This window comes from Streptomyces sp. P9-A4 (genome assembly GCF_036634195.1).
Lineage (GTDB): Bacteria > Actinomycetota > Actinomycetes > Streptomycetales > Streptomycetaceae > Streptomyces.
Genome location: NZ_JAZIFY010000001.1, coordinates 5,432,165 through 5,488,708, shown reverse-complemented (window position 1 = coordinate 5,488,708; position 56,544 = coordinate 5,432,165). Strand labels below are relative to the sequence as shown.

Below are 56,544 nucleotides of genomic sequence, written 5' to 3'. Positions count from 1 at the left end.
GTTTCCCACCTGGCCCCTGGGGGGCTGGGGTTGTCAGGTGAGCGCAGGCTCCGCCTGGGGTACGTCGAGATCGATGCTGTTCAGCAGCGACTCTCCCTGGTGCTGAGCGGCGGCAGCGGCGAGCGAGTCGTTCTCGGACTGAATCCGTACCAGCTCGGATTCGAGATCCTGGACGCGCTGCTGAAGCCGTCGCATCTCGGCGAGGAGTCGCGGGTCGGAGCCGCCGACGTAACCGAGAAGCGCCTTTGCCATGATGGATGGTCCTCCACAATGAGTGACCGACCGAAGCGGTGTGGGTCGTGAGGGATTCGCACCCGCGGTGCTCGGCAGTACTGCTTGTCGTGCCGGTTCCACTGCCAAACAGCTAAGGTGCGCGGGGCTTCCAGAGTCTCACCAAAAAGTTTGACGGTCAACACGATCACGCCCCGTCCGAAGGGGCCACCGAGGAGTCCACGGCCGCTCGAAGGGCGGCGGGGCCTCGCGAACTCGGTGCCTCAGGGCGTCGCGATCATCCTTACCGGGCAGCCTTCCACGACGGCCGCTCCTTGGCAACCACCAGGGGCTTTCCCCCTCACGCGACTGTTACCGCGCGTCCGTCCGACGCCCCTCTCGGTCACCGGACGGGGTGCCGGCGGGGGGCGGGTCAGCGGATGGCGAAGCCGTCGTATCCGCCGCGCGGGGTGGCCCAGATCTCAGTGACGCCGTCCACGCGCCCGGGTGTGTCGGCGGAGTGGAGCCAGGCGAGCAGGCGGTGGCAATTCTCACGCGGCCCCTCGGCCACCACCTGCACCCGGCCGTCGTCGAGGTTCAGGGCGAAGCCCACGAGGCTCCCGATCTCCAGTGCGTTTGCCCTGGTGAACCAGCGGAAGCCCACTCCCTGTACCCGGCCGCGCACCCAGGCGGTCATCCGTACGTCGTCACTCATGACTGCACGCTAACGGGCGGATTGCCAGATGAGCACATCGCCCCCGCCGCGCATGGACTACAGTCCCGACCGAACACGCCTCACCCGTACGGGCGCGCGCTGTTCGACTGACGGGCCGCGAACGGTCCCGGCAGCAAAGATCAGCAAAGCCCCACGGGGCCAGCAGGAAGGCAGAGCAGATGGGACGCCACCGTCGCGCCGGAGCCGCACCCGCCGCAGAAGATTACGCGGCCGGTACGGACCGCCCGCACCGGGGTGCCCGCCGCAAGCGGCGCGCCCCCGTGCGCACCGGCCTGCTCGGCGCCTCCGCGGCGGTCGCGGTGGGCGCCGTCGCCGTCGCCTCCGGTCTGCTGCCCGGCGGGGACACCTTCACCCTCGGCAGCGTGGGCGCCGGCGAGCGCCCGAGCCAGTCGCGGCAGGCCCCCGAGCTGACGACGCAGGGCGGGTCCACCGAGACCCCGGCGGGCGGCACGGGTTCCACGGGCGCCGGCACGGGCACGCGTACGGGATCGAGCACGGGCACGGGCACGAGCGGCGCGAAGACGGCCTCGCCGTCGGCGACCCCGTCCGTCAAGCCCACCCCGAAGGCGACCATCCCTTCGAAGAAGCCGGCCACGAAGCCCGCGGTGCCGAGGACCACGGTCGCGCCTTCCACGAAGGCCCCCGCGCCGAAGCCGGACCCGACCACCGAGGCGCCGGTCGAGAAGGCCCCGGCCCCCTCGACCGCGGACCGGAGTGTGGCCGCCGAGGCGGAGGTCCTCCGGCTCGTCAACGTCGAGCGCTCCAAGGTGGGCTGCTCCCCGGTGAACGCGAACGCCCAGCTGGCGTCGCTGGCCGGGGCGTTCAGCACGGACATGGCGGCGCGCGGCTTCTTCGACCACACGGACCCGGACGGGGCCACGCCGTGGGCGCGCGCGGAGAAGGCGGGCGTCTCGGGCATGGGCGGCGAGAACATCGCCCGCGGCCAGGCGGACGCGGCTGCCGTGATGGAGTCCTGGATGAACAGCGACGGCCACCGCGCCAACATCCTGAACTGCGACTTCACGACCCTCGGCGTCGGCGTCCACTTCGGTGACGGCGGCCCCTGGTGGACCCAGGACTTCGGCTACTGAGCCGGTACGCCGGAGCCGCGTGGCGCCCCCGCTCAGCTCCGGACCGCACGCGCGAAAGGGCCCCGTCACCTTCCCGGTGACGGGGCCCTTTCGCGTACCCGGAGGTCAGGCGGCGGCCTTGCCCGCCGCGAAGGTGCCGGCGGTCAGGGCGACGCGGCGGCCGAGGTGTTCGGCGGTGGCGATGTCCGCCTTGTGGACGCCGTCCGGGCCGAGGTCGTTGGCGGTCTGGGCGGCTGCGCCGGTGAAGAAGCCGAGACGGTTGAGGTCGTTCTCGGAGGCGTCGGTGGTGTTCCAGCCCGGCTTCAGGCCGAGGTTGACCCAGGTCATGCCGTGCTGGCCGGCGAGGATCTGGAAGAACTGGAGGGTGTGCAGCTTGTCGCCGCTCTTGGAGCCGGAGTTGGTGAATCCGGCGGCGAGCTTGTCCTGCCAGGCGCCGGTGAACCAGCGCTTCGAGGAGTCCTCGGCGAAGCGGTGGAAGGCGCCGGAGGCGGTGCCCATGTAGGTCGGGGAACCGAAGACGATCGCGTCGGAGGAGTCGAGCAGCTCCCACTCGGCGTCGGTGATCCCGTCGACCTTGATCAGGTGGACGGTGGCGCCCGTGTCGGCGGCACCGGCACGGACGGCCTCGGCCAGGACTGCGGTGTGGCCGTAGCCGGAGTGGTAGGCGACGGAGACGACGGGGCTGGTCACAGGGGGCTCCTCGGAAGAGTCGGTGAGGCGATGACCAGAAGTAGAGCACTAACTTTTCGACAGCGCAAGCCACTGGTTAGCGCACCCATGGCGGTAAGCGCTGCGCGAGAGTACGGTGGAGCCCATGACTGACGACCTCGCCTACGACGTGTTCGCACGGGCCTGCCCCTCACGCGGCGCCCTTGAGCACGTGACGGGCCGCTGGGGCAGCCTCACCCTGGGCGCGCTGCACGACGGGACGTTCCGTTTCAACGAGTTGCGCCGCCGGGTCGACGGCGTGAGCGAGAAGATGCTGTCGCAGACCCTGCACGCCCTGGAGCGCGACGGCCTCGTCCACCGCGAGGCGCAGCCCACGAACCCGCCGCGCGTCGACTACCGGCTCACCCCGCTCGGCCGCGAGATCGCGGAGCGGCTGATCGGCCTGATCGAGTTGGTGGAGGGCCGTATGCCGCAGGTCGAGGCGGCGCGGGAGAGCTACGACGCGGAGCGCGTCACCGCCCCCGTCACCGCCTGAGCCCTCGCGGAGTCACGCGCTCGCGCGCGGCGGGCGCTGGCAGCGCGGGCAGAAGTAGCTGGAGCGGTTCATCCAGGCGCGCCGGCGCATCGGCGTACCGCAGCGGTGGCAGGGCTCGTCCTCGCGGCCGTACGCGTCGAGCGAGCGGTCGAAGTAGCCGGACTCGCCGTTGACGTTCACATACAGGCTGTCGAAGCTGGTGCCGCCCGCGTCCAGGGCCGCGTTCATCACGTCCCGGACGTGCCCGAGCAGCTCCGCCGAGCGCGGTCGTGTCAGTGTGGCCGTCGGCCGGTCGTAGTGCAGCCGGGACCGCCAGAGCGCCTCGTCGGCGTAGATGTTGCCGACGCCGCTGATCAGCGACTGGTCGAGCAGCGCCCGCTTCACGGTCGTACGGCGCAGCCGCAGCGCGCTCTGGAAGGCGGCGTCGTCGAACTCGGGGTCCAGCGGATCGCGGGCGATGTGCCCGATGACGTCCGGGAGCCCGTCGGGGGTCTGGTCGTGCAGCGAGAGCCCGCCGAAGGTGCGCTGGTCGACGAAGCGCAGCTCGGTGCCGGTCGCGTCGTCGAAGCGGACGCGGATGCGCAGATGCTTCTCGTCGGCGGCGTCCTCCGGCTGGACGAGCAGCTGCCCGCTCATCCCGAGGTGGCCGAGGACGGACGTACCGGTCTCGGCGAGCGGCACCCAGAGGTACTTGCCGCGCCGGCGCGCGACCTCGAAGCGCTGCCCTTCGAGCCGGGCCGCGAAGTCGGCGCCGCCCGCCGGATGGCGCCGTACGGCCCTGGGGTGCAGCACCTCGACCTCGGACACGGTCCGCCCGGCGACCCAGCGTTCCAGTCCGCGCCGTACGACCTCGACCTCGGGCAGCTCGGGCACGGGACTCCTCCGGACGTCTTCGGCAGCCAGCGGATCAAGCCTACCGGCCGTACACCTGCGGAAAGACGAGAACCCCGCCCTGGGGCGGGGTTCTCCGGAAGCGAGGGGTCCGGCCGTCAGGCCGACGCCCGGTGGGCGGAAGGAGAGGGGTCGGCGACCTCTCCCGTTCCCGCCTCGGCCGCGGTCCTGGCCGCCGCCGCGCGTTCGTCCGCCGCCGCGCGAATCTCGCGCCACGCGGACTCCGCCGCCTGCTGTTCCGCTTCCTTCTTGCTGCGGCCGGTGCCGGTGCCGTACGAGACACCACCGACGCGGGCGGCAGCAGTAAAGGTCTTCTCGTGGTCCGGACCCTCTTCGGAGACGAGGTACTCCGGCACACCCAGACCCTCGGCCGCGGTGAGTTCCTGGAGACTGGTCTTCCAGTCCAGGCCCGCACCGAGGTTCGAGGACTTCTCGATCAGCGGGTCGAAGAGCCGGTGCACCAGCTCGGACGCCGCGTCGAGGCCCTGGTCGAGATAGACCGCGCCGATCACCGCTTCAAGGGTGTCGGCGAGGATGGACGCCTTGTCCCGGCCGCCCGTACCCTCTTCGCCCCGGCCGAGCCGGACGAAGGAGCCGAGTTCGAGGCCGCGCCCCACGTCCGCCAGCGCTCGCGAGTTGACCACCGCGGCCCGCAGTTTGGCCAGCTGGCCTTCCGGCAGGTCGGGGTGGGTGCGGTACAGCGTGTCCGTGACCACCAGGCCCAGCACGGAGTCCCCGAGGAACTCCAGCCGCTCGTTGGTGGGCAGACCGCCGTTCTCGTAAGCGAACGAACGGTGGGTCAGCGCACGCACCAGAAGGGCGGACTCGAGCTTGTAGCCGAGCCGCCCTTCCAGAAGCGTGTGGGACGAGGCATGGTCCGTCTTGTCGTCCGTCTTGCGGGACTCAGACATTACGCCTCTCACCAGCCCAATCAGACCGAGAGGACCTGGCGCTTGTTGTAGGTGCCGCAGCTCGGGCACGCGATGTGCTGCAGCTTCGGCTCCTGGCAACGCTCACACGAAACCAGGGTGGGGACCGCAGCCTTCCACTGCGACCGGCGGTGGCGCGTGTTGCTGCGCGACATCTTCCGCTTCGGAACAGCCACGGCTACTTCTCCTGCTTCTCGGCGGCGCTTCGGACGTCCCCGTCAGAGGCATTGCCGCTCATGTTGTCCTTCTCATCGGTTCCCAGCGAACCGGCGAGTCCCTGCAATGCCGCCCAACGAATGTCGACGGCGTCGTGGTGGTGGTCCGGGTTCTCGTTCAGGTTGGTTCCACAGGTGGAACACAGTCCCGCACAGTCCTCCCGGCACACCGGCTGCATCGGCAGTGCGAGCACCACCGCATCACGCAGCATGGGTTCGAGGTCGAACATGCCGTCCTCGAGGGGGATCATGTCCTCGTCTGCCTCGGCTTCGTCGTCCGCGGCCGCCCTGGAGCGGCCCCGGTCGTCGGAGTCGGGGTACGAGAACATCTCCTGGAAGTCCACGTCGAGCTCCAGCTCGACGGGCTCCAGACACCTTACGCACTCCCCCTCGGCCGATGCACGGGCGGTGCCTGTGACAAGCACCCCTTCCATGACCGACTCAAGACGGAGATCAATGTCCACCGGTGCGCCCTCGGGCACTCCGATGACTCCTTCGACGCCCAGGTCCCGGGGGGCCTCGATCGAACGCGAGAGCCGCTGGAGGGCACCAGGACGCCGCCCCAGCTCGTGTGTGTCGAACACGAGGGGATTGCGGTGGTCGAGGCGCGTGCTCAGGGGACTTCCTGCTTTCGGATCGTGCTGCGTCGTGGGGAGGCTGCCGAACGTGGGCAGCAAGGATCGCGGAATACGCGCGACCGAAGAGCCAGGATACTGGACGCTTCGCCCAGGACCCAATCGGGGTCCTACGCTCCCTGATGTCCTTGTTCGTACCGGCGGAGCTGCTCCAGGTCGATCATGCTGGTGTCGAAGAAGCTGGTCTCGTCGAGTGCGGCGGACTGCTGCTGCGGCTGGTGACCCTGGTGCTGGACGGGCTGCTGGTACGCGTACGGGTCCTGCTGCTGGTAGCCGTAGGGGTCGGCCTGCTGCGGCTGCTGGTAGGCGTACGGGTCCGGCTGCTGCTGGACCTGCTGCGGGTAGGCCGCGTAGGGGTCGGGCTGCTGGTACCCGTAGGGGTCGGGCTGGGCCTGGGGCTGCTGCGGGGCGGGGATCCGGGCCGGCTCGGGGTCCGAGAGCTCCGCCAGGCCGGCCAGGTAGTCGGCGTCACTGGTGTGCACGGCGCCGCCGAGGCCGTCCTGCGCGGCCATGTGCTCGCCCAGGTCGTCGCTGGCGATCCGGCCGTGCAGCTTCCGCCGGCCGTGGCCGACGGCCTCCAGGGTCTTGCTGAGCACCGCCTCGAAGGCGCCGAGCTTGGCGTCGACGTACTCGTCCGCCCGGTGGATCAGGGTCTGCGGGTCCGCGCTGTACTCGGGGGCGTCCTCGTCCGGGTAACCGTTCGCGTCGAGGCCGGGACCCCGGCCGAGGAGCTTCTCGCGGCCCCGGTCGACCGAGCCGATCGTCTTGTTGAGGACGACCTCGAAGTTGGCGAGCTTGGAGTCGACGTAGTCGTCGGCCTCGGCCCGGACCTCCTCGGCCTCGCGGCGGGCCTCGGAGAGGATCCGGTCGGCCTCCTCCTGCGACTGCCGGGCGACCTGGGTGTCGGAGACGATCGAACCCCGCTCGGCGTGGGCGGCCTCGATGATCCGCTCGGCCTCCCGGTGGGCCTGCTCGACCATCTGCTCCCGGCCGCCGATCAGCTCCTGCGCCTGCGCGAGGGAGCCCGGCAGGGCCTCCCGTACCTCTTCGAGCAGGGCGAGCAGCTCGGCGCGATTGACCACGCAGGATGCCGACATGGGCATGGAGCGGGCGCCCTGCACGGTCGCGACGATCTCGTCGAGCTTCTTCTGTACGTCCACCGGGTGCTCGCCACTCTCTACAGCTGGATGGAGACGGACGGGACGACTGTAAGGGCAGTCGGCGCCCGTCCGACACCAGGTGACGGAGCGTCAGTGGCGGTGGCCGCGCGTCACTTCCGCGCGAGGCGCTCGGTGAGCTTCGGGAGGACCGTCGGCGGGACCAGGTGGGAGACGTCGCCGCCCCAGGCGGCGACCTCCTTCACCAGGGAGGAGGAGAGGAAGCTGTAGGTGGGGTTGGTGGGGACGAAGAGGGTCTCCACGCCCGTGAGGCCGTTGTTCATCTGGGCCATCTGCAGCTCGTAGTCGAAGTCGCTGACCGCGCGCAGCCCCTTGACGATGGCGGGGATGTCGCGCTGCTTGCAGAAGTCGACGAGCAGTCCGTGGAAGGACTCCACCTCGACGTTGCCGAGGTCGGCGGTCACCTCGCGGATCAGCTCGATCCGCTCCTCGACCGTGAACAGGCCCTTCTTCGACTGGTTGATCATCACCGCGACGTGTACGACGTCGTACAGCTTGGAGGCACGGGCGATGATGTCGAGATGTCCGTTGGTGATGGGGTCGAATGACCCCGGACAGACGGCGCGGCGCAACGTGGGTCCCTCGCTCTCCGGTCCGGTCATCGTGCGTCTTCGCACGTAGAGGCGGCGCGACCGTACCAAAACGTTCCCTCGCCGTAACGACGGGACCGCAGGCCCTCGAATCCGGCCGGCCAGCCGAACTCCCCGCCTCGGGTGCTTCGCTCCACGGTGACGAGGGCATCCTCGCTCAGCCAGCCCCCTGAGCGCAGTGTGAGGAGAATCTCGCGGAGTTCCTCGTCGGAGACGGCGTACGGCGGGTCGAGGAAGACCAGGCCGTACGGCTCGGCCGGGGCCGGTCCCGTGACGATCTGCTCGGCCCGGCCGCTGCGGAGTTCGGCGCCGGGGAGGCCGAGGGCGTGGATGTTCTCCCGGATCGTCTTCGCGGCGCGGGGTTCCGCCTCCACCAGGAGGGCGTGGGCGGCACCCCGGGAAAGAGCCTCCAGACCGACGGCTCCGGAGCCCGCGTACAGGTCGGCGACCCGGGCCCCGGTGAGGCCGTGGAAGGCCTCCCAGGTGGAGAAGAGGCCTTCGCGCGCCCGGTCGGAGGTGGGGCGGGTGCCGTTGCCGGGCGGCACGGCCAGGCGGCGTCCGCCGGCCGTACCGGCGATCACGCGGGTCATCGGTGTCCTCGTCCTGCGTCGTCGTATCCGTTGCGCACGCAACAGGTACCAGGATAGGTCGCCCGTACGTATCAGCCCTTCTCCAGGTACTCCTCCCGGTCCTTGTCCAGCAGGGCGTCGAGCGCGGTCGCGAGGCCGGGGTGGCCGGTGAGGTCCGGGTCGGCGAGGACGAGGGCGGTGGCCTCCTCGCGGGCGGCGGCGATGACCTCCTCGTCGTCGATGACGGTGAGCACCCGCAGGGAGGAGCGGACGCCGGACTGGGCCTGGCCGAGGACGTCGCCCTCGCGCCGCTGCTCCAGGTCGATGCGGGAGAGCTCGAAGCCGTCGAGGGTGGAGGCGACGGCGTTGAGCCGCTGGCGGGCGGGGGTGGCCTCGGGCATCTCGCTGACGAGGAGGCAGAGGCCGGGGGCGGAGCCGCGGCCGACCCGGCCGCGGAGCTGGTGGAGCTGGGAGACGCCGAAGCGGTCCGCGTCCATGATCACCATGGCGGTGGCGTTGGGGACGTTGACGCCGACCTCGATGACGGTGGTGGCGACGAGGACGTCGAGCTCGCCGGCGGCGAAGCGGCGCATCACGTCGTCCTTGTCGTCCGGGTGCATACGGCCGTGCAGGACGGCGATCCGCAGTCCCGTCAGAGGGCCGGTGCGGAGCTGTTCCGCGATGTCGAGGACGGCGAGCGGCGGGCGCTTCTCGGCCTCGTCGGCGGCGGAGGGCCCGGACTTCTTCTTCTTGTCCTCCTCGTCGCCGATGCGGGGGCAGACCACGTACGCCTGGTGGCCCTTGGCGACCTCCTCGCGGACCCGCTCCCACGCGCGCGTGAGGAAGTGCGGTTTGTCGGCGGCGGGCACGACATGGCTGGCGATCGGGGAGCGGCCGGCGGGCAGCTGGTCGAGGACGGAGGTCTCCAGGTCGCCGAAGACGGTCATGGCGACGGTGCGCGGGATGGGAGTGGCGGTCATCACCAGGAGGTGCGGGGGCTGCTTGCCCTTGCCGCGCAGGGCGTCGCGCTGCTCGACGCCGAAGCGGTGCTGCTCGTCGACGACGACCAGGCCGAGGTCGTGGAACTGGACCTTGTCCTCGATCAGCGCGTGGGTGCCGATGACGAGGCCGGCCTCGCCGGTGACCAGGTCGAGCAGGGCCTGCCGGCGGGCGGGGACCCCCATGGAGCCGGTGAGCAGGACGACCTTGGTGGCCCGCTCGGCGCCGCCGAGCATGCCTCCCTCGGCCAGCTCGCCCATCATCTCGGTGACGGAGCGGTGGTGCTGCTGGGCGAGGACCTCGGTGGGGGCGAGCATCGCGGCCTGTCCCCCGGAGTCGACGACGGCGAGCATGGCGCGCAGGGCCACCATCGTCTTCCCGGAGCCGACCTCGCCCTGGAGGAGCCGGTGCATGGGGTGCTCGGTGGCGAGGTCGTCGAAGATCTCCTTGGAGACCTTGTTCTGGCCGTCGGTGAGGGTGAAGGGCAGCTTGGCGTCGAAGGCGTCGAGGATGCCGTCGGGGGCGGGGCGGCGGGCGACGGCGGGGAGTTGGGTGTCGGCGTGCCGGCGGCGGGCCAGGGCGACCTGGAGGACGAAGGCCTCGTCCCACTTGAGGCGCTCGCGGGCGTCGGCGATGTCGGCCTTGGTGCGGGGCCGGTGGATCAGCCGGAGGGCCTCGGGCAGTTCGGCGAGGCCGCGGCCCTCGCGGAGGGAGTCGGGCAGCGGGTCGACGGCGTCGACGGCGCTGGGCAGGACGGCGTCGACGGACTTGGCGATCTTCCAGGACTCCATTTTGGTGCTGGCCGGGTAGATCGGGATGAGGGCCCCGGCCCAGACGTCGACGGCCTCCTCGCCGTCGCCGCGGAGGAGTTCGTACGAGGGGTGGGCGAGCTGGAGGCGCCGGTTGAAGAGCGACACCTTGCCGGCGAACATCGCGCGGGTGCCGGGCAGCAGGTCCTTGTGCGGTTTGTGCACGCCCTTGCCGAAGAAGACCAGCTGGAGGCGGCCGCTGCCGTCGGTGATGGTCACTTCGAGGCGCTGGCCGCGTCCCTTGGAGCCGTTGAAGGTGAGCACGCGGGCGTCGGCGACCTGGGCGACCACGGTGACGTGCTCGTCGAGCGGCAGGTCGGACAGCGTGGTCAGCTCCCCGCGCTCGGCGTACCGGCGGGGGTAGTGGTGGAGGAGGTCACCGACCGTGTGCAGGTCGAGTGCCTCGGCCATGACCTTGGCGGTGGCGGGGCCGAGGGACTTCTTGAGTGGTTCGTCGAGCGCGGGCACGCGTTCCATTGCACACCACGGGACCGACAGTCGGGTACGGCACGGCGTCCGCGGGTGTCGGGGGTGTCCGGGAGGGGCGTCGTCACTCCACGCCGATGAGCAGCGGCGGGGCCCCCGTGCCCGCGTGGTAGGTGGTGGTGTCGACGGCGAGGTAGCCGCGCCGGACGTGGCGTTCGAGGTCGGGGGCGAGTCCGGGCGGGGTGTCGTCGGCGACGACGAGGGTGACGAGTTCGCCGCCGGCGGAGAGCATCCGGTCCAGGACGGTGCGGGCGGTCTCGGTGAGGTCCTTGCCGATGACGGCGACATCGCCCTCGATGAGGCCGAGGACGTCGCCGGCCTGGCAGACGCCGGCCGAGGTGAAGGACCGGTGTTCGGCGACGGCGAGTTCGGCGTAGCGGGTGGCTCCGGCGGCGGCCGTCATGGCGACGACGTCCTCGTCGAAGCGGCGGTCGGGTTCGTGGACGGCGAGGGCGGCGATGCCCTGGACGGCGGCCCGGGTGGGGATCAGGGCGACGCGGATGCCTTCGGCCCTGGCGCGTTCGGCGGCGGCCGCGGCGGTCTGGCGCAGGTCGGTGTCGTTGGGCAGGAGGACGACCTCGCGGGCGTGGGCCCGGCGGATGGCGTCGAGGAGTTCGTCGCCCGCGGGGGGTTCGCCGGGCCGGGTCCGCACGGTGGTGGCGCCGGCCTCGGCGCAGAGTCCGGCGAGGCCTTCGCCGGGGACGACGGCGACGACGGCGCGCTGGGCGCGCTCGGCGGGGCCGGTGGCGGCTTCGGCGGCGAAGTGGGTGATCCGGATGCGGTGGGGGCGTCCGGCCTCGATGCCGGCCTCGACGGCGGCGCCGGGGTCGTCGGCGTGCACATGGACGTTCCACAGGCCGTCGCCGCCGACGACGACGAGGGAGTCGCCCAGGGCGTCGAGCCGGCCGCGCAGCAGTTCCACGGCGGCGTCCCCGGCCTCCAGGAGGTAGATCACCTCGTAGGCGGGGCCGTCCTCGGTGGGGCACACCTCGGCGGGGGCGGGGGTGACGGGGGCGGTGCGCGCGGGGGGCGGGGCCTGCCCGGTGACGGTCCCGAGGAGGGCGCCGAGGACGGTGACCAGGCCCCGGCCGCCCGCGTCGACGACTCCGGCGCGGGCGAGGACGTCGAGCTGCCCCGAGGTGGCGGCGAGGGCGGTCGTGGCGCCCTCGTGGGCGTTCCTGGCGACGTCGACGAGTCCGCCGCCGCCCGCGCAGGCTCCGGCCGCGGCTGCGGCGACGGTGAGGATGGTGCCCTCCACGGGGTGGGCGACGGCCTCGCGGGCGGCGCGGGCGGCCTCGGCGAGGGCTCGGGCGAGGTGATCCCCGTCACCTCCGCCGGCGAGGACGCCGGCCATGCCGCGCAGGAGCTGGGAGAGGATGGTCCCGGAGTTGCCGCGGGCGCCGAGGAGGGCGCCGTGGGCCATGGCGCGTACGGTCTCGGCGGTGTCGGGCGCGGAGGCCGCGAAGACGGCTTCCACGGCCCGGTGGGCGGCTTCGGCGGTCAGGTACAGATTGGTGCCGGTGTCCCCGTCGGCGACGGGGTAGACGTTGATCGCGTCGATCGCTTCGCGCTCCCGGCCGAGGGCGTCCAGAGCCCGTGCGCACCAGGTCCTGACCGCTTCCGCGTCGAGCTCGACGAGCTCCTCGGAGGGCTGAAGGGCTCGCGACAACGGGGGTCCTCCTTCGGCGGTGAGCTCACCGCAGGGTAGACCCGGGGTGTCCCGCCGGTGACCGGGGCCCGGGGCGAGGTCCGCGCAGACCATGGTAGTTTCGTTCCACCGAGGCAGGCGTTGTATGCTGCTTCGGTTGCCCGGTTCAAACCGGGCCATCCCCCGGCAAGCCACTTCAGACTCCTGATTCCGGTGCGCCGGATTTCACTGTAATTCTGAAGTCTTTGGAGTGACCCGTGGCTGCCAACTGCGACGTCTGCGGCAAGGGGCCGGGCTTCGGCAACAACATTTCGCACTCGCACCGCCGTACGTCCCGTCGCTGGAACCCGAACATCCAGCGCGTGCGTGCCGTGGTCGGTCGGACGCCGAAGCGGCTCAACGTCTGCACCTCGTGCATCAAGGCCGGCAAGGTCTCGCGCTAATCGCGACGTTCTGTCGTAGCGCAGCCCCTGCGGTTGCCTTGAAAGGCCGGTTCACCTCGGTGAACCGGCCTTTTGCCATGCCCGGAAACGTACCCGGAAACCGGTAGGCGCCCTCAGCGCGTCCGCCAGCCGTGGTCGACCGGGCCGATGCCCGTGCCCAGGGCGAATCCGGCGGCGATGGCCCCGGTCACGTACTCCTTGGCCTCCCGTACCGCCGCGGGCACCGTCAGGCCCTTGGCGAGCCCGGACGCGACCGCCGACGCGAGCGTGCAGCCCGTCCCGTGGGTGTGCCGGTTGTCGTGGCGGGGGGCGCGCAGCCAGTGCTCCTCGGCGCCGTCCGTGAGCAGGTCGACGGCCTCCCGGCCGGTGGGCAGGTGTCCGCCCTTGATCAGGACCCACTCCGGTCCGTACGACAGGACCGCCTCGGCGGCGGTCCTCATGTCGGCCTCCGTCACGACCCGCACGCCCGTGAGCTGTGTCACCTCGTCCAGGTTGGGCGTGGCGACGGTCGCCCGGGGCAGCAGGCCCGTGCGTACGGAGTCGAGCGCGCTCCCGGCGAGCAGCGGGTCGCCGTGTTTGGAGACGCCCACCGGGTCGACGACGACGGGTGCGGTGGTGTCCGCGAGGAGTGCGGCGACGGTCTCGACGAGGGCGGCGGAGGCCAGCATGCCGGTCTTGACGGCCTGGACGCCGATGTCGTCGACGACGGCCCGGTACTGGGCGCGGACGGCCTCCACGGGCAGTTCCCAGACGCCCTGGACGCCCCGCGAGTTCTGGGCGGTGACGGCGGTGAGCACGCTCATGCCGTGGACGCCGAGCGCGAGCATCGTCTTCAGGTCGGCCTGGACGCCGGCGCCGCCGCCGGAGTCCGATCCGGCGACGGTCAGCACCAGCGGGGGCCGAGCGGTCACTCGGTCTCCCCGAAGTGGTCCCAGCCGCCCACGCTGTGCCAGGGCGCGCCGTCCACGGTGACCTGCGGGAGCGCGGAGGGGTTGAGGACCTCCCCGATGACCTTCCAGCGGGCGGGGAGCTTCACGTCGGGCGGGAAGGTGGCCACGATGGCGTGGTCCTCTCCCCCGGTGAGCACCCACTGCATGGGGTCGACGCCGACGGCCTGGCCGATGTCGTTCATCTGGGTGGGGATGTCTATGAGGCCGGAGCGCAGGTCGATGCGGACCTTGCTGGCCTCGGCGATGTGGCCGAGGTCGGCGATGAGGCCGTCGCTCACGTCGCACATGGCGGTGGCGCCGAGACCGGCGGCGGCAGGACCCGCGTGGTACGGCGGTTCGGGCCTGCGGTGGGCCTCGACGAAGGCGCGCGGCGAGCGGAAGCCCCGGGAGAGGACGGCGTATCCGGCGGCGGACCAGCCGAGCCAGCCCGTGTAGGCGACGACGTCGCCGGGCTGGGCGCCGCCCCGGGTGACCGGGTCGTGGTTGCGGAGGTCGCCGAGGGCGGTGATGGAGACCATGATCGTGTCGCCGCGTACGACGTCGCCGCCGACCACCGCCGCGCCCGCGACCTGACATTCGTCGCGCAGGCCGTCCATGAGTTCGGTGGGCCAGGTCACGGGGAGTTCGGCGGGGACGACGAGGCCGAGGAGGAGTGCGGTGGGGACCGCGCCCATGGCGGCGATGTCGGCGAGGTTCTGCGCGGCGGCCTTGCGGCCGACGTCGTACGCCGTCGACCAGTCGCGGCGGAAGTGACGTCCTTCGAGGAGGATGTCCGTGCTGGCCACCACGCGCCGGTCGGGGGCGGAGACGACCGCGGCGTCGTCGCCGGGCCCGATCCGTACCGCCGGGGTGGAGGTGAGCCGGGACGTGAGCTCCCTGATGAGCCCGAACTCGCCCAGCTCTCCGACTGTGCCCTTCACCGCGCCTCACCTCGTGTCTTCGTGCCGTCCTGCGGGCGGCGGCACGCTGTCGCGCGCCGCGGGTCGCGGGCCGTCACCGTGCTGGGTACCGTCAAGTAGACCGTCAACTTCTGTCCTGCGAACGCCACCGGGCGGGCGCCCCGGGACACGCGGGTCTCCCCGTGGCCCGCGGTGACGCGGTACCGTGGCGTCCCTTTCTCCCACAAGATCCTCGTGGTCGCCCTGGAGGTTCCGTGGTTCAGGCGTACATCCTCATCCAGACCGAGGTGGGCAAGGCGTCGACCGTCGCCGACACCATCTCCAAGATCCCGGGGGTGATCCAGGCCGAAGACGTGACCGGTCCGTACGACGTCATCGTGCGCGCACAGGCGGACACGGTCGACGAGCTGGGCCGCATGGTGGTCGCCAAGGTCCAGCAAGTGGACGGCATCACGCGCACCCTCACCTGCCCGGTCGTTCATCTGTAGCCCCCGTCTACGCTTGGCCGGTGACGTCTTCCCACCGGCCCTTCGGCCTGCCCGCCGCGGTCTCGGCAGTGTTCCTGCTGCTGGCCGCCGCCGGCTGCTCCTCGCCGGGCGCCTCGGCGTCCGTCGCGGTTCCCAGCCCCCCGGCGGCGGAGGCCGCCTTCTGCCAGGCACTGGCGAAGGAGCTTCCGGACACCGTGGTGGGGCTGGAGCGGAGTGACCCGGAGCCCGGCTCCGAGCTGACCGCCGGCTGGGGTGACGGTGCGATCGTACTGCGCTGCGGGGTCCCCCGGCCCGAAAAGATGAGCGATCCCAAGGCGCAGGGCATCGAGGCCAATGGCGTGAACTGGATGCTGGAGCGTCCGGAGGGCACCGGGCCCCGTTTCACCACGACGTACCGGAAGACGTACGTCGAGGTGACGCTCGGCGAGCGGTACGCGCACGACATGACGCCGCTCGCCGATCTCGCCGCGCCCGTGCTGAAGACCGTGCCGCCGAGCCTCTGAGAGGCGGCGGGCACGGTCCTCGGTCGCGGGTGGGGGTCAGCGCAGGCCGGTGGAGCGGGTCAGCGCGGCCTGGATGAGCCGGTCGACCAGCTCGGGGTAGCTCACGCCGCTCTCCTGCCACATGCGCGGGTACATGGAGATGGGCGTGAAGCCCGGCATGGTATTGATCTCGTTGATGACGAAGTCGCCTTCCTCGGTGAGGAAGAAGTCGGCGCGGACCAGGCCCTCGCAGGACACCGCCTCGTAGGCGGCGACGGCCAGGCGCTGGATCTCGGCGGTGGCCTCGTCCCCGATGGGGGCGGGCACGATGCCGGAGGCCGAGTCGATGTACTTGGCCTCGAAGTCGTAGAAGTCGTGGTCGGTGACCGGCGGGATCTCGGCGGGCACGCTGGCGCGCGGGCCGTCCTCGAACTCCAGGACGCCGCACTCGATCTCGCGGCCGCGCAGCAGCGACTCGACGAGGATCTTGGGGTCGTGGCGGCGGGCCTCCTCGATGGCCTCGTCGAGGCCGGAGAGGTCGTCGACCTTGGTGATGCCCATGGAGGAGCCGCCGCGGGCCGGCTTCACGAAGAGCGGCCAGCCGTGCTCGGCGGCGAACTCGACGATCTTCTTGCGGGCGGCTGCCGGGTTCTGCTCCCACTCGCGGGGCCGGACGACCTCGTACGGGCCGACCGGGAGTCCGAAGGAGACGAAGACCCGCTTCATGTACTCCTTGTCCTGGCCGACGGCGGAGGCGAGGACGCCCGCGCCGACGTAGGGGACGCCGGAGAGCTCCAGGAGGCCCTGGAGGGTGCCGTCCTCGCCGTACGGGCCGTGGAGCATCGGGAAGACCACGTCGACCTCGCCGAGGGCCCTGGGCACGGCGCCGGGCTCGGTGAGGACGACCTCGCGGTTGGCGGGGTCGACGGAGAGGACGACGCCGCCCTCCGTGGACTCGGCGAGCGCGGCGACGTTCGGCAGGGCGCGGTCGGCGATGGCCATGCGCTCGGGGGCGTCGGCGGTGAGCGCCCAGCGCCCGTCCGTCGTGATGCCGATGGGCAGCACGTCGTACTTGTCCCGGTCGATGGCGCTCAGGACGGCGCCGGCCGTGACGACGGAGATGGCGTGCTCGGAGCTGCGTCCGCCGAAGACGACGGCCACGCGCGGCTTGCGGGGGCTCTGGGTGTTCTCGCTCATATCGCGATGAGCGTACCTTGCGGCTCCCGAACTCCTGAGCGCCCCGCTGCCGTACCGCGCGTCCGGCGCAGTGGCCGCCGGACCTGCGGGGGAGGACTCAGCGGCGCTCGGGCTTGGCGCTGCGGGACATCAGTTCCCTGAGCGCGACGACCGGCGGCTTGCCGTCGTGGACGATGGAGACGACGGTCTCGGTGATGGGCATGTCGACGCCGTGGCGGCGGCCCAGATCGAGCACCGATTCGCAGGACTTGACGCCCTCGGCGGTCTGCTTGGTGGCCGCGATGGTCTCCTGGAGGGTCATCCCGCGGCCGAGGTTGGTGCCGAAGGTGTTGTTCCGGGAGAGCGGCGAGGAGCAGGTGGCGACGAGGTCGCCGAGGCCCGCGAGGCCGGAGAAGGTGAGCGGGTCGGCGCCCATGGCGAGGCCGAGGCGGGTGGTCTCGGCGAGGCCGCGGGTGATGAGCGTGGCCTTCGAGTTGTCGCCGAGGCCCATGCCGTTGGCGATGCCGACGGCGAGGCCGATGACGTTCTTCACGGCGCCGCCGAGCTCGCAGCCCACCACGTCGGTGTTGGTGTACGGGCGGAAGTACGGGGTCATGCAGGCGGTCTGGAGCCGTTGGGCGACCGACTCGTCGGAGCAGGCGACCACGGCGGCGGCGGGCTGCCGGGCGGCGACCTCCTTGGCCAGGTTGGGGCCGGTGAGGACGGCGACGCGCTCGGCGGGCACGTCGGCGACCTCGGTGATGACCTCGCTCATCCGCTTGGCGGTGCCGAGTTCGACGCCCTTCATGAGGGAGACGAGGACGGTGTCGGTGGCGAGGTGCGGCGCCCAGGCGGCGAGGTTGCCGCGGAGGGTCTGGGAGGGGATGACGAGGACGGTGAAGTCGGCGCCGGCGGCGGCCTCGGCCGCGTCGGCGGTGGCCGTGATCCGCTCCGGGAGTTCGACGCCCGGCAGGTAGTCGGGGTTGACCCGGGTGGTGTTGATCTCCTTGGCGAGTTCGGCGCGGCGGCCCCAGAGGCTCACCTCGCAGCCCGCGTCGGCGAGCACCATGGCGAAGGCGGTGCCCCAGGATCCGCTGCCGAAGACGGCTGCCTTGGTCACTTGGTGCCTCCCTCGGCGGCCTTGCGGCGCTGTTCCATGCGGGCCCTGCGGTGGTCGTACGGCTCCGCGGGGGCCTGCTCGCCGCGGATCTGCTCCAGGAGGGCGGTGATGGCCGCCATGATGACCTCGGTGGCCTCGCGGAGGACCTCGGGCGTCGGCTCCAGGCCGTGGAAACGGGAGAGGTCGACGGGCGGACCGGCCTGCACGGTCAGCGTCTTGCGGGGGAACAGCCGGAACTTGTTCTCCTTGGCGTACGGCGGCATCGCCAGGTTCGCGCCCCACTGGGCCACCGGGATCACGGGGGCTCGGGTGAGCAGGGCGACGCGCGCGGCCCCGGTCTTGCCGGCCATGGGCCACATGTCGGGGTCCCGGGTCAGGGTGCCCTCGGGGTAGAAGGCGACGCACTCGCCGCGCTCGATGGCGCCGACGGCGGCCCGGAAGGCGTCCAGCGCGTCGGTGGTCTCGCGGTAGACGGGGATCTGGCCGGTGCCGCGCAGCATCATGCCGACGAAGGGGGTCTTGAAGAGGCCCGCCTTGGCCAGGAGGCGCGGGACGCGGCCGGTGTTGTACTGGAAGTGCGAGTAGGACAGCGGGTCCAGGTAGGAGTTGTGGTTGACCGCGGTGATGAAACCGCCGTCGGCCGGAATGTGCTCCATGCCGCGCCAGTCCCGCTTGAACAGAACCACCAGGGGGGGTTTGGCGATGACCGCCGCGAGGCGGTACCAGAAGCCGATTCTGCGGCGGGGCACGCGGACACCTTTCTCCGGGGCTGGCTGGCAGGGGGTCAAGTGTCGCCCCATGCTCCTGCCGTGTCGAGTGACACCGTACGCCCCGGGCCCTGGGGTGGACCGCGTGGGCGGGACAGAATGGGCCCCGATGAACGCGACGCACCCGACGCACACGGACCCCGGCGACGGCTGGTCCCTGGTCGTCCCGCTGAAGCCCCTCGCGCTGGCGAAGAGCAGGCTGGCGGCCTCGGCCGGGGCCCTGCTGCGGCCCCGGCTGGCCCTCGCGTTCGCCGAGGACACCGTGGGTGCGGTGCTGGACTGTCCGAGGGTGCGGGATGTGGCGGTCGTCACGGACGATCCGGCGGCGGCGGAGGCGCTCGGGGCCCTGGGCGCGCGGATCGTGCCGGACGCCCCGGCGGCCGGTCTCAACGCGGCGCTGGCGCACGGGGTCCGTGCCGTACGGTCCCGGCGGCCGTGCGCGCGGGTGGCGGCGCTCAACGCGGATCTGCCCGCGCTGCGGCCGGCGGAGCTGACCAGGGTCCTGGACGCGGCGGGGAAATTTCCGCGGGCATTTCTCGCGGATGCCGCCGAAATCGGCACCACATTCCTCTCGGCGGGTCCGGGAGTGGAATTGGAACCCGCATTCGGGGGTGCGTCACGGCTCCGGCATTTGTCTTCGGGGGCGGTGGAAATCACGCTGGCCGGGGTGGATTCCGTACGCCGGGACGTGGACACCGGGGAGGATCTGGCGGCGGCGGGGGCGCTGGGGCTCGGCCCCCGGACGGCCGCCCGGTGGCTGCCGGCGGCCGGATAGGCTGCGGTCCATGCAGGCGACCGCGTTCACGTACGACCCCGAGACCCGCAGCGGCAGTGTGCTGCTCGACGACGGCACCCCCGTGGAGTTCGGGGCGGAGGCCTTCGACACGGGCGGGCTGCGGCTGCTGCGGCCGGGGCAGCGGGTCCGGATCGAGACCGAGCCCGGCACGTCGGGCGCCGGGCTCCGGATCACACTGGTGACGCTGCAGACGTTCTAGACGGTGTGCGCGCCGCGGGCCGGGCTCCCCGAGGGGAGCCCGGCCCGGCGGGTGTCTACCGCTCGTCCTACTTCTTGGCGGCGGTCTTCTTGGCGGTCGTCTTGCGCGCCGTCGTCTTCTTGGCGGGCGCCTTCGTCGCCGTGGCCTTCTTCGCGGCCGGCGCGGTCTTCTTGGCCGTGGCCTTGGTCGCCTTCTTCGCGGCGGCCGTGGTGGTCTTCTTGGCGGCGGCGGAGGTCTTCTTGGCCGCGGCCGTGGTGGCCTTCTTCGCGGGGGTCGCCTTCTTGGCGGCCGCCGTGGTGGCCTTCTTCGCCGGGGCCGCCTTCTTCGCGGCCGCCGTGACCTTCTTCGCCGGGGCCGCCTTCTTCGCGGCGGCCTTCTTGGCGGTGGTGGCCTTCTTCGCCGCGGCCTTCTTCACGGTCGCCGAGGCGGCGCCACCGGTGAGGCTGCCCTTGGGGGCCTTCTTGACGGAGACCTCGCCGCCCTTGGGGAGCTTCTTCGAGCCGCTGACCAGGTCCTTGAAGCCCTGACCGGCACGGAAGCGCGGGACGGAGGTCTTCTTGACCCGGACCCGCTCACCCGTCTGCGGGTTGCGGGCGTAGCGGGCCGGACGGTCGACCTTCTCGAACGAGCCGAAACCCGTGACCGAGACCCGGTCGCCCGCGACCACGGCACGCACGATGGCGTCGAGCACGTGGTCGACGGCTTCGGCGGCCTGCTGGCGACCGCCCATCTTGTCGGCAATCGCTTCTACGAGCTGCGCCTTGTTCACGTCTTCCCCTTCGGAGACATTGCCAGAACGAAAGTGTTCAAGCTTTTTCGCACGTTAGGCATGTATATACCGCAAATCAAACACGAAACGGGCTAATCACCCTAGTGCCGCAACGCGGAAGACCCGCTGCGGAGTTCCTGGTGTCAGTCGTCCTCTGGGAATCGGCCCTCGTCGAGGTCCTTCATCAACCGCTCCAGACGCGTTGCCGCGTCCTTGAGATCGTGCTTCGCCGCGGCCGTCACGACCAGCAGCTTCCGGGACAGCGCCATCCTTACGCCCTCCGGGACTTGCAGTGAGCGCACTCTTGTGTGCGCTTCCTTCAATCGGGCGGCGACCGACTCGTATAGCTCGAGTTGGCTGTCGCGTTCCATGCACCGATTGTGCCATCTAGGGCGAGTTGTCGCCCGACAGGGTCTCAACAAGCGACTGCGCCCCCCACCGGGCGGTGGGGGGCGCAGTCTTGGAAAAGCGCTGCTCAGGCCGTAATTGTACGGGGCTTGAAGGCCGGTCGTGACCCCTCATATGCCGCGATGTCGGCTTCGTTCTGAAGGGTGAGGCTGATGTCGTCGAGTCCGTTCAGGAGCCGCCAGCGGGCGTTCTCGTCGAGCTCGAAGTCTGCGTCGATCCCGGCGGCCAGGACCTTGCGCCGCTCCAGGTCGACGGTGATCTCGGCGGTCGGGTCGGCCTCGGTCAGCTCCTGGAGCGCCTCCACGGTCTCCTGCGGGAGGACCACGGTCAGCAGGCCGTTCTTCAGCGAGTTGCCGCGGAAGATGTCGGCGAAGCGGGAGGAGATCACCGTCTGGAAGCCGTAGTTCTGGAGCGCCCAGACGGCGTGCTCACGGGAGGAGCCGGTGCCGAAGTCGGGGCCGGCCACCAGGACCGAGGCGCCCTGCCGCTCGGGGCGGTTGAGAACGAACTCCGGGTCCTTGCGCCAGGCCTCGAAGAGGCCGTCCTCGAAGCCGTCGCGGGTGACCTTCTTCAGCCAGTGCGCGGGGATGATCTGGTCGGTGTCGACGTTGCTGCGGCGCAGCGGGACGGCCCGGCCGGTGTGCGTGGTGAAAGCTTCCATGGTTCCTCAGACCCCCGCGGTGGTGGCGACGTCGGACAGATCGGCCGGGGAGGCCAGATGGCCCAGGACGGCGGTGGCGGCGGCGACCTGGGGCGAGACCAGGTGGGTCCGGCCGCCCTTGCCCTGCCGGCCCTCGAAGTTGCGGTTGGAGGTGGACGCGGAGCGCTCACCGGGAGCCAGTTGGTCGGGGTTCATGCCCAGGCACATGGAGCAGCCCGCGTGCCGCCATTCGGCCCCGGCCTCCTTGAAGACCTTGTCCAGACCCTCCTCGACGGCCTGCAGCGCCACCCGGACCGAGCCGGGGACGACGAGCATGCGGACGCCGTCGGCGACCTTGCGGCCTTCGAGCAGACCGGCGGCGTTGCGCAGGTCCTCGATGCGGCCGTTGGTGCAGGAGCCTACGAAGACGGTGTCGACCCTGATGTCGCGCAGCGGCTGTCCGGCGGCCAACCCCATGTACTCCAGGGCCTTTTCGGCGGCGAGGCGCTCCGAAGCGTCTTCGTACGAAGCCGGGTCGGGGACGTGTCCCGAAAGCGGCGCGCCCTGGCCCGGGTTGGTGCCCCAGGTGACGAACGGCGCCAGGGAGGCGGCGTCGATGACGACCTCGGCGTCGAAGACGGCGTCCTCGTCGGACTCCAGGGTCTTCCAGTACGCGACGGCGGCGTCCCAGTCCTCGCCCTCGGGGGCGTGGGCGCGGCCCTTCAGATAGGCGAAGGTGGTCTCGTCGGGGGCGATCATGCCCGCGCGGGCACCGGCCTCGATCGACATGTTGCAGATGGTCATCCGGGCCTCCATCGAGAGTTTCTCGATGGCGGAGCCCCGGTACTCCAGGATGTAGCCCTGGCCGCCGCCGGTGCCGATCTTCGCGATGATCGCCAGGATCAGGTCCTTGGCGGTGACGTCCTCGGGCAGCTCGCCGTCGACCGTGATCGCCATGGTCATGGGGCGGGCCAGCGGCAGCGTCTGGGTGGCGAGCACGTGCTCGACCTGGCTGGTGCCGATGCCGAACGCCAGCGCGCCGAAGGCGCCGTGCGTGGAGGTGTGCGAGTCGCCGCAGACCACGGTGGTGCCGGGCTGGGTGAGGCCCAGCTGCGGTCCCACCACGTGGACGACGCCCTGCTCGACGTCGCCCAGCGGGTGCAGCCGGACACCGAACTCGGCACAGTTCTTCCGGAGGGTCTCCAGCTGTGCGCGGGAGACCGGGTCGGCGATCGGCTTGTCGATGTCGAGGGTCGGGGTGTTGTGGTCCTCGGTGGCGATGGTGAGATCGAGGCGCCGCACCTGCCGGCCGTTCTGGCGCAGGCCGTCGAAGGCCTGGGGGCTGGTCACCTCGTGCAGCAGGTGCAGATCGATGAAGAGGAGGTCGGGCTCGCCCTCTGCGCGCCGGACGACATGGTCGTCCCAGACCTTCTCCGCGAGTGTCCTACCCATCGCTTTCCCTCCGGCCGACGTCTACGCCGGCACAACTAGAGACCCGTTTCGCGGGCCGTTGTGCGGCCGCCTCACCAGAGTGACAAGTTCCTCGGGAAATTGAACTTGCGTTTCACAGAGTGAGACGCGAATATCGTTGCATGGACAACTCTAGCGGCGTAGGCGTTCTCGACAAGGCAGCCCTTGTCCTGGGCGCCCTGGAGTCCGGTCCGGCCACCCTCGCAGGACTGGTCGCGGCGACGGGACTCGCACGGCCCACGGCACATCGTCTCGCCGTGGCACTGGAACACCACCGGATGGTGGCGCGTGACATGCAGGGCCGGTTCATTCTCGGACCGCGCCTGTCGGAGCTGGCGGCGGCGGCCGGTGAGGACCGTCTGCTCGCGACCGCGGGCCCGGTGCTGACGCATCTGCGCGACGTCACCGGCGAGAGCGCCCAGCTCTACCGCCGGCAGGGCGACATGCGCATCTGTGTGGCGGCGGCCGAGCGTCTCTCGGGTCTCCGGGACACCGTCCCGGTCGGCTCGACGCTGACGATGAAGGCCGGCTCCTCGGCGCAGATCCTGATGGCCTGGGAGGAGCCCGAGCGGCTGCACCGCGGCCTGCAGGGCGCCCGCTTCACGGCGACGGCCCTCTCGGGCGTACGGCGCCGCGGCTGGGCCCAGTCGATCGGTGAGCGGGAGCCGGGCGTCGCGTCCGTCTCCGCGCCCGTGCGCGGCCCGTCGAACCGCGTGGTGGCCGCCGTGTCGGTCTCCGGGCCGATCGAGCGTCTGACGCGCCACCCGGGCCGGATGCACGCCCAGGCGGTCATCGACGCCGCCGCCCGCCTCTCCGAGGCTCTGCGCCGCACCGGCTGACGTCCCTTCCTTCCGTACGGCCCCGGCCCACCGCTTCAACGCCGCAGCGGTGGGCCGGAGTTGTGTACGGATCCGTCCAACGGTCCCCGGACAGCGAAGAAGCCCTCCCCCGAAGGGAAGGGCTTCTTCTCTCTGTACCCCCGACCGGATTCGAACCGGCGCTACCGCCTTGAGAGGGCGGCGTGCTAGGCCGCTACACAACGGGGGCCCTGCGGATCAGATCCGCGGTGCAGATGAGCTCTGCGAGCTGGCCTACCTGGACTCGAACCAAGAATGACGGTACCAGAAACCGTAGTGTTGCCAATTACACCATAGGCCATGGTGGTTACACCGTACCCCCGACCGGATTCGAACCGGCGCTACCGCCTTGAGAGGGCGGCGTGCTAGGCCGCTACACAACGGGGGCCCTAGCGATCCCACCCGGCACGAGCCGGGTGATGTCACCGCGGATCCACCGGGAGCTACCCAAGTGATCCGCAGGATGGATCTGTACCCCCGACCGGATTCGAACCGGCGCTACCGCCTTGAGAGGGCGGCGTGCTAGGCCGCTACACAACGGGGGCTTTGTGGATGCCATCCACGGGTTGCAGATAAAGCTCTGCGAGCTGGCCTACCTGGACTCGAACCAAGACTAACGGAACCAGAAACCGTCGTGCTGCCAATTACACCATAGGCCACCGGAACAACTTCCCCACCAGGGAGGATCTTGCTCGGCTTGCGCTTTCCGGGTTCTTGCCTTTCGGCTTGTTCCCCTCGGCGCAGGAAGAACATTACCCGAAGGTGGACGGTGCTCCAAAACGGGTATCCCCGCTGAGCAGGTCCGGAAGCTGCCGGAGGTCCGTGATCCGGTTCAGTTCGGGGCGCCCGCCGATGTCCGCGCGGTCCAGCCAGATGCCCCTGAGGCCCGCCTCCACCGCTCCCCTGGCGTCGATGTCGGGCTGGTCCCCGACGTACGCCACCTCGTTCGGGTGCAGCTCAAGGGCGGTGCAGGCGGCGTGGAAGGCCTCCGGGGCCGGTTTGGCCACCCCGAGTTCGGCGGCGCAGAGGACGGCCTCGAAGCGGTCCCGTACGCCGAGGACCCGCAGCTTGCGGTCCTGGTTGTGGATGCTGGAGTTGGACAGGATCCCGTGACGATAGTCATCGGCCAGCAGGTCCAGGACGGGGACGGCGTCGGGGAAGAGCTCCCAGGCCGCCTCGTAGTGGGAGACGTACCGGTCGAACCAGTCGTCGGCCTCGGCAGCGCTCAGCGGCCGTGCCAGGAAGTCCCGGACGCGGTCCCTGCGCTGCTCCCGGAAGTCGACGCCGCCGGCCTCGAAGCGGCGCCAGTGCAGCGCGGTCAGCTCCCGCCAACGACGAAGGGCCCGGTCGACGGAGTCGAATCCGTCCACCAGGCCCTCGGCCGTCAGGTGCGCGCTCATGCCGGCGTGGTCGGCGCGTGCGTAGTCGAAGATCGTGTCGTCGACGTCCCACAGCACCGCGCGGATGGTCATGGCTCGACCGTACCGCGCGGCCGGGGTCAGGCGGAGAGCTTCGCCAGGGCCGCGTCGATGCGGGCCAGGGTCTTCTCCTTGCCCAGGATCTCCAGGGACTCGAAGAGCGGCAGGCCGACCGTGCGTCCGGTGACCGCGACGCGGACCGGGGCCTGGGCCTTGCCGAGCTTGAGGCCGTGGGCCTCGCCGGCGACCAGGACGGCGTTCTTGAGGGACTCGGGGTCGCTCCAGTCGGCGTCCACGAGCTTCTCGCGGGCGGTGGTGAGCAGGGCCGCCGGCTCGCCCTTCATCGCCTTGTCCCACGAGGGCTGGTCGAAGACCGGCTCGGACAGGAAGAGGAAGTCGACGTTGGCCGTGATCTCGGAGAGGACGGTCATCCGGGTCTGGGCGTGCGGCGCGATGGCCTCCCAGGCGGCGCGGTCGAAGTCCTCGGGCGCCCAGTTGGCGTGCGGGGCCTTCAGCCAGGGCTCGCAGGCCTCGGCGAAGGCCTTCACGTCCAGCATGCGGATGTGGTCGGCGTTGATCGACTCGGCCTTCTTGAGGTCGAAGCGCGCCGGGTTGGCGTTGACGTCGGCGATGTCGAACTTCGCCACCATCTCGGGGATGGTGAAGAGGTCCTGGTCGGCCGAGAACGACCAGCCGAGCAGCGAGAGGTAGTTCAGCAGGCCCTCGGGGAGGAAGCCGCGCTCCCGGTAGAGGTTGAGGGAGGCCTCGGGGTCGCGCTTGGAGAGCTTCTTGTTGCCCTCGCCCATCACGTACGGCAGGTGGCCGAAGGAGGGGATCTCCTTGGCGATGCCCAGCTCGATCAGCGCCTTGTAGAGCGCGACCTGGCGGGGGGTGGAGGAGAGCAGGTCCTCGCCGCGCAGGACGTGGGTGATCTCCATCAGGGCGTCGTCGACCGGGTTGACCAGCGTGTAGAGCGGGGCGCCGTTGGCCCGGAGGATGCCGTAGTCCGGCACGTTCTCCGGGGTGAAGGTCAGCTCGCCGCGGACCAGGTCGGTGAAGGTGATCGGCTCGTCGGGCATCCGGAAGCGGACGATCGACGCGCGGCCCTCGGCCTCGTACGCCGCCTTCTGCTCGGCGGTGAGGTCGCGGCAGTGGCCGTCGTAGCCGGACGGGCGGCCGGCGGCGCGGGCGGCGGCGCGGCGCTCGTCGAGCTCCTCGGTGGTGCAGTAGCAGGGGTACGCGTACCCGCCGGCGAGCAGCTTGTCGGCGACGTCCTTGTAGATGTCCATCCGCTGCGACTGGCGGTAGGGGGCGTGCGGGCCGCCCACCTCCGGGCCCTCGTCCCAGTCGAGGCCGAGCCACTTCAGCGAGTCGAGGAGCTGGTCGTACGACTCCTCGGAGTCGCGTGCGGCGTCGGTGTCCTCGATGCGGAAGACCATGGTGCCCTCGTTGTGCCGGGCGAAGGCCCAGTTGAAGAGAGCGGTGCGGACCAGACCCACGTGGGGGTTGCCGGTCGGCGAGGGACAGAAACGGACGCGGATCGCGTTAGCCACGCTTGATCACCTTATTGGTGAGAGTGCCGATGCCTTCGATGGTGACGGCGACCTCGTCGCCGACGTTGAGGGGGCCGACCCCGGCGGGGGTGCCGGTGAGGATGACGTCGCCGGGGAGCAGCGTCATGGCCTCGGTGATGTGGACGACCAGGTCCTCGATGGAGCGGATCATGTCGCTCGTACGACCCAGTTGGCGTTGTTCGCCGTTGACCGTGGCCTGGATCGTCAGGTCACGGGGGTCGAGGTCGGTCTCCACCCAGGGCCCCAGGGGGCAGGAGGTGTCGAAGCCCTTGGCGCGGGCCCACTGCTTCTCGCGCTGCTGGGCGTCGCGGGCGGTGACGTCGTTGGCGCAGGTGTAGCCGAAGATGACGTCCTTGACGCGCTCGCGGGGCACCTCGCGGCACATGCGGCCGATGACCACGGCCAGTTCGGCCTCGTGGTGCAGCTCGTTGGAGAAGGAGGGGTACTCGATCGCGTCGCCGGAGCCGATCACCGAGGTGGTGGGCTTGAAGAAGGCGACGGGGACGTCGGGGACCTCGTTGCCGAGTTCGGCGGCGTGTTCCGCGTAGTTGCGGCCGATGGCCACGACCTTGTTGGGGAGCACGGGCGGCAGGAGCCGTACCTTGCTCAGCGGGACCTTGGTGCCGCTGAGCTCGAAGTCGGTGTACGGGATGCCCTTGATGATGTCGAGGACGAGGCCGCCGGACTCGACGGTTCCCTCGCCTTCGACGGCGCCGAAGGCCACATTGCCGTCGATGGAGAATCTGGCGATGCGCACGAGTGCTTTCGCCCCTCACTTGGTGCTGGCTGGAGTCTGACGCTCCAGGCTAACGCGGCGCGAGGGTGGCCGAACGGCGATATCACCGGGGTGGATGACACGGGTGACGCGGGATGTGACGCCGGATGACCCGTGGAGTCCCCCGCCGGGGTCAGCGGGACGCGGTGGCGTACGGCTGGGGCTCGTACGGCGCGGGGGCCTGCATGAGGATCGTGCGGCGGGGGTTGGCCGTGTTCGTGGGCAGCTCGACCGCGTACTCCGGCCGGGCGCCCCGGCCGAGCTCTGCGGCGTCCGTGAGGTGGACGAGGGTGGAACGGCGGGGGTTGGCCGTGGTGCCGGGCGTCGTCGTCTTCATCGCGGTGATCTGACCTTGTTCCGGTACGGGCGCCCCGTGCGGGCGCGAAGGGGTGTAAAGCGTCAGGCTAAACATGCGATTCCCTTCGAATGCATGGCTAAGACATCGATCAGCGTGTGAGTTTGCTCACCACTGGCGATACATTCCGGGCATTACGGACCGCCACTCCTGGTCACGGAAAGGGACATTACGCCACTGAACGATCTATTCCGCTCCTGATCATGTCGACTGGGACACACGGGTACGCGCGGCCATTGGAGGGGAAAAGTCCGAATCCTCCGTGATCATCTTCTACATGGGGTGACCCCTCGGGCACGGGTTGTCATTCCCCTCGCGGCGCGCCACGAGGCCCTTGTTGGAGATCCGGCACTGTGCTGGAATTCCACGCACCGCCGCGGGTTTCAAGCCGGCGCGCAGGGGGCGCAACGCAGCGCCGGCCATGTGGCGGGAAAGGGGGAACTGCGCCGGTCACCGACGACCACCTGGGGCGCTCCGCGCCCCGATTGACGCCGACACCGTCCTCTCCGTTCATCCGGAAGGGCGCCTGGTCCAGAGGTTGCGACGCTAGTGCAGGGACGTTTCAAGAGGGATGGCTCGGGGTCTCCCCAGGCCCGCCAGGGCCGAGCGGATGCTCCGGCGGAGCAGGAACCGCGTACCGACCGCGGTCCCTCGGCCTCGCGCACCCCGAACCAGGGTCAGGGCCCGTCCGACGGCGGTGACGGCGGCAGGCGTGCGAACGCGGCGGCCGCCCCCTCCGAGCCGGCCGAGGCCTCCGTCAAGCCCCGCGCCGAGAACGAGGTCGGCCCGCGAATAGCCCTGCGCAACTGGCGCATCTCCACGCGCCTGGTCGCACTGCTGACCCTCCCCGTGGTCGCCGCGACCGCCCTGGGCGGCATCCGCATCAGTGAGTCGCTCCAGGACATGGAGCAGCTCGACCACATGCAGCTGCTGACCAAGCTGACCCGTGAGGCGACCGACCTCGCGCAGGCCCTGCAGGCCGAGCGCGACCTGTCCGCCGGTCCGCTGGCCAACGGCCGCCCGGTCAGCGACTACCAGGTCGCCAACAACCGCCGGAAGACGGACCGCGAGTACAAGGCCTTCCTCGAGGCCACGGAGGACATCCCGTCCACCGACGGCGACGAGGCGCTGCGCAGCATCCGGCAGAACGTCAGCCAGATCGCCTCGCAGGTCATCCAGCTCAACACGATCCGCGGCAACGCCTACGAGAAGGGCGTCTCCCACTCGGTGACGGTCGAGGCCTACAGCCGCCTCGTCCGCTCGCTGCTGAGCCTGTCCCAGGACATGGCGCAGGCGACCAGCAACCCCGACATGATCAAGCGGACCCGCGCGCTCGCCGCGTTCTCGTCCGCCAAGGAGTACGCCTCCATCCAGCAGGCGATCATCGCCGGCGCCCTCCCCCAGGGCGACAAGACCGCCGGACGGCTCCAGCAGGGCGACCGCCTCTACGGCGAGGCCGCGCTGAACTCCGAGAGCGTCGAGCTCAAGTCGTTCCAGGCGATCTACGAGTCGACCGGTGGCGACGCCAACGAGCTGACCGCCTCGCTGAACAGCGGCAACCCCTCGATCCTGGCCGCCGAGAAGTACGCCGAGCGCGTGCTGAAGTCCGACGACGCCATGCCCGGCGGCGCCAAGCGCGGCCATCTGAACTTCACCGACGAGTACGGCACCAAGATCGCCGCCATGAACCGCATCGAGCGCGGTCTGCTCGGCGACATGGAGAGCATGGCCCGTGAGCTGCGGCAGGACTCGCAGCGCGAGGCCATCATCAACGGTGCGCTGATCCTCCTCGTCCTCGGCGTCTCGCTCATCGGCGCCTTCGTCGTGGCCCGGTCGATGATCCGCTCGCTGCGCCGGCTCCAGGACACCGCGACCAAGGTCGCCCAGGACCGACTGCCCGAGCTCGTCAAGCAGCTCTCCGAGTCCGACCCCCAGGACGTCGACACCTCCGTCGAGTCCGTCGGTGTGCACTCCAGGGACGAGATCGGCCAGGTGGCCGCGGCCTTCGACGACGTGCACCGCGAGGCCGTCCGCCTCGCCGCCGAGCAGGCCCTCCTCCGGGGCAACGTCAACGCGATGTTCACCAACCTCTCGCGCCGTTCCCAGGGCCTCATCCAGCGTCAGCTGTCGCTCATCTCCGAGCTGGAGTCCCGCGAGGCCGACCCGGACCAGCTCTCCTCGCTCTTCAAGCTCGACCACCTCGCGACGCGTATGCGCCGTAACGGTGAGAACCTCCTCGTCCTCGCCGGTGAGGAGCCGGGCCGCCGCTGGACCCGCCCGGTCCCGCTGGTCGACGTGCTCCGCGCCGCCGCCTCCGAGGTGGAGCAGTACGAGCGCATCGAACTGTCCTCGGTCCCCGCGACCGAGGTCGCCGGCCGGGTCGTCAACGACCTCGTGCACCTCCTCGCCGAGCTGCTCGAGAACGCGACCTCGTTCTCCTCCCCGCAGACCAAGGTCCGGGTCACCGGCCACGCGCTGCCGGACGGACGGGTGCTCGTCGAGATCCACGACACCGGCATCGGCCTCTCCCCCGAGGACCTCGCCGCGATCAACGAGCGGCTCGCCTCGCCGCCCACCGTGGACGTCTCGGTCTCCCGCCGCATGGGTCTGTTCGTGGTCGGCCGCCTGTCCCTGCGACACGGCATCCGCATCCAGCTGCGCCCGTCCGACTCGGGCGGCACCACCGCGCTCGTCATGCTTCCGGTCGACGTCGCCCAGGGCAACAAGAAGCCGATGCCCAAGCAGGGTGCCGGTGGCCAGGGCGCGATGCCGCCCGGCGCCTCCGCCCCGGGCGGACGGCTCCCCGCGGGTCCCGGCGCGGCCGGCGGCCCCGGCGGGACGCGTCCGGGCCAGGGCGGCGCTCCGACGGCCGGACTGCTCGGCGCCGGTGCCGGCCCGGCACGCGGTCAGGTCGGTACGAGCGGTCCGCGGGCCGCGCTGCCCGCCCGGGAGGGCGCTCCGCTCACCGGCGGACCGCAGTCCCGCAATCCGCAGCAGCAGCCGCAGCCGCAGAACGCCCAGTTCGACCAGACCGGTCAGCTGCCGCAGATCCCCCCGGCCCCGCAGGCGCCGGGCCAGGACGCGATGCGGCCGGGCCCCGGTGGCGGTCTCATCGGCGGCGCCGCGAGCGCCATCCCCTCCCGTACGGACGTGTGGGGCAACCAGGGCAACCAGGCCAACCAGGGCGGCCGTCCCGGCAACCAGGCCGGTCAGGGTGCCCCGCAGGCGGGACCCGGCGCGCCGCAGCAGCAGCAGCCGCACGGCCAGGCCCCGCAGGGCAACCAGCCCGCCGGGTACGACTTCCCGCGCGCCGAGCTGCCGGGGGGCAACCCCCAGCCGCAGCGCCCGCAGGCCGCGAGCTGGGGCAACGACCCGGCCCAGCAGCCGGTCCGGCGCCCGCAGCAGGAGATGTCCCCGCTGGACGCCCCGCGCGGTCACGAGGAGCCGGAGACCCCGGGCCTGTTCGGTGCTCCGGCGGCCCCCCAGGGTCCCGGTTCCACCGGCCAGTTCCCGCGTCCCGACTTCGGCGCCCCGCAGCAGCAGCCCCAGCAGGGCCGCCCGCAGCAGGCCCCGCAGGTCTACCAGGGCGGTGTGCAGGACCCGGCGTCGACGGCGCAGTTCCCGCGCCCGGACTTCGGCGCCCCGCAGGGCCCCGGTTCCACGGGCCAGTTCCCGCAGCCGGACTTCGGCGCCCCGCAGGGTCCCGGCTCCACCGGGCAGTTCCCGCAGCCCGACCTCGGCGCCCCGCAGGGTCCCGGCTCCACCGGCCAGTTCGCCCGGCCGGACTTCGGCGCCCCGCAGCAGCCCCAGCCTCAGCAGCCGCAGGCCCCGCAGGCGTACCAGGGCGGCCAGCAGCAGCAGTTCGGCCGGCAGCCCTTCGTACCGCAGGCGCAGCAGCAGGCCCCGCAGGGCCGGCCCCCGGCGCCGCGTCAGCGGACCGGCGAGGACTTCGGTGCCCCGCGTCCGGCCGAGCCGGTCCGGCAGCAGCCCCAGCAGCCGCAGCTCCAGCAGCCGCGCCGTCCGGAGGCCCTGCCGCCGGCGAGCGGTGCGGGCGACGGCCGTACCCCGCTGTACGACACGCTCGAGACCAACTGGTTCCACCAGGAGCAGGCTCAGCAGCAGGCCCAGCAGCAGGACCCGGCGCAGACGACGCAGACCCCGGTCGTCGCGCAGCCGTCCGCTCCGGTGCCCGCCGACGGCGGTCGGCAGAACGGCGGGGCCGCCTGGCGGACCTCGCCCAACGACGAGCTGGTGCGCCAGGCCGAGCGGGTCCGCAAGCCCGCGGCCGGCGGCGTCACCACCTCCGGCCTCCCCCGGCGCGTGCCGAAGGCCAACCTCGTACCCGGGACCGCCCAGGAGCAGGCGCACAGCGCCGGCCCCCAGGTCTCGCGTGCACCCGACGACGTCCGCGGCCGGCTGACCAATCTGCGCCGCGGCATCCAGCAGGGCCGGCAGGCCGGTAACTCGACCACGGGTAACCACCACCTCGGTCCGAACCACCAGCAGGAGCGTTAGTGAACGCGATGAGCCAGGCGGCGCAGAATCTGAACTGGTTGATCACCAACTTCGTGGACAACACCCCCGGGGTGTCGCACACGGTGGTGGTCTCCGCCGACGGACTCCTGCTGGCCATGTCCGAAGGATTCCCCCGCGACCGCGCCGACCAGCTGGCGGCGGTCGCGTCCGGACTGACCTCGCTGACCGCGGGCGCGTCCAGGATCTTCGAGGGGGGCCCCGTCGCGCAGACCGTGGTGGAGATGGAACGCGGCTTCCTCTTCCTCATGTCGGTCTCCGACGGTTCCTCGCTGGCCGTGCTCGCGCACCCCGAGTGCGACATCGGCCTCGTGGGCTACGAGATGGCGCTGCTGGTCGACCGGGCCGGCAGCGTGCTCACCCCGGACCTGCGTGCGGAGCTCCAGGGCAGCCTGCTCCACTAGCGGGTCCCGCATTCCGGACAAACCCACCGCACCACCGACCGACAGGGCGGTACGCCCCTCCGTACCGCCCTGGGCACCGTTCACCGTCCGGCCGCCCCATCCGGCCCCCCACCGGCCCCATCAGACGGCAGAGAGCTTGCTGTCACGCCCGGAGGATTCATGACCCCGCCCCCCGCCTCTCACGATCCGTACGGCGCCTCAGTCGACGAGTACGGACACGAGGGCGACCAGCCGCTGGTGCGTCCTTATGCGATGACCGGCGGCCGGACCCGGCCGCGCTACCAGCTCGCCATCGAGGCGCTGGTCAGCACCACGGCCGACCCGGCGCACCTCGCCACGCTGCTTCCGGAGCACCAGCGGATCTGCCACCTGTGCCGTGAGGTCAAGTCGGTGGCCGAGGTGTCCGCGCTCCTGTCGATGCCGCTCGGCGTCGCCCGAATCCTCGTCGCCGACCTGGCGGAAGCCGGCATGGTGGCCATCCACCAGCCGGGCAACGGAGAGACCGGCGGCACGCCGGACGTGACTCTGCTCGAAAGGGTGCTCAGTGGACTTCGCAAGCTCTAGCGGCGGCGCGGCCCGGTCTACCACCAGCGCGAAGATCGTGGTGGCGGGTGGCTTCGGCGTGGGCAAGACCACGTTCGTGGGCGCCGTCTCTGAGATCAACCCGCTGCGTACCGAAGCCGTCATGACCTCCGCGTCGGCCGGTATCGACGACCTCACGCACACGGGTGGCAAGACGACCACCACGGTGGCGATGGACTTCGGCCGCATCACCCTGGACCAGGACCTGATCCTGTACCTGTTCGGCACCCCCGGGCAGGACCGTTTCTGGTTCATGTGGGACGACCTGGTCCGCGGCGCCATCGGCGCCGTCGTGCTGGTCGACACCCGCCGTCTCGCCGACTGTTTCCCGGCGGTCGACTACTTCGAGAACAGCGGTCTGCCGTTCGTGATCGCCCTCAACGGCTTCGACGGCGCCCAGCCGTACCAGCCGGAGGAGGTCCGCGAGGCCCTGCAGATCGGCCCCGACACCCCCATCATCACCACCGACGCCCGCCACCGCGCCGACGCCAAGAGCGCTCTCATCACGCTCGTCGAGCACGCCCTCATGGCCCGGCTGAAGTAGCCGGGCGGTCAGGGGCGGTTGTCATATGCCTCCGCCAGGGGCGGTCTGTGTCCTTCGACACGACCGCCCGACCTGTTCATAACGTTTCGACAGAGAATTGGGGCGCCTCGGACACCCGACGCATCCGGTCGGTGCCGCTGCGCTCACCTGAGCCCCGCCATTTGGCGGGGCTCGCTCTTTATGCCCGTTTTATGTCAGGCCTGGACCACTGAAAGCCGCCGCTGCCCACTGTTTGGAACGGAACCCCTTCACGTGCTGCAATTCATGAACTCCCGAGTAGTACGGCCCTGAACGAAACACCGGCACAACGTAGGTGCCGACGCCGAGAGGTTGTTGGTCGAGTGAGGCGAAGCAAGGAAAGCTCCGCGGAGCAGGAGACGCGGGGCAACTTCACACCGCCGTCGCGCACGGCCGTGTCGCCCGCGGACGTGCCCGTGACGCCGCCGCCCGCCCCGGCGAGCACGGGAAGCTCCAGCAAGCTGTCGCCCCGCAACTGGCGGGTGCCCACCCGGCTGAACGCGATCCTCTGCATACCCGTGCTCGTCGGCCTCGTCATGGGCGGCTTCCAGGTCAAGGGAGCCATCGACACCTGGCAGGAGGCGCAGGACGCCGAGAAGACCGCGCTCATCGTGCGGGCCGCCTCGGAGTACAGCACCGCCCTCCTCAACGAGCGCGACCTCACCGCCGGTCCGCTGCTGACCGCGAAGACCCCCGGCGACCGCAAGAGCGACAAGGTCCAGCAGGCGTACGCCGCGACCGACGCCGCCCGGGTCAAGTTCGACGAGGCCGCGAAGAACCTGCCCTCGGGCCAGGGCCTGGAGCGGCGTCTGCGTCTCTTCAAGGACGAGGAGCCGAAGCTCGACGCGCTCCGCAAGGCCGCGTACACCCGCGCCCTCGACCCGGTGAACACCCAGCTCGGGTACACCGGCGTCCAGCACTACCTGGCCGAGTTCTCCAACGAGCTCGGCCTGGGCACCGGCAACGTCACCACCTACGGCCGCAGTGTCTACGCGATCCAGCTCTCGAAGGGCGCGGAGTCCCTCCAGCGCTCCATCGGCACCCAGCTCCTGGTCCGGCCCAGCCAGGACGAGGCCGTCTTCGCCCAGCAGTCCGTGGCGTTCAACTCGTACAACTACCTGGAGCAGATCGCCCTCGGCGAGTTCTCCTCCGGTGGTCTGCCCGAGGACGTGGACCTGCTGAAGAAGATCATGGCCGGCAAGGCGGCCGAGGGCGCCAAGCAGATGCGGGCCGCCGACGTCGAGCTGCCCAAGGGCAAGGACGGCTCCGTCTACTCCGGCGTCGCCGCCGCGATCGGCTCCGCCAAGGACCCCGAGGCCCTCGCGGCGCTGAAGTCCAGGGGCATCACCGCCGAGACCTGGTCGGCCGTCGCCACCGCGAAGTTCGAGGGCTACTCCGAGATGGAGAAGGCCCTCGTCGACAAGGCCGTGGCCGAGGCCGCCCGGGTCTCCGACGAGGCCAAGACGGACGCCTGGGTCAACGGCGGCATCGTCGTCATCGCCCTGCTCGCCGCCTTCGTCCTCGCCGGGATGATGGCCCGCCAGATGAGCCGCTCGATGCGCGAGCTGCGCACCGCCGCCTTCGGGATCGCCGAGCAGCGCCTGCCGATGCTGGTCGACCAGCTCTCCCGTACCGAGCCCGGCCGCGTCGACACCCGCGTCCAGCCCATCCCGATCGACTCGCGGGACGAGATCGGCGAGGTGGCCCGCGCCTTCGACCAGGTCCACCGCGAGGCCGTCCGGCTCGCCGCCGAGCAGGCCATGCTCCGGGGCAACGTCAACGCGATCTTCACCAACCTCTCGCGCCGCAACCAGTCGCTGATCGAGGGCCAGCTGACCCTCATCACCGACCTGGAGAACAACGAGGCCGACCCGGACCAGCTGGAGAACCTCTTCAAGCTGGACCACCTGGCGACCCGTATGCGCCGCAACGGCGAGAACCTCCTGGTCCTCGCCGGCGAGGAGCCCGGCCGCCGCTGGGACCAGCCGGTCCCGCTGGTCGACGTCATGCGCGCCGCCTCCTCCGAGGTGGAGCAGTACGAGCGCATCGAGCTGGCCGGCGTGCCGGAGGCCGAGATCCACGGCCAGGCCGTGACCGACCTCGTGCACCTGCTCGCCGAGCTGCTGGAGAACGCCACCACGTTCTCCTCCCCGCAGACCAAGGTCCGCGTCACCGCGACCCGTCTCCCCGACGGCCGGGTGATGGTCGAGATCCACGACAAGGGCATCGGCCTCACCGCCGAGGACTTCGCGGACATCAACCACAAGCTGGCCAACCCGCCGACCGTGGACGCCGCGGTGTCGCAGCGCATGGGCCTCTTCGTGGTCGGCCGGCTCGCCGACCGCCACGGCATCCGGGTCCAGCTCCGCCCCTCGGGCGAGCAGGCCGGCACGACCTCCCTGGTCATGCTGCCGGACGCGATCACCCACGGCGGTGGCGGCGAGCAGCCGCTGCAGGGCGACTTCACGGTCTCCCAGATCATGCCGCAGCAGCAGAGCGCCTTCGAGAGCGCGCCGCAGCAGCCGCAGCAGCCGATGCTGACCGCCGCCGACCTCGGCTTCGACGACTCGCGTTACGAGCAGCCGGCCGAGGAGGAGCTCCCGGCCGATCCGGTCGACCGCTCGCTGAAGCGCGAGGGGCGGCGTGCCGCACTGGAGGCCCAGACCGGGCAGGGCGGCGACCGTCCGCTCTTCCGCGACGAGGCGGAGCAGGGCGGTGAGTACCCGCAGCAGGCCCCGGCGCAGGAGTACGGCCTCCCGCAGCAGCAGGCCCAGGAGTACCCGGCGGAGCAGTACGCCCCTGCGCAGGAGTACGGGCAGCCGCAGCAGCCCCAGCAGGCTCAGGGCTACGGCCAGGAGTACGCGGCGGGCTACCCGCAGCAGGACGGCTACGGCGCGGGCTACGCGGCACCGCAGCAGGGCTACGAGGCGTACCCCCCGCAGGGCTATGCGGAATCTTCGTACGCGACTCCGGAATCCGAACACCAGCAGTACGGCAACACATTCGATCCCCAGCCCCAGCAGGGGGAGTGGCAGGATCAGAGCGCGTATCAGGGCGGCTGGCCGCAGGAGTACGGGACGGAATCGGAATCTGCTCCCGGCGCTCCCGAACAGGCTCCCGACCGCGTAGGCTTCGACCGTCCGGGTCCGGCCCCGCGTGCCGTCCCGGACGCCGGTCACGCGCTGACCGACGCCGGACTGCCGCGCCGCGGCAGCGTCGCCTCGCCGACCCAGCAGGCGCCGCAGCAGCAGGCACCGCAGCCGGCCGAGCCCGCGCAGCCGGTGCAGGAGCAGCAGGACGAAGCCGACGGTACCGACGAATGGCGCTCGACCAACGACGAGCGCTGGCAGCGGGCCGGCAAGCTCAAGGAGCCGAAGGCGGGCGGGGTCACCTCGTCCGGTCTCCCCCGCCGGGTCCCGAAGGCCAACCTGGTCGAGGGCACGGCCGAGCAGACCCCGCAGGGCGGCCCCCAGGTCTCCCGGGCACCCGAGGACGTCCGGGGCAGGTTGAGCAACCTGCGCCGGGGTGTCCAGCAGGGACGCAACGCGGGAACGGACACGAACGGATCGGGCCTCGGCCCGGGCAGTACCTACAACCAGGAGCGTTAGTGTGAGCATGAGCCAGGCGGCGCAGAATCTGAACTGGTTGATCACCAACTTCGTGGACAACACCCCCGGGGTGTCGCACACGGTGGTGGTCTCCGCCGACGGACTCCTGCTGGCGATGTCCGAGGGCTTCCCGCGGGACCGCGCCGACCAGCTGGCGGCCGTCGCCTCCGGACTGACCTCGCTGACCGCGGGCGCGTCCAGGATCTTCGAGGGCGGTGCGGTCAACCAGACCGTGGTGGAGATGGAGCGCGGCTTCCTCTTCCTGATGTCGATCTCGGACGGCTCCTCGCTGGCCGCGCTCGCGCACCCGGAGGCCGACATCGGTCTCGTGGGTTACGAGATGGCGCTGCTCGTGGACCGCGCGGGTACGGTCCTGACTCCCGACCTCCGGGCGGAGCTTCAGGGAAGTCTTCTCAACTAACAGACAGACAGTGCGTTTCGCGCCACCGCCCCGTAGGGTGCGGTGGCGCGGTTCCAAGGGACATGGACCGCGAGGCAGTCGGAGGAGGAGACGTGGTAACACCACCGGGCTCAAACCCCTACAACGGTTATGACGCGTACCAGGCGCCGCAAGGCGGCTCCGCGCAGAACAACCGGTTCAACTTTCCCTCCACCCCGAGCAGACAGGGCGTACCGCAGCCCTACCAGCAGCCTCAGGCCCCGTCCACCGGCGGGCACCGCGCCTCGCGCGCTCCGTCCGCCGCCGGTTCCAGCAGTTCGGGCGGTTCCGGCGGGCACAACCCGCTGGTGCGTCCGTACGCGATGACCGGCGGCCGGACCCGGCCGCGCTACCAGCTCGCCATCGAGGCGCTGGTCAGCACCACCGCCGATCCGTCCAGGCTGCAGGGCCAGTTGCCCGAGCACCAGCGGATCTGCCAGCTGTGCTTCGAGATCAAGTCGGTCGCCGAGATCTCGGCTCTTCTCTCCATCCCCCTCGGCGTCGCCCGAATCCTCGTCGCCGACCTGGCAGAGGCCGGACTCGTCGCCATCCACCAGCCGGGCGGCGACGAGACCGCCGGCGGTCAGCCAGACGTGACACTGCTCGAAAGGGTGCTCAGTGGACTTCGCAAGCTCTAGCGGCGGCGCGGCCCGTTCAACCACCAGCGCGAAGATCGTGGTGGCGGGTGGCTTCGGCGTGGGCAAGACCACGTTCGTGGGCGCCGTCTCTGAGATCAACCCGCTGCGTACCGAAGCCGTCATGACCTCCGCCTCCGCGGGCATCGACGACCTCACGCACACCGGCGACAAAACGACGACGACCGTCGCCATGGACTTCGGCCGCATCACCCTGGACCAGGACCTGATCCTGTACCTGTTCGGCACCCCCGGACAGGACCGTTTCTGGTTCATGTGGGACGACCTGGTCCGCGGCGCCATCGGCGCCGTCGTCCTCGTCGACACCCGCCGTCTCGCCGACTGCTTCCCGGCGGTCGACTACTTCGAGAACAGCGGTCTGCCCTTCGTGATCGCCCTCAACGGCTTCGACGGCGCCCAGCCGTACCAGCCGGAGGAGGTCCGCGAGGCCCTGCAGATCGGCCCCGACACCCCCATCATCACCACCGACGCCCGCCACCGCGCCGACGCCAAGAGCGCTCTCATCACGCTCGTCGAGCACGCCCTCATGGCCCGGCTCCGGTAGCTGTCCCCGGCGTTGTCCGCGGAAGGCCGCGTTCCCCTCCCGGGAACGCGGCCTTCCGCGTGAAACCGTCACCCCGCCACGCCGCGTCCACTACGTTGTCGGAGGGACCTCGGGGGAGGCGGGATGAGCACGTACGACGGTACGGACCGGATCGGCAACTTCACGGTCGTCCGCACACTCGGCAACGGCGGCATGGGCAAGGTCTACCTCTGCCGGACCCCCGCCGGGCAGCGGCTCGCGGTCAAGGTGATCCGCCGGGAGCTGGCCGACCTCCACGAGATCAGACAGCGCTTCGCCCGCGAGGTGGACGCCCTCCTCGACGTCCACAGCCCCTACACCGTGCCCGTCTACGCCGCCGAGACCGTCCGGCCGCCGCTCTGGCTCGCCACCCGTTACGTGGCGGGGCCCACCCTGGAGGCCAGGGTCACCGGCGACGGGCCGCTGCCCGAGCAGCAGGTGGCGGCGCTCGGCTGCATGCTCGCGGAGGCGCTCTCCGAGGTGCACGCGCGCGGGGTGATCCACCGCGACGTCAAACCCAGCAACATCATCCTGGAGAGCGGTGAACCCCGTCTCATCGACTTCGGGATCGCCCGTACGACGGCGGCGGCGAAGGGCCTGACCCTCCCGGGCACCGTCCTCGGCACCCACGGCTACATGGCGCCCGAGCAGGTCCTGGGGCGCGAACCGACCCCCGCCGTCGATGTCTTCGCCCTCGGCGCCGTCCTCGCGTACGCGGCCACCGGCCGCCCGGCCTTCGGCACCGGACTGCCCGCGAGCATCAAGGTCCTCGAAGGCGCGAGCCCCGAGCTGACCGGGGTGTCCACGCCGCTCGCCGGACTGATCACCGCCTGTCTGGCCACCGCCGCGGTCGACCGCCCGCTGCCCGGCGTCCTCATGACCGCTCTCTCCGGCCTCCTCGGGACCGGCCCCGGCACCGAACCCGGCGGCGCCGAGGGCGGCCGGGAGCGCACCGAGCCCGTCCCCGATCCCCCGCACCGCTGCCATGTGCCCGCGCGGGGCGGCGCGAGCGACCCCTGCGGGCTGCGCCCGATCGCCTCCCGGCTCCTCGCCTCGGGGCTCTCCCAGGACCTCGTCCGGAAGGCGGTTCTGCATCATGCCCGCTGAACACGCCGTCGAACTGCGCGACGGCTGGGAGTCACTGGTGCGGGAATGGGCCCGCCGCGTCGGCGAACCCGTGGCGAGCGAGGACGGCGCCCTCTATCTGGAGGCCAGGGCCGGCGGCCCGTCCGGGCCCCGGCTCACCGTGGACGTCAGCCGCGCCGCCGGGTCCCTCGTGGTGGCCGTCACCGACGGGACGCTGATCTCCCCCGACCGGCTCGCGCCCACCGCGGCGGCGGCGATCGCGTGGAACTCCCGCGAGGTGACGCCGACGGCGATCCTCGGCGACGTCCGCAGCGAGGCGCCGCTGCTCTCCGCCGTCCTCGCCCTGCCGCTCGTCTCGCACCTGACCGCCACCGGGTTCGCGTCGACGCTCGACACGCTGCTCGAAGCGGCGGTGCGACTGCTGCGTGAGTGCCACGACCTCGGATTCGTCCTGCGGAGCACCGATGACCTCGCGACCCGGGAGTGACCGGATGGAATGGGCCGCCGTCCTGCTGACGATCACGGTGGTACCGCTGGCGGCGGCACTCGCCATCATGTGGGCCAGTACGGGTTCGTGGCGCTCGGGACCACGCCGGGAGGACGGCCGGAGGCGGGAGGTCCCCCGCCCGCCCGGGTCCGCCCGGCCCCCGGAGGACCCGCGGAACGCCGGGACGCCACGGAAACCGGAGGCCGCCAGGAAGCCGGAGACGCCAGGAGATCCGGAGAGCGCGCGGACACCGGAGGAGGGCCGGGGGCCCGACGGTCGCCAGGAGCCCGACGGGACGCCCGTGCCCGGTGCGCGGCACGAGCCCGAGGGACGGCAGGAGGCTCCGGGGCGGGTGGGCGAGGTGCCCGACGCCGAGCGCCCGCCGACGCCGGGCACCATCGGGCTGTGGGGCCATGTCGACCGGCTGCTGGAGGCCGGGCGCGCCCTGCTGGACGGTGCGGGCTTCGTCCACGAGCGGGACGGCGGCGACGACCGCGTACCCCCGGCCGCGACCGGCGAACCGCGCCCGCAGCCGCAGCCGCAGCCGCCCGCCGCGTCGCCGGGGACCGCCCCGGCCGGCTACCCGCAGGGCGCCCCACCTGCGCAGACCGCCGCGCCCGGCTACCCGCAGCAGACCACGGGGCCGGTTCACCCGCAGACCGCCGCACCCTCGCGGTCCGCCCCGTCCGCCTACCGCCAGGCCCCCGCGCCCGGCTCTCAGCGGGCCCTTCCGCCCGCGCGTTCGCTGGCCGCCCCGCCCGTCTCCTCCCGTACCGAACCTCCCTCCGGTCCCCGCCACGCCCCGCTCCCCGAGGGCCCCGCCGACGGCCCCGCGCTCCCGGGCGGTGACGGCCGTGACCTCGACACCCTGGCGCTGGCCGGCGGGCGGCGGGACGTCGCGACCGTCGCGACCTGGCTGCGCCCGCACGGCTACGTCGAGTGGGAGGGCGCGCTGTGCCGGGCCCACTGGCAGGGTGCCGCCTCGGCGTACCCGTGCCCCGGTGACCGGGTCCGCGTGGTCCTCGTACCGGAGTCGGAACCGCCGGTGTTCCAGGCCGGTCCGCTCCGCTGAACCTCCGCACGTCCGCTCGCCGACACGTCCGTACGTCCGCCGCACCGCCGCACCGCCCCGTACCCGCTCGTCCCGCCCTGACCACCCATCGCTCCACGGAGTAGCCGTGACTCCCACGCCTCAGCCCGACGAAGCCCCGCTCCCCGTTCCGTACATGGGCTTCGAGTTCGACAGCGCCCAGCGGCTGCCGCTGCTGCTCTGCCTGGACACCTCGACCTCCCTGACCCGGAACGACGCCATCTCCTCGCTCAACACCGCCCTCGGTTCCTGGGCGGAGAGCCTCGCCGAGGACATGGCGCTGAGCGCCGCCGTCGACGTCGCCGTGATCACCTTCGGCGGCGGCGACGGCATCACGGTCTGGCAGGGGTCCACCCCGCTCGGCGCCACCGCCCCGGTGTGGCCGCACAGTCCATTCGTACCGGCCCACGAGTTCCGGCCTCCGGTGCTCAGGGCGCACGGCGTGACGCTCCTCGACCGGGCGCTGCGCCTGGCGATGGAGGTGGTCGCCGACTACAAGGCGGGGCTGCGGGCCGAGGGTCTGACGTACTACCGCCCGCAGATCTGTGTCGTCACGGACGGCTTCCCGAGCGACGAGGAGGGCCGGTTCTCGCACGCCTACCGCGAACTCCTGCCCGATCTGCGCAGGGCGGAGGAGGAGCGCCGCTTCCGGCTGTTCGCGGTGGGGGTGGGCGAGCGGCACGCGGGCGCCGAGGAGGTGCTCCAGGAGCTGGCGCCGCACTACCACGCCTGGCTGGACGGCTTCCCGTTCGCGGAGCTGCTCACGGCGATGTCGCACAGCGCCAAGGCCACCCAGGGCGGCGCGGCGGAGGCCGAGTTCCAGGAGATCTTCGCCCGGCTGAAGCGCCGGCGCGGCGGCGGGCAGGTCCCGGCGTGAGGCCGGCGGACGGGCCGCACAGGGGATGGCGGGTGCACGGCACCAGCGCGATCGGCTACCGGCACCTGCGGGAGCGGATGCCCTGCCAGGACGCGTGGCGGTGCCGCAAGACCCCGTCGGGGCTCGTCCTCGCGGTGGCGGACGGCGCGGGGAGCGCGCCGCGCTCCGAGGAGGGCGCCAAGCAGGCCGTACGCCTGGCGACCAGGGCGTTCGAGCCGCTGGTGACGCCCTGGGAGCAGCTGCCGGACGCGCACGCGCGCAAGGCGTCGCTGACCGACGCGTTCCGTGAGGTGCGGGCCGCGTTCCTGCGGTGGTGCGGCGATTCGCCCGCCCCGTACGCGACCACCCTGACGGTGGTGGTCCTCGCCCCGGGCTGGCTGGGGCAGCTGTCGGTCGGTGACGGTCTCGTGGTCGTCCGGTCCGATGTGGGCGATCCCGCGCACCCCTCCTCGTACGATCTGCTGCCACGCGCGCACACCGGCAGCGAGTACGCGAACGAGACCGTGTTCGTGGGCTCGCCGACCGCGCTCCGGCAGATCCGGGTGGACTGCGTCCGCGACGACGGCATAGACGGGGTGCTGCTGTCCACCGACGGGCTGACCCAGGCCCTGCTGCGGCGGGCGCCGGCCGGGCGGCCCCCGATGCCGCACGACGCGTTTCTCGGGCATCTCTTCGACCGGCTCGGCCGGCCCGACTACGACCACGACGAGGAGGAGCGGCGGCTCTCCGAGTTCCTCGGATCGGACCAGATCACCCGGGTGACCGGGGACGACAAGACTCTCCTGTGGGCGATACGGACATGACTACCGCTGACGAGAACCGCGAACACATCTCCCTCGACGGCCTCTCCCTGGCGCTCGGGGACGGCACCCGCGTCACCCGGGTGCCCAAGCCGCTGGGGATGGGTGGACAGGGCAGTGTGTGGCGGCTGAACGAGCGCGCCGACCTTGCCGCCAAGATCTACGACCGCATCCCCGACGGCGCCCAGCTGCGCCGGCTCACCGCGATGCTCCGGGCCGATCCGCTCGCCGGGGAACGGCTGGCACCCGGTCAGCCGCCGATGCTGGTGTGGCCGGTGGACACGATCGAGGCGGCCGGGAGTGCGATCGGCTACGGCATGCCGTATCTGGACCCGGCGGCGCACACCCAGCTGAGCGGGCTGCTGCAGAAGCCGGTGCGGCTGCGCCGCTTCGAGGGCCGGGCGCACTGGAAGTTCCTGCTGGCGGTGGCGTCGAACCTGGCGTACATGACGGCCGAGCTGCATCAGCAGGGCTTCGTGGTGGGCGACCTGTCGAGCGCCAACGCGGTCGTCGACGGGAACGGCTACGTCACGTTCCTGGACTGCGACTCGTTCGCCTTCACGGACAAGCTGACCGGTGAGTCCTTCGGCTGCGAGGTGTTCACCGACGACTACGCGAGCCCCGAGCGGCAGCGCGGGGAGCCGCCGACCCGGCAGGCGGACGACTTCGCGCTCGCCGTCCTCGTCTACCAGCTGGTCACCGGCGGGAACCACCCCTTCGACGGGGCTCCGCTGTACGGCGCCCCGGAGGCGACCCGCAAGGACAACATCGTGAGCGGCACGTCGTTCCTGGTCGACCCGGACCGGGTGCGGGTGCCCGCGCAGCTGCTCGCTCCCGAGGTGCTGCCGCCCCGGCTGGTGGAGCTGGCGCGGCGGACCTTCGGGCCGGGGATGCGCGATCCCCGGCGGCGGCCGTCCTCGGCGGTCTGGCTGGACGCGCTGGACGAGGCGCGGGAGACGGTCGTGCAGTGCGCGGACGTGCCGGACCACCACTACGGCGGTCATCTGACGGCGTGCCCGTGGTGCGGGCGCCGGGCGGCCGGTCAGCCGGACCCGTTCGTCGCGGGTCCGAGGCGGAACTCGGGTGCGGGGGGCGCGGCGGGGGCGAAGGAGTCGGTGTTCGTCCCGCTCGGCTCGGTGCCGCGACCGGGCGGACCGGCCGGATCGGGTGCGCCGGCCGCTTCGGGGGCCTCGGCCCGGCCCGGGACCTCCGCCCGGCCCGGGGCGTCCGGTGCCTCCCGTGCCTCCGGGGCGTCGAGCGGTCCTTCCGCCTCGGTGCCCACGGCGGGTCCGGCCCCCTCCGGCGGTTCCGCCGGGGCGTCGGTCCCGCCCCCTCGGTCCGGTACTCCCCCGACGGCGCCGAACCCGTCCGGCGCCACGCCCTCGGGCGGCGGCGAGCCCGCCGCCGCGACGAAGCCGCTCACCAAGGGGGAGATCGCGTTGGGCTGCGCGGCCGTGCTGATCCTGGGCGGCATCGTGGCCGCCCTGATCTGGGGCGTCTACGCACTGGTCCAGGCGATCTGGCCGTAGGCCGGGTCCGGACGACGGCCCGGGTCCGGACGTGAGGGAGGGCCGGAGCCCGGTGTTCACCGGGTTCCGGCCCTCCCTCGTGCGGATCGCCGCGGGGTCAGCGCCAGCTGTGCGGGGCGCGGAAGCCGTGCTCGCGCTCCAGGCGGCGCCAGCCGGCCGTGGTGCGGCCGCGGTGGTCGGCCGCGGTGTCGGCGGCGGGCTGGGAGGCCGCGCGGGCGAGCAGCACCGCGGTGATGGCGGCGAGCTCCTCGGGGTCGGCGTGGCCCTTCTCGACGCGGAGAAGGTTGGCAGGGGTGCTCACGTGGATGACTCCTCTTACTGAGGCGGGTTGCCGTGCTTGCGGGACGGCAGGTCGGCGTGCTTGGTGCGGAGCATCGCGAGGGACCTGATGAGCACCTGGCGGGTGTCGGCGGGGTCGATGACGTCGTCGACCAGGCCGCGCTCCGCCGCGTAGTACGGGTGCATCAGCTCGGCCTTGTACTCCTTGACCATGCGGGCTCGCATGGCCTCGGGGTCCTCGGCCTCGGCGATCTGCTTGCGGAAGATCACGTTGGCGGCGCCCTCGGCGCCCATGACCGCGATTTCGTTGGTGGGCCAGGCGTACGTCAGGTCGGCGCCGATGGACTGGGAGTCCATGACGATGTAGGCGCCGCCGTAGGCCTTGCGCAGGATCAGGCTGATCCGGGGCACGGTCGCGTTGCAGTACGCGTAGAGCAGCTTGGCGCCGTGCCTGATGATTCCACCATGCTCCTGGTCGACGCCCGGCAGGAAGCCGGGGACGTCCAGAAGGGTGATGATCGGGATGTTGAAGGCGTCGCACATCTGGACGAAGCGGGCGGCCTTCTCGGAGGCCTCGATGTCGAGGACTCCGGCCAGCGTCTGGGGCTGGTTGGCGACGATGCCGACGACCTGGCCGTCGAGGCGGGCGAGGGCGCAGATGATGTTGCGGGCCCAGCGCTCGTGGATCTCCAGGTAGTCGCCGTCGTCGACGAGCTCCTCGATGACCTTGTGCATGTCGTACGGGCGGTTGCCGTCGGCGGGCACCAGGTCGAGCAGGACCTCGGAGCGGCGGTCCGCCGGGTCCTCGGAGGCGACGGTCGGCGGGTTCTCGCGGTTGTTCTGCGGGAGCATCGACAGGAGGTAGCGGACCTCCGCGATGCAGGTCTCCTCGTCGTCGTAGGCGAAGTGGGAGACGCCGGAGACGCCCGCGTGGACGTCGGCGCCGCCGAGCCCGTTCTGGGTGATCTCCTCGCCGGTGACCGCCTTGACGACGTCCGGTCCCGTGATGAACATCTGCGAGGTCTCGCGGACCATGAAGACGAAGTCGGTGAGGGCCGGGCTGTAGGCCGCGCCGCCCGCGCAGGGGCCGAGCATCACCGAGATCTGCGGGATGACGCCCGAGGCTCGGGTGTTGCGCTGGAAGATGCCGCCGTAGCCGGCGAGCGCCGAGACGCCCTCCTGGATACGGGCGCCGGCGCCGTCGTTCAGGGAGACCAGCGGGGCGCCGGCCGCGATGGCCATGTCCATGATCTTGTGGATCTTGGTGGCGTGGGCCTCGCCGAGGGCGCCGCCGAAGATCCGGAAGTCATGGGCGTAGACGAAGACCGTGCGGCCCTCGACCGTGCCCCAGCCGGTGATGACACCGTCGGTGTAGGGCTTCTTCGCCTCCAGGCCGAAGCCCTGGGCGCGGTGCCGGCGCAGCTGCTCGACCTCGTTGAAGGAACCAGGGTCGAGCAGCAGCTCGATGCGCTCGCGCGCCGTCAGCTTGCCCTTCGCGTGCTGGGCCTCGGTCGCCCGCTCGCTCGGGCCGCGGAGGGCCTGCTCGCGCAGGACGTGCAGCTCGGCCACTCGGCCACGGGCGTCAGCGGGCTCGCTCGGGATCTGGTCCACAACGGTCATGTGTCGACCCTACGAAGCCGGACAAGAAAATCCCGCCGTCGACTCCGTACAGTCTCCCGTGTCGATTCCTGGTGGGGCTGGACAGAACCATGGCCCGCCCAGCCCGAGTCAACAGTCAGGCACCCCTCGTGTTTGTATGTTTTCTACATAGACCTCGGCGGGCCTAGACGAGCACCTCGCAACGATGGGTGGCGCCCCCGGTGCCCGGGGTGATCCGCAGCCGCAGCGAGCGCCCGGTGGCGAGCACCTCCACCGAGGGGTCGTGCGAGAGCACCCGGCGGACCGGGCCCGCCCAGACGACTTCGAGGGGCTGCCCCGTGCGGAGCGGTTCGGAGACCCTCAGGTCGAGGACCGAGCGGCGGCGCCTGACGAGGACGCTCGCGGGCGCGGAGACCGTGAGGGGTCCCACCGTACCGGCCCCCCAGAAGTTGGCGGCGGTCAGCCCGAGGGACGGGACGGCTATCGCCTGCCGCTCGGCGGTGTTGTCGAGAACGCTCAGCCAGCCGGGGTCGGCGGCGCGGGCGGCGAGGGTCCGCGGGGAGGCCCCCGGCATCAGCAGATAGGCGTACGAGGCGGCGACCGGGTCCGTTCCGTGGTCGAGCCAGAGGGTCTGGTAGCGGCGGGTCGCGCGCTCGGTGGAGCTGGTGGTGTTGATGTCGCTCCAGGCCCCGGTGCGGTCCTCGCGGAGGGTGCGGAGGTCTCCGGTGCCCGCCGGGAGGACCCAGCCGCCGTGGCCTTCCAGATGCGCCCAGCCGTCGCCGGTGGTGAGGGCCTGGTCGCCGCCCTCCCCCAGCAGGCGGTTGTCGACGACCGTCTCGACGGGCACGCCGTCGGTGGCGGTGATCCCGGCGCCCAGGCAGATGACGGCGTCCGCCGCGCAGAACCAGGACTTGCGGGCCTCCAGGGTGGAGCCGAGGCCCTTGAGGTGCTGGCCGACGGCCGCGTACTCGCCGTCGGTGGCGCCGCCGACCCAGCGGACGGCGGGCCTGGGCGCGCCCCACTCGCCGCCCGCCCGGTCGGCGAGCCGCCTGGTGGAGACGGTGGTGCCGGGCAGGCGGTAGGGGTCGACGGTGGGCCAGAACCAGTCGGTGTACTGGTCGCCGAGGGACGGGGTCCACCAGGAGAGCATTCCGGCGCCGGTGTGCCAGCCGCGCGGGTTCTCGCCGTTGCCGCACTCGTAGTACGTGATGCGGTTCGAGGCCATGGCGATGCCGGCGGCCCAGCCGGGGCGGCGGTGGACGGCCCGGTCCATGGCGGTGAAGAGCCGGTGGCCGGTGGGTTCGGGGGCGGCCGGGACGGGCGAGGCGGCGACGGCGTGCAGCCGGGCGAGGTCCGCGACGCCGAACTGGCGGGCGGCGAGGATCGGGGAGACGGTGTCGCGCTCGATCCACCCCTTCACGCGCGCGTGCCACCGGTCGCGCTCGGCGGCGGAGGCCCCGCCCGCGAGGAGGGCCATGGCCGCGATGACGCCCTGGCCGTGGAAGTGGTCGGAGCGCATGACCTGGCGGTCGTCGTTCCTGAGGAGGCCGCGGCTGATGGCGCGTCCGTTGACGCTGTCCATCATCAGTCCGTCGTAGATGAGGGGCGCGTAGGCCTTCTCGACGCTGTCGAGGACGATCTGCCGGTTCGGGTCGGTGACGGCCCAGCTGGAGCCGGCGAGCAGCGAGAACAGCCGGCCGAGGCCGTCCAGCATGACCTGTCCGTAGGTGCCGGAGTAGGCGACCCAGGTGTGCTGGACGAAGGAGCCGTCGGCGTACAGGCCGTCTCCCTGGGTGACGTACGGGAAGACGGGCGAGAGGGCGTCGCGGGCCAGGGCGAGCTTGGCGGGGTTCTCGCCGAGGACTCCGCGCAGGGCGACCGAGCGGCAAAGGTCGACGCGGTTGGCGCCGGTCGAGGTGCCGGTGTAGTTCGTGAGCACCGAGTCGGGGACGAAGTGGTCGACGGCGGCACAGGCGGCGGCGATCCGCTCGGCGCCGAGGTGGGGGCGGAGGGCGGCCACGATGTCCATGAGGAGGCGGGGGGCGCCGATCTGCCATTCCCACCAGTTGCCGTAGCGGGGCGCGCCAGCCCGGTAGACGGTGGCGGAGAGGTGGTCGAGTCCGCCGAGGACGTCGGCGAGCAGGCTCGCGTCGCCGGTGAGGCCGGTGCCGGGCTGGGCGTACGCCTGGGTCATCGTCCAGAGGCGGCTGTAGCTCTGGGAGATGCCGGCCGGCGGGTCGAAGGGGGCGTCGGGCCAGAGGGAGGCCGCGGTGGGGGCCATCGCGGCGCGGAAGGTACGGGCGAGGGTGCCCGTCTCGGCGAGGCGGGCGGCGTAGGGCTCGGCCCCGGCGTCGAAGCCGGAGCCGAGCTGGAGGTCGAGCCAGCGGAGCCGGAGCGCCTCGAACTCGTCCGCCGCGTGGGCGGAGGGGGACAGCGCGAGGGCGGCCGCGGCGGCGGCTGTCGTGCTCAGGAAGGTGCGGCGGGACCAGAGGGGCAGGGACACGGGAGCCTCCCGGGGGAAGTGGTGGAGACCGGTCGGCGCCCGGTGTAACACTCTGTTCCCGACGCAATCAATGAGCACGGCAGCACACGGGGCAAGCGCTTGCTACGTGTCAGCTTCCGCAGTGGAAGCGGGCGTTGCCCCAGTCCGCGTGGTCGTTGCCGTTGCCGTCGCCGCCGTCGTCGGCCACCAGGTCGACGTAGGAGGCGCCGGTGACGTCGGCGGTGAGCGACCAGGCCGGGTCCGTGGCCCTGAGGACCGGGGACTTCACCTTCTCGGTGCCGTCCGCGAGCACGCTGAACCGGACGGTGCCCCGGACGGTCTGCACGTCGTCCACGCCGACCTCGGCGGTGAGGGAGGTGCAGCGGCCGCCCAGGTAGTAGCGGACCGTGGCGGGGGCGTGGCTGCCCAGGCCCTTGGCGTAGGTCACTCCCCCGATCCGCAGCGGGGAGCCGTCGCCGGTGCCGGTCTCGCCGTTGGAGAGGTCGCGCTCGACGGGTCCCCAGCCGTTGGTGGCCGAGGTCCAGTCCAGGTCGCTGGCCCAGCTGTCGGCGGTGGGCGGCGGGGGCAGGGTGCGGACGGTGGTGGCGGCGGTGAGCTTCCGTTCCTCTCCCCCGAGGGCGTACGCCAGGGAGGCGGTCAGCGGGTACGGCTGGTAGGCCGCGTCCACCGGCGGGGTCACCTGCCAGGTGGCGGTGGCCTTTCCGCCCGCGGCGACGGTGCCGAGGGCGACGGGGGCGGCGGGTTCGACGGTCCAGCCCGCGGGGAGCGTCAGGACGGCCCGGACGCCGGTGACCTCGCCGGCCTCGTCGTTGCCGAAGGTCGCGGTGACCCGGTTGGGGCGGCCGGGCTCCAGGGTCTCGGGCGCGGTGAGGGAGAGCGTGCCGCAGGCGGCGCGTTCGGCGGCGGGTCCGAGGTCGGTGACGGTGAAGGCGTCGAGGACGAAGTCGGCGCCGTCCGGGGCGTCGCCGCGCTTGCGCAGACCGGTCCAGGTGTCGCCGCAGCCGGCGGTGACGGTCTCGGAGAAGCGGCCGTCCGCCCGCTGCTGCCCGAGCGGGGTGCGGCGGGTCTCCACGGAGGTGCCGTTCGTCCGGTCGTAGCCGGTGACCCACTCGTACGCGCCCGCGCGGCTGGAGCGGTAGTCGTACTCGATCCGGTAGCTGCGGCCGTCCTTCATCGGGACGGTCCAGGGCGCGGTCCGGTAGACGAGGCCGCTGTTCTCGTCGTGGGACTTGAGGCTCTCGGCGCCGCCGATGACGTCGTCGATCAGCTTTCCGTTCCAGCCGGCCCGGGTGTACGGCGCGTGCAGCTGGGCGATGTGGGTGCGGGGGTCGGTCGTACCGCCCGCGTCACCCTTGAGGAAGGGGCCCCAGCCCTGGTCGACGGCCTCGAAGTCCTCGTACACGAGGGTTCCGGCCCTGGTGGCGGGGTCGTTGGCGACGATGCGGACGTCGTCGACGCGGACGGTGGCGGCGCTGCCGGCCGCGGCCTCGATCCTCAGCGGGGTGGTGCCGCCGGCCGGTGCGGTGAAGGTGACCTTGGCGCGCTGGAAGCGGGTGCCGTTCCAGTCGGAGGCGGCGACCCGGTCCTGGAGCGCGGAGCGTTCGACGGTGACGGACCGGCCGCCGATGGAGAGGGTGACGGTCCGGGTCGCGCCGGGCTCGACCTCGATGAGTGCGGAGGCGGTGTAGCGCTTGCCGGGGGTGAGGCGGGTGATCTGCTGGCGGACCGAGGCGGTGGCGGCGCCGCTGAGCTTCGCGCTGTTGCGGCCCCGGTCGTCGGTGTCGCGGACGACGGCGCCGGCGGTGGCCCAGGCGTCGAGCCGCGCGTCGTTGAAGCCGGGGTCCTTCACCGGGGTGCCCTGGCCCCACTTGGGGGCGGCCTGGTCGGGTGCGCGGTCGGGGTGGAGGACGTAGGGCTGTCCGGCGGCGGCGTCGAGGGTGATCTTCCCGTCGACGGGCCGTACGGTCACGGTCTTCACGCGCCCGTTGTCGGTGAGCCTGTACACGGAGTACGAGCCGGCGCCGGGCGGGACGGCCCAACTGGTCGTGCCGCCGGACTTGTTGTAGTGGTAGAGCTTCTTCCCGTCGTCCCAGGGGAGCAGATAGGCCTCGCCGTCGAGGACCTTGCGGCCGTGGTCGTAGAAGGTGCGGCGGCCGTCCTCGACGGCGCCGCGGACCTCGCCGGTGAAGGTGATGTCGTTGCCGTTCCAGCGGGTGATCTTCTGCTGCTGGAGGTACTTGGCGGGCAGGTTCCGCTGCCAGATGTTGGCGGTGAAGGCGGTCCAGTCGGTCTCGCCGGTCCAGCCCTCGAAGTCGACGAGGGCGGTCTGGCCGAGGACCGGGTGGTTGTTCCAGACGTCCTTCTCGCCGTTGCGGATGAAGCGGACGATCTGGGAGTTGAGGCCCTTGTTGGTGGCGCCGCCGTAGTCGAGGTCGTTGGCCCAGTGGGACCAGAGGGAGGCCCGCTCGAACTTCTCGGACCACTCGGTGGCGACGTTCCAGCCCTGCGCCTGGACGGCCCGCACGGTCTCGTCGGCGATCCACCCGTGGGTGTAGTAGACGTCGATGTAGAGGGTGGAGAGGCTGGGGTCGGTCTCGTCGCGCAGCTGCTGGAAGCGCCGGGCGAGGTCGCCGCTGTTGATGTCGCGGCGCTGGTCGATGTAGTAGCTCTGGTTGAGCCAGTTCCAGCCGGGCTTCGTCTTGTCGACCAGGGTCTCGCTGAAGTTCTTCGCCTCCGGGTACGACTCGGTGGCGTTGACGTGGACGCCGAAGTCCGCGCCCCACCGCTTGCCCTCGCGGAGGAGGGTGTTGAGGTCGGCGAGGCCGCCGGCCCGCTTGTTGTAGTTGCCGCCGTAGTCGGGGTGGGCGGAGTCGTGGCCCTCGGAGCCGTACCCCTTGAGCAGGGCGAACTGGCCGAGTCCGTCGGTGGAGAGCGAGATCCGCTTGACGTCGTCGAGGGTGCGCAGGAAGGGGTGGGTGGCCTGGGAGGCGAAGTTGAACGGGATGTGGGCGACGACCCGGCCGGGCGTCTCCTCGCTGCCGGGCGCCTTGATCCCGATCGTACGGAAGGCGACGGCGCCGTCCTGCCAGTCGGTGGCGCCGTCGGCGTTGGCGTCGGGGGTGACGACGACCTTCGCCCAGGGCAGGGCGTCGCCGCTCGCGGGCTTCGGGGCGCCCTCGCCGCGGTAGGTCCACTGGCCGGACCAGACGCCGACGCGGGTCTCGGCGCCGCTCCTGCGGGCCTGGTGCCAGAAGCGGGCGCCGTCGCGGGCGGAGGCGCCGGAGGGCTTGTCGTAGCTGGAGTTGGACTCGACGGCGGCGGCCAGCTGCCCGGTGTTGACCAGGGCGTAGCTGGCGCCGACCGGGTTCGGGTCGGCGGCGGTCGCGTCGGTGACCCGCGCGAAGACGTCGGCGGTGCGGGTGGAGTCCGGGTCGAGCCGGGTGAAGGCGGTGGCGGCGCCGGCGTCCGAGGAGCCGACGGAGACCAGGTCGTGGCCGGGTATGTCGAGGGTGCCGACCCGGAAGGCCTCGGTGTCACGGACGGCGGTCACCCGGAAGGTGGTGGTCCGCCCCTCGACGCTCAGCCGGGCGTCGATCTCGACGCCGGGCAGCTCGGGGAAGGTGAGGGTGTACGCGGCGGAGGCGGCCGTCAGGACGGGGGCGGCCTTGGCCCTGACCGTACGGGCGGTGCCGTTCAGCACCACCTGGATGACCGGGGCCGTACTGCCGAGGAGGCGGGCGCCGGTCGCGCGGTCGGTGTACGACAGGACACGCGGGAAGTCCTCGGCGACGGCGACGGAGAGCCGGGGCGAGGCGATGACGGGGGTGGCGGCCGTGACGGTCCCGGCGAGCGGGACCGGGGTCGCCGGGCCCTCCGCCAGGGCGGGCCCGGCCAGGGCGAACACGGCGGACGAGGCGGTGGCGAGTGCGCAGGCCGCACGGATTCTTCGCGGGTTCGGGAGGGGCATGCGCACTAGTTGGCCCGCCCCCGGCGGCACCGTCAACGAGATCACGCCATGCGGAGGCCTCCAGTCCAAGAACCCCCTTCGGTTAGTCCAAGTGACCACCGAAGAGGGCCCTTTCGGACGGTACGGGGGTCAGCAGCCGCCGCAGTTGTAGAACGTCACGTCCCAGTGGTTGCCCTCGTCGGCGTAGACGTTGCCGGCTCCGGACTTCCACTGCGGGGCCCCGTCACCGCGGAGTCCGATGTACGTGAAGGTGTTCTTGACGTAGTTGGTGACGCAGGTGCCCTTGGCGAAGTCGAGCTTGTAGCCGTTCCAGTGCGAGTACGTGCCGCTCGCGTGGCCCGTCTCGGTGCCGCCCGTGATGTTGAGGGCGCAGCCGCTGGCGCTCTTGAGGGTCTGGGCGCCCTGGGCGGTGGCGAGGTTGAGCTGCTCGAAGGACGTACAGGTGGAGTTGTTCCGGTCCGAGCAGCCGCCGGAGGAGGACCAGGTGATCCCCGAGTTCCGGAACATCGAGGTCGCGGTGGCGTGGCTGATCTTGGTGACGGCGTGGGCCTCGCCGGCGGCGGTGAGGACGCCGATGCCGGGGGCGAAGAGCGCGCCGAGGACGAGGCCGAGGGCCGTGAGGACGGAGCGGAGCTTCATCGGGAGTGCCTCCTGCTGATGACCGTGACGAATGGGGACGGCGGTGCAGGTGGTGCCGGAGGTGCGGTGGCGCGTGACACGGGTGGGGCCGGTGGCGCGGCGGCTCGGGTGGAGCCGGTGAATCCGGTGGCGCCAGGGAGATGGTGCCGTAGTTCTACGCGCGTCCGCCAGAGGGCGTCGGTGTCTCCGTGACGCCGTCCGGATGAACAGCTTCCCTAGATGTTGAAAGTTGAACGGAATAGGGCTACAGTCGTTCTCGTTGAAGCTTCAACAAACACCGACAAGGAGCATGTCATGGGTCTCTTCGGCCGCAAGAACACCGAGTCCGCCGTCGCCACCGCCACTCTGCCGGTCGACCCGGCCCTGGCCGCCCTCACCGGCGACTACACCATCGACCCGGCGCACAGCAGCATCGGCTTCACCGTCCGCCACGCGATGGTCACCAACGTCCGCGGCACCTTCGCCGAGCACGAGGGCGCGCTGAAGCTCGACGGTTCGAACCCGGGCGCCTCCTCCGCCTCGATCGACGTCAAGATCGCCTCCGTCGACACCGGCATGGGCGACCGCGACGGCCACCTCCGCAGCGGTGACTTCTTCGACGCCGAGCAGTTCCCCCTGATGAGCTTCCGCTCGACGACGGCCGAGCAGCTGGGCGGCGACAAGTACCGGGTCACCGGCGACCTGACCATCAAGGACGTCACCAAGCCGCTCGCCATCGACCTGGAGTTCAACGGCACCGCGACCGACGTCTACGGCAACGAGCGCGTCGGATTCGAGGGCTCCGCCGAGATCCTGCGCTCCCAGTGGGGCCTGACCTGGAACGCGGCCCTGGAGACCGGCGGCGTGATGGTCTCCGACAAGGTCAAGCTGAACTTCGACATCTCCGCGATCAAGAACGCCGCCTGACCCCGGACTCCCCTCCGGACCGGCACACGAGCGCGCCCGCCCTCCGCAGCTGCGGAAGGCGGGCGCTCGGCGTTGCCCGGCGGGGGCGGCGGCTCGGCACCAGGGGTCCACGGACCGGGCGCCTGCGGACCGGGGCCCACGGATCACGCGTCGGCGGACCGGACGACGACGGACCGGGGGCCCACGGACCGGCGCTCAGGAATCGGTCGTCCACGGCCACGCCGCCGCGCGGCCGGCCTCGACGAGGCCGACCATCCGGAAGGCGGCGTCCGTGAGCCCCCCGAAGGTGTGCCGGTGGGGGCCCGTGGGGCCGTGGGCGGGCAGGTACCCCGCCAGGTTCCACGTGTAGACCGGGATGTCGGCCGGGACCGCCGCGACCGGGTCCTCGGGCCCGTACGCGGCGGTCTGCTCATCGGTGACGATCAGGACCCTGTCGTGCTCCCGGTAGTGCTTCCGTATCGCCTTCGCCGTGTAGGTGCCGCCGAGGCTGCGGAACCGGTCGAGCACCGCGAGCACCGGCTCGCCCGGCGCGAACGGCACCTCAGCGCTGCCCCAGCCGAACTCCACCAGGTCCGCCCGCTCGGCGCGCTGGGCCAGCGCCGTGCCGAACACGGCCGCCGCGTCCGCCCGGGTCAGCTCGGACCGCTCGGAGACGGTGTCCCAGAACATGGAGTCGGAGCGGTCGACCAGGATCAGGGTCCGGCCGGGGAGGGCGGGGACATTGGCCAGGGAGTGCCCGAGCGCCTCCTCCAGCGCGGCCCCCAGCGGGGCGACGGCGCGTGCCGGTGGGCGGCCAGGTAGCGGAAGGGGAACTGCCGGGCCCTGGCGACCTCGGTGGCGTCCGAGAGCCGTGCGGCGACCCGGGCCGCGACCTCGTCGGAGACCCCCGCCCGGTCGAAGTTCCGCAGGTTCCGCAGGAGTGCCATCGGCGCCATCGCGGGGATCACGGCCTCCCAGACGGCGGCGTCCATCGGCCCGTGGAGCCAGCCGGCCAGGGCCTCCCACGTCAGGCCCGCCTCGGCCAGCCGCTCGGAGCCGCCCGGACCGGTCACCAGCGCCCGCCGCTCCTCCGGAGCCGTCTCCATCAGCTCCCGGTGGGCGGTGAGCAGCCGGTCGGAGGCCGGCGGAACCGCCTGCTCCGGGTGGTGGCGGCGGTCCAGGGCGTACCGGAAGAGGTCGCCCTGCCAGGGCTTGCCGGGGTCGGGCGAGGCGTGCACCAGGTTGAGCACGTCACCGAAGCGGAAGGCCTTGGACGCGGTGTCGTACTTGAGCAGGGAGCGGGAGGTGTACAGCCGGCGCACCCCGTCGGCGACGCCCCGCTTCACGGGCTGCGGCACCTTGCGTCCGTACGCCGAGATCCAGTGGGCGAGCAGTTCGCCGGGCTCGTCGGCGCGCTGGAGGACCGAGTCGATCACGGACCGGTTGGACGGGCCGCCGGACGCCCCGGCCGCCAGCCGGGCCCGTACGTACGCGGCGGCGCCCACCAGGGACGCCGTGCGCATGTTGCCCTCGCTCCGGAGCCAGCGCAGCAGGCCAGCCGTCCACTCGGGGTCCTCCACGGCGAGTTCACCGACGAGCCGGGCGTACCGGGCGTCGCGGTCCTCGCCGCTCTCGTAGAAGGTCCGCTGGGAGGCGAAGGCGCCGACGGCGAGGAGGTAGA

Annotated in this window: 53 protein-coding genes, 5 tRNA genes and 1 pseudogene (1 of these 59 running past the window's edge); 23 read left to right on the top strand and 36 right to left on the bottom strand. The window is 71.8% G+C overall.

The window, feature by feature from the left end:
* Window positions 1-33: 33 nt before the first annotated feature.
* Entirely contained in the window at window positions 34-252 is a 219-nt protein-coding gene (locus tag V4Y03_RS24875; protein ID WP_015036455.1) for a hypothetical protein, read from the bottom strand.
* A 391-nt stretch (window positions 253-643) separates the two neighbouring features.
* Window positions 644-925: an acylphosphatase gene (locus V4Y03_RS24870; protein ID WP_056566088.1), complete on the bottom strand. Its 282-nt coding sequence runs from the start codon at window positions 923-925 to the stop codon at window positions 644-646.
* 179 nt (window positions 926-1,104) lie between these two features.
* Here V4Y03_RS24870 and V4Y03_RS24865 point away from each other — a divergent pair, with 179 nt between their 5' ends.
* Complete coding sequence (locus tag V4Y03_RS24865; RefSeq protein WP_332436332.1) at window positions 1,105-2,037, top strand: CAP domain-containing protein; 933 nt, start codon at window positions 1,105-1,107, stop codon at window positions 2,035-2,037.
* A gap of 105 nt (window positions 2,038-2,142) precedes the next feature.
* Here the strand turns inward: V4Y03_RS24865 and V4Y03_RS24860 are convergent, their stop codons facing one another.
* Window positions 2,143-2,727 (bottom strand): flavodoxin family protein, encoded by a 585-nt coding sequence (locus V4Y03_RS24860; RefSeq protein WP_317875492.1) that lies wholly within the window; start codon window positions 2,725-2,727, stop codon window positions 2,143-2,145.
* A gap of 124 nt (window positions 2,728-2,851) precedes the next feature.
* On the opposite strand from V4Y03_RS24860, the gene V4Y03_RS24855 reads away from it, so the two are divergent.
* On the top strand, window positions 2,852-3,241 hold the full coding sequence (locus V4Y03_RS24855; protein ID WP_317875493.1) for a winged helix-turn-helix transcriptional regulator: 390 nt from the start codon (window positions 2,852-2,854) through the stop codon (window positions 3,239-3,241).
* Window positions 3,242-3,253: 12 nt separating this feature from the next.
* Here the strand turns inward: V4Y03_RS24855 and mutM are convergent, their stop codons facing one another.
* The 9 genes from mutM to V4Y03_RS24810 all read right to left on the bottom strand — a co-directional run bounded on the left by mutM (window position 3,254) and on the right by V4Y03_RS24810 (window position 12,211).
* Window positions 3,254-4,114, bottom strand: a complete 861-nt coding sequence (gene mutM, locus V4Y03_RS24850; RefSeq protein WP_332436331.1) for a bifunctional DNA-formamidopyrimidine glycosylase/DNA-(apurinic or apyrimidinic site) lyase — start codon at window positions 4,112-4,114, stop codon at window positions 3,254-3,256.
* A gap of 116 nt (window positions 4,115-4,230) precedes the next feature.
* Entirely contained in the window at window positions 4,231-5,043 is an 813-nt protein-coding gene (gene rnc, locus V4Y03_RS24845) for a ribonuclease III (RefSeq protein WP_317875495.1), read from the bottom strand.
* Between the two features lie 20 nt (window positions 5,044-5,063).
* A complete protein-coding gene (rpmF, locus tag V4Y03_RS24840; protein ID WP_015036448.1) occupies window positions 5,064-5,237 on the bottom strand; it encodes a 50S ribosomal protein L32 in 174 nt (57 codons plus the stop codon).
* Window positions 5,238-5,239: 2 nt separating this feature from the next.
* Window positions 5,240-5,893 (bottom strand): YceD family protein, encoded by a 654-nt coding sequence (locus V4Y03_RS24835; protein WP_317875499.1) that lies wholly within the window; start codon window positions 5,891-5,893, stop codon window positions 5,240-5,242.
* Between the two features lie 128 nt (window positions 5,894-6,021).
* Window positions 6,022-7,071 (bottom strand): ATP synthase F0 subunit B, encoded by a 1,050-nt coding sequence (locus tag V4Y03_RS24830; RefSeq protein WP_317875496.1) that lies wholly within the window; start codon window positions 7,069-7,071, stop codon window positions 6,022-6,024.
* Window positions 7,072-7,181: 110 nt separating this feature from the next.
* Window positions 7,182-7,661 (bottom strand): pantetheine-phosphate adenylyltransferase, encoded by a 480-nt coding sequence (coaD, locus tag V4Y03_RS24825; RefSeq protein WP_332437260.1) that lies wholly within the window; start codon window positions 7,659-7,661, stop codon window positions 7,182-7,184.
* A gap of 26 nt (window positions 7,662-7,687) precedes the next feature.
* Window positions 7,688-8,269, bottom strand: a complete 582-nt coding sequence (rsmD, locus tag V4Y03_RS24820; protein ID WP_332436330.1) for a 16S rRNA (guanine(966)-N(2))-methyltransferase RsmD — start codon at window positions 8,267-8,269, stop codon at window positions 7,688-7,690.
* 71 nt (window positions 8,270-8,340) lie between these two features.
* Window positions 8,341-10,533, bottom strand: coding sequence for an ATP-dependent DNA helicase RecG (recG, locus tag V4Y03_RS24815; protein ID WP_332436329.1), 2,193 nt, complete (start codon window positions 10,531-10,533; stop codon window positions 8,341-8,343).
* Window positions 10,534-10,606: 73 nt separating this feature from the next.
* Window positions 10,607-12,211 carry a DAK2 domain-containing protein gene (locus tag V4Y03_RS24810; RefSeq protein WP_332436328.1) on the bottom strand — a complete coding sequence of 535 codons (1,605 nt, stop codon included), beginning with the start codon at window positions 12,209-12,211 and terminating at the stop codon, window positions 10,607-10,609.
* A gap of 236 nt (window positions 12,212-12,447) precedes the next feature.
* Here V4Y03_RS24810 and rpmB point away from each other — a divergent pair, with 236 nt between their 5' ends.
* Window positions 12,448-12,633 carry a 50S ribosomal protein L28 gene (gene rpmB / locus V4Y03_RS24805; protein WP_003957616.1) on the top strand — a complete coding sequence of 62 codons (186 nt, stop codon included), beginning with the start codon at window positions 12,448-12,450 and terminating at the stop codon, window positions 12,631-12,633.
* A gap of 113 nt (window positions 12,634-12,746) precedes the next feature.
* Here the strand turns inward: rpmB and thiD are convergent, their stop codons facing one another.
* On the bottom strand, window positions 12,747-13,544 hold the full coding sequence (gene thiD / locus V4Y03_RS24800) for a bifunctional hydroxymethylpyrimidine kinase/phosphomethylpyrimidine kinase (RefSeq protein WP_332436327.1): 798 nt from the start codon (window positions 13,542-13,544) through the stop codon (window positions 12,747-12,749).
* A complete protein-coding gene (locus V4Y03_RS24795; protein ID WP_073819075.1) occupies window positions 13,541-14,503 on the bottom strand; it encodes a thiamine-phosphate kinase in 963 nt (320 codons plus the stop codon). The genes thiD and V4Y03_RS24795 overlap by 4 nt, the downstream gene beginning before the upstream one ends.
* Window positions 14,504-14,736: 233 nt before the next feature.
* Here V4Y03_RS24795 and V4Y03_RS24790 point away from each other — a divergent pair, with 233 nt between their 5' ends.
* Window positions 14,737-14,970, top strand: a complete 234-nt coding sequence (locus V4Y03_RS24790) for an Lrp/AsnC family transcriptional regulator (protein ID WP_017947604.1) — start codon at window positions 14,737-14,739, stop codon at window positions 14,968-14,970.
* 20 nt (window positions 14,971-14,990) lie between these two features.
* Window positions 14,991-15,473 (top strand): DUF3515 domain-containing protein, encoded by a 483-nt coding sequence (locus V4Y03_RS24785; protein WP_317875029.1) that lies wholly within the window; start codon window positions 14,991-14,993, stop codon window positions 15,471-15,473.
* Window positions 15,474-15,509: 36 nt separating this feature from the next.
* On the opposite strand, the gene V4Y03_RS24780 is transcribed toward V4Y03_RS24785, so the two are convergent.
* The 3 genes from V4Y03_RS24780 to V4Y03_RS24770 form a co-directional block, all read right to left on the bottom strand.
* Entirely contained in the window at window positions 15,510-16,649 is a 1,140-nt protein-coding gene (locus V4Y03_RS24780; RefSeq protein ID WP_317875030.1) for a D-alanine--D-alanine ligase family protein, read from the bottom strand.
* 97 nt (window positions 16,650-16,746) lie between these two features.
* Window positions 16,747-17,748, bottom strand: coding sequence for an NAD(P)H-dependent glycerol-3-phosphate dehydrogenase (locus V4Y03_RS24775; protein WP_332436326.1), 1,002 nt, complete (start codon window positions 17,746-17,748; stop codon window positions 16,747-16,749).
* Window positions 17,745-18,497, bottom strand: a complete 753-nt coding sequence (locus tag V4Y03_RS24770) for a lysophospholipid acyltransferase family protein (protein ID WP_317875032.1) — start codon at window positions 18,495-18,497, stop codon at window positions 17,745-17,747. Before V4Y03_RS24770 ends, V4Y03_RS24775 begins: the two co-directional genes overlap by 4 nt.
* A 127-nt stretch (window positions 18,498-18,624) precedes the next feature.
* Between V4Y03_RS24770 and cofC the strand changes: the two genes are divergently transcribed.
* Complete coding sequence (cofC, locus tag V4Y03_RS24765; RefSeq protein ID WP_332436325.1) at window positions 18,625-19,290, top strand: 2-phospho-L-lactate guanylyltransferase; 666 nt, start codon at window positions 18,625-18,627, stop codon at window positions 19,288-19,290.
* Window positions 19,291-19,300: 10 nt separating this feature from the next.
* The gene (locus V4Y03_RS24760) at window positions 19,301-19,510 is read left to right on the top strand and encodes a hypothetical protein (RefSeq protein ID WP_317875034.1); all 210 of its coding nucleotides are present in this window, start codon (window positions 19,301-19,303) and stop codon (window positions 19,508-19,510) included.
* Between the two features lie 67 nt (window positions 19,511-19,577).
* Here the strand turns inward: V4Y03_RS24760 and V4Y03_RS24755 are convergent, their stop codons facing one another.
* From V4Y03_RS24755 to leuC, 4 genes are all read right to left on the bottom strand, one after another.
* The gene (locus tag V4Y03_RS24755) at window positions 19,578-20,279 is read right to left on the bottom strand and encodes an HU family DNA-binding protein (RefSeq protein ID WP_332436324.1); all 702 of its coding nucleotides are present in this window, start codon (window positions 20,277-20,279) and stop codon (window positions 19,578-19,580) included.
* A 143-nt stretch (window positions 20,280-20,422) separates the two neighbouring features.
* Window positions 20,423-20,650: a hypothetical protein gene (locus V4Y03_RS24750; RefSeq protein WP_267046049.1), complete on the bottom strand. Its 228-nt coding sequence runs from the start codon at window positions 20,648-20,650 to the stop codon at window positions 20,423-20,425.
* Between the two features lie 104 nt (window positions 20,651-20,754).
* A complete protein-coding gene (leuD, locus tag V4Y03_RS24745) occupies window positions 20,755-21,348 on the bottom strand; it encodes a 3-isopropylmalate dehydratase small subunit (protein ID WP_317875036.1) in 594 nt (197 codons plus the stop codon).
* A gap of 6 nt (window positions 21,349-21,354) precedes the next feature.
* Window positions 21,355-22,779 carry a 3-isopropylmalate dehydratase large subunit gene (leuC, locus tag V4Y03_RS24740; RefSeq protein WP_332436323.1) on the bottom strand — a complete coding sequence of 475 codons (1,425 nt, stop codon included), beginning with the start codon at window positions 22,777-22,779 and terminating at the stop codon, window positions 21,355-21,357.
* Between the two features lie 140 nt (window positions 22,780-22,919).
* Between leuC and ndgR the strand changes: the two genes are divergently transcribed.
* Entirely contained in the window at window positions 22,920-23,636 is a 717-nt protein-coding gene (gene ndgR, locus V4Y03_RS24735; protein ID WP_317875038.1) for an IclR family transcriptional regulator NdgR, read from the top strand.
* Between the two features lie 135 nt (window positions 23,637-23,771).
* Here ndgR and V4Y03_RS24730 read toward each other — a convergent pair.
* The 9 genes from V4Y03_RS24730 to V4Y03_RS24690 form a co-directional block, all read right to left on the bottom strand.
* Window positions 23,772-23,844, bottom strand: a tRNA-Glu gene (locus V4Y03_RS24730).
* A 39-nt stretch (window positions 23,845-23,883) separates the two neighbouring features.
* Window positions 23,884-23,955 (bottom strand) — tRNA-Gln (locus V4Y03_RS24725).
* Between the two features lie 14 nt (window positions 23,956-23,969).
* Window positions 23,970-24,042 (bottom strand) — tRNA-Glu (locus V4Y03_RS24720).
* A gap of 84 nt (window positions 24,043-24,126) precedes the next feature.
* Window positions 24,127-24,199 (bottom strand) — tRNA-Glu (locus tag V4Y03_RS24715).
* 42 nt (window positions 24,200-24,241) lie between these two features.
* A tRNA-Gln gene (locus V4Y03_RS24710) sits at window positions 24,242-24,313 on the bottom strand.
* A 93-nt stretch (window positions 24,314-24,406) separates the two neighbouring features.
* Window positions 24,407-25,126: an HAD family hydrolase gene (locus V4Y03_RS24705; RefSeq protein ID WP_332436321.1), complete on the bottom strand. Its 720-nt coding sequence runs from the start codon at window positions 25,124-25,126 to the stop codon at window positions 24,407-24,409.
* A 26-nt stretch (window positions 25,127-25,152) separates the two neighbouring features.
* A complete protein-coding gene (gene gltX / locus V4Y03_RS24700; RefSeq protein WP_317875040.1) occupies window positions 25,153-26,625 on the bottom strand; it encodes a glutamate--tRNA ligase in 1,473 nt (490 codons plus the stop codon).
* Window positions 26,618-27,403, bottom strand: a complete 786-nt coding sequence (locus V4Y03_RS24695; protein ID WP_317875041.1) for a fumarylacetoacetate hydrolase family protein — start codon at window positions 27,401-27,403, stop codon at window positions 26,618-26,620. The genes gltX and V4Y03_RS24695 overlap by 8 nt, the downstream gene beginning before the upstream one ends.
* Window positions 27,404-27,554: 151 nt before the next feature.
* Window positions 27,555-27,758: a hypothetical protein gene (locus V4Y03_RS24690; protein WP_317875042.1), complete on the bottom strand. Its 204-nt coding sequence runs from the start codon at window positions 27,756-27,758 to the stop codon at window positions 27,555-27,557.
* A 567-nt stretch (window positions 27,759-28,325) separates the two neighbouring features.
* On the opposite strand from V4Y03_RS24690, the gene V4Y03_RS24685 reads away from it, so the two are divergent.
* From V4Y03_RS24685 to V4Y03_RS24620, 14 genes are all read left to right on the top strand, one after another.
* On the top strand, window positions 28,326-32,291 hold the full coding sequence (locus tag V4Y03_RS24685) for a sensor histidine kinase (protein ID WP_332436319.1): 3,966 nt from the start codon (window positions 28,326-28,328) through the stop codon (window positions 32,289-32,291).
* Between the two features lie 8 nt (window positions 32,292-32,299).
* Window positions 32,300-32,713, top strand: a complete 414-nt coding sequence (locus V4Y03_RS24680; protein WP_030496942.1) for a roadblock/LC7 domain-containing protein — start codon at window positions 32,300-32,302, stop codon at window positions 32,711-32,713.
* 159 nt (window positions 32,714-32,872) lie between these two features.
* A complete protein-coding gene (locus V4Y03_RS24675; protein ID WP_017235980.1) occupies window positions 32,873-33,277 on the top strand; it encodes a DUF742 domain-containing protein in 405 nt (134 codons plus the stop codon).
* Window positions 33,258-33,839: a GTP-binding protein gene (locus V4Y03_RS24670; RefSeq protein WP_017235981.1), complete on the top strand. Its 582-nt coding sequence runs from the start codon at window positions 33,258-33,260 to the stop codon at window positions 33,837-33,839. The genes V4Y03_RS24675 and V4Y03_RS24670 overlap by 20 nt, the downstream gene beginning before the upstream one ends.
* Window positions 33,840-34,180: 341 nt before the next feature.
* A complete protein-coding gene (locus V4Y03_RS24665; protein ID WP_332436318.1) occupies window positions 34,181-37,465 on the top strand; it encodes a sensor histidine kinase in 3,285 nt (1,094 codons plus the stop codon).
* A 7-nt stretch (window positions 37,466-37,472) separates the two neighbouring features.
* On the top strand, window positions 37,473-37,886 hold the full coding sequence (locus tag V4Y03_RS24660) for a roadblock/LC7 domain-containing protein (protein WP_317877038.1): 414 nt from the start codon (window positions 37,473-37,475) through the stop codon (window positions 37,884-37,886).
* 92 nt (window positions 37,887-37,978) lie between these two features.
* A complete protein-coding gene (locus tag V4Y03_RS24655; RefSeq protein ID WP_317877036.1) occupies window positions 37,979-38,542 on the top strand; it encodes a DUF742 domain-containing protein in 564 nt (187 codons plus the stop codon).
* Window positions 38,523-39,104 (top strand): GTP-binding protein, encoded by a 582-nt coding sequence (locus V4Y03_RS24650; protein ID WP_266897066.1) that lies wholly within the window; start codon window positions 38,523-38,525, stop codon window positions 39,102-39,104. Before V4Y03_RS24655 ends, V4Y03_RS24650 begins: the two co-directional genes overlap by 20 nt.
* 123 nt (window positions 39,105-39,227) lie before the next feature.
* Complete coding sequence (locus tag V4Y03_RS24645) at window positions 39,228-40,229, top strand: serine/threonine-protein kinase (RefSeq protein WP_332436317.1); 1,002 nt, start codon at window positions 39,228-39,230, stop codon at window positions 40,227-40,229.
* Complete coding sequence (locus tag V4Y03_RS24640) at window positions 40,219-40,695, top strand: hypothetical protein (RefSeq protein WP_317877034.1); 477 nt, start codon at window positions 40,219-40,221, stop codon at window positions 40,693-40,695. Before V4Y03_RS24645 ends, V4Y03_RS24640 begins: the two co-directional genes overlap by 11 nt.
* Window positions 40,673-41,767: a hypothetical protein gene (locus V4Y03_RS24635; RefSeq protein WP_332436316.1), complete on the top strand. Its 1,095-nt coding sequence runs from the start codon at window positions 40,673-40,675 to the stop codon at window positions 41,765-41,767. Before V4Y03_RS24640 ends, V4Y03_RS24635 begins: the two co-directional genes overlap by 23 nt.
* A 106-nt stretch (window positions 41,768-41,873) precedes the next feature.
* Complete coding sequence (locus V4Y03_RS24630; protein WP_317878784.1) at window positions 41,874-42,662, top strand: vWA domain-containing protein; 789 nt, start codon at window positions 41,874-41,876, stop codon at window positions 42,660-42,662.
* Between the two features lie 32 nt (window positions 42,663-42,694).
* Window positions 42,695-43,465, top strand: a complete 771-nt coding sequence (locus V4Y03_RS24625; protein ID WP_317878783.1) for a PP2C family serine/threonine-protein phosphatase — start codon at window positions 42,695-42,697, stop codon at window positions 43,463-43,465.
* Window positions 43,462-44,991, top strand: coding sequence for a hypothetical protein (locus tag V4Y03_RS24620; RefSeq protein WP_332436315.1), 1,530 nt, complete (start codon window positions 43,462-43,464; stop codon window positions 44,989-44,991). Before V4Y03_RS24625 ends, V4Y03_RS24620 begins: the two co-directional genes overlap by 4 nt.
* Window positions 44,992-45,088: 97 nt before the next feature.
* Here the strand turns inward: V4Y03_RS24620 and V4Y03_RS24615 are convergent, their stop codons facing one another.
* The 5 genes from V4Y03_RS24615 to V4Y03_RS24595 form a co-directional block, all read right to left on the bottom strand.
* Window positions 45,089-45,292, bottom strand: a complete 204-nt coding sequence (locus tag V4Y03_RS24615) for an acyl-CoA carboxylase subunit epsilon (protein WP_332436314.1) — start codon at window positions 45,290-45,292, stop codon at window positions 45,089-45,091.
* 14 nt (window positions 45,293-45,306) lie between these two features.
* Window positions 45,307-46,890, bottom strand: coding sequence for an acyl-CoA carboxylase subunit beta (locus tag V4Y03_RS24610; RefSeq protein ID WP_079045104.1), 1,584 nt, complete (start codon window positions 46,888-46,890; stop codon window positions 45,307-45,309).
* Between the two features lie 163 nt (window positions 46,891-47,053).
* Window positions 47,054-49,366, bottom strand: a complete 2,313-nt coding sequence (locus V4Y03_RS24605) for a polysaccharide lyase 8 family protein (protein WP_332437259.1) — start codon at window positions 49,364-49,366, stop codon at window positions 47,054-47,056.
* Between the two features lie 115 nt (window positions 49,367-49,481).
* Window positions 49,482-53,339 (bottom strand): endo-alpha-N-acetylgalactosaminidase family protein, encoded by a 3,858-nt coding sequence (locus V4Y03_RS24600; RefSeq protein WP_332436313.1) that lies wholly within the window; start codon window positions 53,337-53,339, stop codon window positions 49,482-49,484.
* Window positions 53,340-53,468: 129 nt separating this feature from the next.
* On the bottom strand, window positions 53,469-53,978 hold the full coding sequence (locus tag V4Y03_RS24595) for a hypothetical protein (RefSeq protein ID WP_317875757.1): 510 nt from the start codon (window positions 53,976-53,978) through the stop codon (window positions 53,469-53,471).
* Window positions 53,979-54,272: 294 nt separating this feature from the next.
* Between V4Y03_RS24595 and V4Y03_RS24590 the strand changes: the two genes are divergently transcribed.
* On the top strand, window positions 54,273-54,884 hold the full coding sequence (locus tag V4Y03_RS24590) for a YceI family protein (RefSeq protein WP_317875758.1): 612 nt from the start codon (window positions 54,273-54,275) through the stop codon (window positions 54,882-54,884).
* Window positions 54,885-55,079: 195 nt separating this feature from the next.
* Here V4Y03_RS24590 and V4Y03_RS24585 read toward each other — a convergent pair.
* A pseudogene (locus V4Y03_RS24585) lies at window positions 55,080-56,544 on the bottom strand (TROVE domain-containing protein) (it continues 154 nt past the right edge of the window).

Bases quoted from the DNA above. Each gene is read 5' to 3' on its own strand.
- V4Y03_RS24620 (WP_332436315.1), top strand. From the start codon at position 43,462: ATGACTACCGCTGACGAGAACCGCGAACACATCTCCCTCGACGGCCTC.
- V4Y03_RS24855 (WP_317875493.1), top strand. From the start codon at position 2,852: ATGACTGACGACCTCGCCTACGACGTGTTCGCACGGGCCTGCCCCTCA.
- V4Y03_RS24780 (WP_317875030.1), bottom strand. From the start codon at position 16,649: ATGAGCGAGAACACCCAGAGCCCCCGCAAGCCGCGCGTGGCCGTCGTC.
- cofC (WP_332436325.1), top strand. From the start codon at position 18,625: ATGAACGCGACGCACCCGACGCACACGGACCCCGGCGACGGCTGGTCC.
- V4Y03_RS24675 (WP_017235980.1), top strand. From the start codon at position 32,873: ATGACCCCGCCCCCCGCCTCTCACGATCCGTACGGCGCCTCAGTCGAC.
- rnc (WP_317875495.1), bottom strand. From the start codon at position 5,043: ATGTCTGAGTCCCGCAAGACGGACGACAAGACGGACCATGCCTCGTCC.
- V4Y03_RS24595 (WP_317875757.1), bottom strand. From the start codon at position 53,978: ATGAAGCTCCGCTCCGTCCTCACGGCCCTCGGCCTCGTCCTCGGCGCG.
- V4Y03_RS24640 (WP_317877034.1), top strand. From the start codon at position 40,219: ATGCCCGCTGAACACGCCGTCGAACTGCGCGACGGCTGGGAGTCACTG.
- V4Y03_RS24750 (WP_267046049.1), bottom strand. From the start codon at position 20,650: ATGGAACGCGACAGCCAACTCGAGCTATACGAGTCGGTCGCCGCCCGA.
- V4Y03_RS24865 (WP_332436332.1), top strand. From the start codon at position 1,105: ATGGGACGCCACCGTCGCGCCGGAGCCGCACCCGCCGCAGAAGATTAC.
- V4Y03_RS24610 (WP_079045104.1), bottom strand. From the start codon at position 46,890: ATGACCGTTGTGGACCAGATCCCGAGCGAGCCCGCTGACGCCCGTGGC.
- recG (WP_332436329.1), bottom strand. From the start codon at position 10,533: ATGGAACGCGTGCCCGCGCTCGACGAACCACTCAAGAAGTCCCTCGGC.
- V4Y03_RS24590 (WP_317875758.1), top strand. From the start codon at position 54,273: ATGGGTCTCTTCGGCCGCAAGAACACCGAGTCCGCCGTCGCCACCGCC.
- V4Y03_RS24875 (WP_015036455.1), bottom strand. From the start codon at position 252: ATGGCAAAGGCGCTTCTCGGTTACGTCGGCGGCTCCGACCCGCGACTC.
- leuD (WP_317875036.1), bottom strand. From the start codon at position 21,348: ATGGAAGCTTTCACCACGCACACCGGCCGGGCCGTCCCGCTGCGCCGC.
- ndgR (WP_317875038.1), top strand. From the start codon at position 22,920: ATGGACAACTCTAGCGGCGTAGGCGTTCTCGACAAGGCAGCCCTTGTC.
- V4Y03_RS24660 (WP_317877038.1), top strand. From the start codon at position 37,473: ATGAGCCAGGCGGCGCAGAATCTGAACTGGTTGATCACCAACTTCGTG.
- V4Y03_RS24870 (WP_056566088.1), bottom strand. From the start codon at position 925: ATGAGTGACGACGTACGGATGACCGCCTGGGTGCGCGGCCGGGTACAG.
- V4Y03_RS24600 (WP_332436313.1), bottom strand. From the start codon at position 53,339: ATGCCCCTCCCGAACCCGCGAAGAATCCGTGCGGCCTGCGCACTCGCC.
- V4Y03_RS24705 (WP_332436321.1), bottom strand. From the start codon at position 25,126: ATGACCATCCGCGCGGTGCTGTGGGACGTCGACGACACGATCTTCGAC.
- V4Y03_RS24690 (WP_317875042.1), bottom strand. From the start codon at position 27,758: ATGAAGACGACGACGCCCGGCACCACGGCCAACCCCCGCCGTTCCACC.
- V4Y03_RS24760 (WP_317875034.1), top strand. From the start codon at position 19,301: ATGCAGGCGACCGCGTTCACGTACGACCCCGAGACCCGCAGCGGCAGT.
- V4Y03_RS24680 (WP_030496942.1), top strand. From the start codon at position 32,300: ATGAGCCAGGCGGCGCAGAATCTGAACTGGTTGATCACCAACTTCGTG.
- leuC (WP_332436323.1), bottom strand. From the start codon at position 22,779: ATGGGTAGGACACTCGCGGAGAAGGTCTGGGACGACCATGTCGTCCGG.
- rsmD (WP_332436330.1), bottom strand. From the start codon at position 8,269: ATGACCCGCGTGATCGCCGGTACGGCCGGCGGACGCCGCCTGGCCGTG.
- V4Y03_RS24635 (WP_332436316.1), top strand. From the start codon at position 40,673: ATGACCTCGCGACCCGGGAGTGACCGGATGGAATGGGCCGCCGTCCTG.
- V4Y03_RS24645 (WP_332436317.1), top strand. From the start codon at position 39,228: ATGAGCACGTACGACGGTACGGACCGGATCGGCAACTTCACGGTCGTC.